Source organism: Caballeronia sp. SEWSISQ10-4 2 (assembly GCF_030464885.1).
GTDB lineage: Bacteria > Pseudomonadota > Gammaproteobacteria > Burkholderiales > Burkholderiaceae > Caballeronia.
Genome location: NZ_JALPRJ010000040.1, coordinates 1 through 57,671, shown reverse-complemented (window position 1 = coordinate 57,671; position 57,671 = coordinate 1). Strand labels below are relative to the sequence as shown.

General features: G+C 61.1%; 50 protein-coding genes and 2 pseudogenes (1 of these 52 running past the window's edge). 33 read left to right on the top strand and 19 right to left on the bottom strand.

The genetic code is table 11. From position 1 onward, the window contains the following. From M0D69_RS25445 to M0D69_RS25385, 13 genes are all read left to right on the top strand, one after another. On the top strand, positions 1-289 hold the final stretch of the coding sequence (locus M0D69_RS25445) for a porin (RefSeq protein WP_301784631.1). It extends 866 nt beyond the left edge of the window; only the last 289 of its 1,155 coding nucleotides appear in the window; its start codon lies off the left edge, out of view; its stop codon occupies positions 287-289. Between the two features lie 316 nt (positions 290-605). Beyond that, entirely contained in the window at positions 606-1,595 is a 990-nt protein-coding gene (locus M0D69_RS25440; protein ID WP_301784630.1) for a LysR family transcriptional regulator, read from the top strand. Continuing rightward, entirely contained in the window at positions 1,592-3,067 is a 1,476-nt protein-coding gene (locus tag M0D69_RS25435) for an NAD(P)-binding domain-containing protein (RefSeq protein ID WP_301784629.1), read from the top strand. Before M0D69_RS25440 ends, M0D69_RS25435 begins: the two co-directional genes overlap by 4 nt. Continuing rightward, a complete protein-coding gene (locus M0D69_RS25430; RefSeq protein WP_301784628.1) occupies positions 3,064-4,038 on the top strand; it encodes an ABC transporter permease in 975 nt (324 codons plus the stop codon). The genes M0D69_RS25435 and M0D69_RS25430 overlap by 4 nt, the downstream gene beginning before the upstream one ends. Then, entirely contained in the window at positions 4,035-4,964 is a 930-nt protein-coding gene (locus M0D69_RS25425; protein WP_301784627.1) for an ABC transporter permease, read from the top strand. The genes M0D69_RS25430 and M0D69_RS25425 overlap by 4 nt, the downstream gene beginning before the upstream one ends. After that, complete coding sequence (locus M0D69_RS25420) at positions 4,961-5,998, top strand: ABC transporter ATP-binding protein (protein ID WP_301784626.1); 1,038 nt, start codon at positions 4,961-4,963, stop codon at positions 5,996-5,998. The genes M0D69_RS25425 and M0D69_RS25420 overlap by 4 nt, the downstream gene beginning before the upstream one ends. Then, on the top strand, positions 5,995-7,008 hold the full coding sequence (locus M0D69_RS25415) for an ABC transporter ATP-binding protein (protein WP_301784625.1): 1,014 nt from the start codon (positions 5,995-5,997) through the stop codon (positions 7,006-7,008). The genes M0D69_RS25420 and M0D69_RS25415 overlap by 4 nt, the downstream gene beginning before the upstream one ends. Positions 7,009-7,048: 40 nt before the next feature. Continuing rightward, the gene (locus M0D69_RS25410) at positions 7,049-8,626 is read left to right on the top strand and encodes an ABC transporter substrate-binding protein (protein ID WP_301784624.1); all 1,578 of its coding nucleotides are present in this window, start codon (positions 7,049-7,051) and stop codon (positions 8,624-8,626) included. A gap of 7 nt (positions 8,627-8,633) precedes the next feature. After that, positions 8,634-9,968 carry an acyl-CoA thioester hydrolase/BAAT C-terminal domain-containing protein gene (locus tag M0D69_RS25405; RefSeq protein ID WP_301784623.1) on the top strand — a complete coding sequence of 445 codons (1,335 nt, stop codon included), beginning with the start codon at positions 8,634-8,636 and terminating at the stop codon, positions 9,966-9,968. Then, positions 9,965-10,498: a CMD domain protein gene (locus M0D69_RS25400; RefSeq protein ID WP_301784622.1), complete on the top strand. Its 534-nt coding sequence runs from the start codon at positions 9,965-9,967 to the stop codon at positions 10,496-10,498. The genes M0D69_RS25405 and M0D69_RS25400 overlap by 4 nt, the downstream gene beginning before the upstream one ends. Beyond that, positions 10,495-11,106: a peroxidase-related enzyme gene (locus tag M0D69_RS25395; protein WP_301784621.1), complete on the top strand. Its 612-nt coding sequence runs from the start codon at positions 10,495-10,497 to the stop codon at positions 11,104-11,106. The genes M0D69_RS25400 and M0D69_RS25395 overlap by 4 nt, the downstream gene beginning before the upstream one ends. A gap of 200 nt (positions 11,107-11,306) precedes the next feature. Next, the gene (locus M0D69_RS25390) at positions 11,307-12,662 is read left to right on the top strand and encodes a TAXI family TRAP transporter solute-binding subunit (RefSeq protein WP_301784620.1); all 1,356 of its coding nucleotides are present in this window, start codon (positions 11,307-11,309) and stop codon (positions 12,660-12,662) included. A 158-nt stretch (positions 12,663-12,820) separates the two neighbouring features. Further along, positions 12,821-14,353, top strand: coding sequence for a YeiH family protein (locus tag M0D69_RS25385; RefSeq protein WP_301784619.1), 1,533 nt, complete (start codon positions 12,821-12,823; stop codon positions 14,351-14,353). 315 nt (positions 14,354-14,668) lie between these two features. Here the strand turns inward: M0D69_RS25385 and M0D69_RS25380 are convergent, their stop codons facing one another. Further along, positions 14,669-15,577, bottom strand: a complete 909-nt coding sequence (locus M0D69_RS25380) for a LysR substrate-binding domain-containing protein (protein ID WP_301784618.1) — start codon at positions 15,575-15,577, stop codon at positions 14,669-14,671. Positions 15,578-15,996: 419 nt separating this feature from the next. Between M0D69_RS25380 and M0D69_RS25375 the strand changes: the two genes are divergently transcribed. Continuing rightward, the gene (locus M0D69_RS25375) at positions 15,997-17,568 is read left to right on the top strand and encodes an ABC transporter substrate-binding protein (protein WP_301784617.1); all 1,572 of its coding nucleotides are present in this window, start codon (positions 15,997-15,999) and stop codon (positions 17,566-17,568) included. Here M0D69_RS25375 and M0D69_RS25370 read toward each other — a convergent pair. After that, positions 17,555-18,472 (bottom strand): LysR substrate-binding domain-containing protein, encoded by a 918-nt coding sequence (locus M0D69_RS25370; RefSeq protein WP_301784616.1) that lies wholly within the window; start codon positions 18,470-18,472, stop codon positions 17,555-17,557. The genes M0D69_RS25375 and M0D69_RS25370 overlap by 14 nt on opposite strands. Before the next feature lie 98 nt (positions 18,473-18,570). Here M0D69_RS25370 and M0D69_RS25365 point away from each other — a divergent pair, with 98 nt between their 5' ends. Genes M0D69_RS25365 through M0D69_RS25330 form a run of 8 tightly spaced genes read left to right on the top strand, consistent with a single transcriptional unit; the run spans position 18,571 to position 26,554 of the window. Then, positions 18,571-19,731 carry an FAD-binding oxidoreductase gene (locus M0D69_RS25365; protein WP_301784615.1) on the top strand — a complete coding sequence of 387 codons (1,161 nt, stop codon included), beginning with the start codon at positions 18,571-18,573 and terminating at the stop codon, positions 19,729-19,731. Beyond that, complete coding sequence (locus M0D69_RS25360; RefSeq protein WP_367619762.1) at positions 19,712-20,071, top strand: (2Fe-2S)-binding protein; 360 nt, start codon at positions 19,712-19,714, stop codon at positions 20,069-20,071. Before M0D69_RS25365 ends, M0D69_RS25360 begins: the two co-directional genes overlap by 20 nt. After that, positions 20,068-21,480, top strand: coding sequence for an NAD(P)/FAD-dependent oxidoreductase (locus tag M0D69_RS25355; protein ID WP_301784614.1), 1,413 nt, complete (start codon positions 20,068-20,070; stop codon positions 21,478-21,480). Before M0D69_RS25360 ends, M0D69_RS25355 begins: the two co-directional genes overlap by 4 nt. After that, positions 21,477-22,697, top strand: a complete 1,221-nt coding sequence (locus M0D69_RS25350; protein ID WP_301784613.1) for an FAD-binding oxidoreductase — start codon at positions 21,477-21,479, stop codon at positions 22,695-22,697. Before M0D69_RS25355 ends, M0D69_RS25350 begins: the two co-directional genes overlap by 4 nt. Next, a complete protein-coding gene (locus M0D69_RS25345; RefSeq protein WP_301784612.1) occupies positions 22,694-23,635 on the top strand; it encodes an ABC transporter permease in 942 nt (313 codons plus the stop codon). Before M0D69_RS25350 ends, M0D69_RS25345 begins: the two co-directional genes overlap by 4 nt. Then, on the top strand, positions 23,632-24,519 hold the full coding sequence (locus tag M0D69_RS25340; protein ID WP_301784611.1) for an ABC transporter permease: 888 nt from the start codon (positions 23,632-23,634) through the stop codon (positions 24,517-24,519). Before M0D69_RS25345 ends, M0D69_RS25340 begins: the two co-directional genes overlap by 4 nt. An 8-nt stretch (positions 24,520-24,527) precedes the next feature. Then, positions 24,528-25,544 carry an ABC transporter ATP-binding protein gene (locus tag M0D69_RS25335; RefSeq protein WP_301784651.1) on the top strand — a complete coding sequence of 339 codons (1,017 nt, stop codon included), beginning with the start codon at positions 24,528-24,530 and terminating at the stop codon, positions 25,542-25,544. Continuing rightward, entirely contained in the window at positions 25,541-26,554 is a 1,014-nt protein-coding gene (locus M0D69_RS25330; RefSeq protein WP_301784610.1) for an ABC transporter ATP-binding protein, read from the top strand. The genes M0D69_RS25335 and M0D69_RS25330 overlap by 4 nt, the downstream gene beginning before the upstream one ends. On the opposite strand, the gene M0D69_RS43865 is transcribed toward M0D69_RS25330, so the two are convergent. The 8 genes from M0D69_RS43865 to sfnG form a co-directional block, all read right to left on the bottom strand. Further along, on the bottom strand, positions 26,491-26,718 hold the full coding sequence (locus tag M0D69_RS43865; RefSeq protein ID WP_367619761.1) for a beta-propeller fold lactonase family protein: 228 nt from the start codon (positions 26,716-26,718) through the stop codon (positions 26,491-26,493). The two genes, M0D69_RS25330 and M0D69_RS43865, sit on opposite strands and share 64 nt — an antisense overlap. Next, on the bottom strand, positions 26,663-27,463 hold the full coding sequence (locus tag M0D69_RS25325; protein ID WP_301784609.1) for an ABC transporter ATP-binding protein: 801 nt from the start codon (positions 27,461-27,463) through the stop codon (positions 26,663-26,665). Before M0D69_RS25325 ends, M0D69_RS43865 begins: the two co-directional genes overlap by 56 nt. A gap of 2 nt (positions 27,464-27,465) precedes the next feature. Next, the gene (locus tag M0D69_RS25320) at positions 27,466-28,836 is read right to left on the bottom strand and encodes an ABC transporter substrate-binding protein (RefSeq protein ID WP_301784608.1); all 1,371 of its coding nucleotides are present in this window, start codon (positions 28,834-28,836) and stop codon (positions 27,466-27,468) included. A 62-nt stretch (positions 28,837-28,898) separates the two neighbouring features. Continuing rightward, positions 28,899-29,945 carry a branched-chain amino acid ABC transporter permease gene (locus M0D69_RS25315; RefSeq protein ID WP_301784607.1) on the bottom strand — a complete coding sequence of 349 codons (1,047 nt, stop codon included), beginning with the start codon at positions 29,943-29,945 and terminating at the stop codon, positions 28,899-28,901. 8 nt (positions 29,946-29,953) lie between these two features. Continuing rightward, positions 29,954-30,835 carry a branched-chain amino acid ABC transporter permease gene (locus tag M0D69_RS25310; protein ID WP_301784606.1) on the bottom strand — a complete coding sequence of 294 codons (882 nt, stop codon included), beginning with the start codon at positions 30,833-30,835 and terminating at the stop codon, positions 29,954-29,956. Between the two features lie 45 nt (positions 30,836-30,880). After that, positions 30,881-31,681, bottom strand: coding sequence for an ABC transporter ATP-binding protein (locus tag M0D69_RS25305; RefSeq protein WP_301784605.1), 801 nt, complete (start codon positions 31,679-31,681; stop codon positions 30,881-30,883). After that, the gene (locus tag M0D69_RS25300; RefSeq protein ID WP_301784604.1) at positions 31,678-32,844 is read right to left on the bottom strand and encodes an AMP-binding protein; all 1,167 of its coding nucleotides are present in this window, start codon (positions 32,842-32,844) and stop codon (positions 31,678-31,680) included. Before M0D69_RS25300 ends, M0D69_RS25305 begins: the two co-directional genes overlap by 4 nt. After that, the gene (gene sfnG, locus M0D69_RS25295; protein WP_301784603.1) at positions 32,825-33,925 is read right to left on the bottom strand and encodes a dimethylsulfone monooxygenase SfnG; all 1,101 of its coding nucleotides are present in this window, start codon (positions 33,923-33,925) and stop codon (positions 32,825-32,827) included. Before sfnG ends, M0D69_RS25300 begins: the two co-directional genes overlap by 20 nt. A gap of 364 nt (positions 33,926-34,289) precedes the next feature. On the opposite strand from sfnG, the gene M0D69_RS25290 reads away from it, so the two are divergent. Then, on the top strand, positions 34,290-35,525 hold the full coding sequence (locus M0D69_RS25290) for an acyl-CoA dehydrogenase family protein (protein ID WP_301784602.1): 1,236 nt from the start codon (positions 34,290-34,292) through the stop codon (positions 35,523-35,525). Positions 35,526-35,561: 36 nt separating this feature from the next. Here M0D69_RS25290 and M0D69_RS25285 read toward each other — a convergent pair whose 3' ends face one another. Together M0D69_RS25285 and M0D69_RS25280 are read right to left on the bottom strand one after the other, a co-directional pair. Further along, positions 35,562-36,188 (bottom strand): cysteine hydrolase family protein, encoded by a 627-nt coding sequence (locus M0D69_RS25285; RefSeq protein WP_301784601.1) that lies wholly within the window; start codon positions 36,186-36,188, stop codon positions 35,562-35,564. Positions 36,189-36,285: 97 nt separating this feature from the next. Next, complete coding sequence (locus M0D69_RS25280; RefSeq protein ID WP_301784600.1) at positions 36,286-37,197, bottom strand: LysR family transcriptional regulator; 912 nt, start codon at positions 37,195-37,197, stop codon at positions 36,286-36,288. Positions 37,198-37,313: 116 nt separating this feature from the next. Here M0D69_RS25280 and M0D69_RS25275 point away from each other — a divergent pair, with 116 nt between their 5' ends. Next, positions 37,314-37,970, top strand: coding sequence for a glutathione S-transferase family protein (locus tag M0D69_RS25275; RefSeq protein WP_301784599.1), 657 nt, complete (start codon positions 37,314-37,316; stop codon positions 37,968-37,970). Between the two features lie 42 nt (positions 37,971-38,012). Next, positions 38,013-40,088, top strand: a complete 2,076-nt coding sequence (locus tag M0D69_RS25270) for a pyridoxamine 5'-phosphate oxidase family protein (protein ID WP_301784598.1) — start codon at positions 38,013-38,015, stop codon at positions 40,086-40,088. 42 nt (positions 40,089-40,130) lie between these two features. On the opposite strand, the gene M0D69_RS25265 is transcribed toward M0D69_RS25270, so the two are convergent. Both M0D69_RS25265 and M0D69_RS25260 read right to left on the bottom strand, forming a co-directional pair. After that, positions 40,131-40,331, bottom strand: coding sequence for a hypothetical protein (locus M0D69_RS25265; protein ID WP_301784597.1), 201 nt, complete (start codon positions 40,329-40,331; stop codon positions 40,131-40,133). Then, the gene (locus M0D69_RS25260) at positions 40,332-41,225 is read right to left on the bottom strand and encodes an NAD(P)H-binding protein (protein ID WP_301784596.1); all 894 of its coding nucleotides are present in this window, start codon (positions 41,223-41,225) and stop codon (positions 40,332-40,334) included. A 214-nt stretch (positions 41,226-41,439) separates the two neighbouring features. On the opposite strand from M0D69_RS25260, the gene M0D69_RS25255 reads away from it, so the two are divergent. Together M0D69_RS25255 and M0D69_RS25250 are read left to right on the top strand one after the other, a co-directional pair. Next, on the top strand, positions 41,440-42,384 hold the full coding sequence (locus tag M0D69_RS25255; RefSeq protein ID WP_301784595.1) for an AraC family transcriptional regulator: 945 nt from the start codon (positions 41,440-41,442) through the stop codon (positions 42,382-42,384). Positions 42,385-42,388: 4 nt separating this feature from the next. Further along, positions 42,389-43,630 carry an MFS transporter gene (locus M0D69_RS25250; protein WP_301784594.1) on the top strand — a complete coding sequence of 414 codons (1,242 nt, stop codon included), beginning with the start codon at positions 42,389-42,391 and terminating at the stop codon, positions 43,628-43,630. A 39-nt stretch (positions 43,631-43,669) separates the two neighbouring features. Here the strand turns inward: M0D69_RS25250 and M0D69_RS25245 are convergent, their stop codons facing one another. Further along, positions 43,670-44,875, bottom strand: coding sequence for an MFS transporter (locus tag M0D69_RS25245; RefSeq protein ID WP_301784593.1), 1,206 nt, complete (start codon positions 44,873-44,875; stop codon positions 43,670-43,672). Positions 44,876-45,005: 130 nt separating this feature from the next. Between M0D69_RS25245 and M0D69_RS25240 the strand changes: the two genes are divergently transcribed. After that, positions 45,006-45,569 (top strand): TetR/AcrR family transcriptional regulator, encoded by a 564-nt coding sequence (locus tag M0D69_RS25240; protein WP_301784592.1) that lies wholly within the window; start codon positions 45,006-45,008, stop codon positions 45,567-45,569. Between the two features lie 121 nt (positions 45,570-45,690). On the opposite strand, the gene M0D69_RS25235 is transcribed toward M0D69_RS25240, so the two are convergent. Further along, positions 45,691-45,939 (bottom strand): hypothetical protein, encoded by a 249-nt coding sequence (locus M0D69_RS25235; protein ID WP_301784591.1) that lies wholly within the window; start codon positions 45,937-45,939, stop codon positions 45,691-45,693. Between the two features lie 145 nt (positions 45,940-46,084). Further along, on the bottom strand, positions 46,085-46,354 hold the full coding sequence (locus tag M0D69_RS25230; protein WP_301784590.1) for a DUF4148 domain-containing protein: 270 nt from the start codon (positions 46,352-46,354) through the stop codon (positions 46,085-46,087). 422 nt (positions 46,355-46,776) lie between these two features. Here M0D69_RS25230 and M0D69_RS25225 point away from each other — a divergent pair, with 422 nt between their 5' ends. From M0D69_RS25225 to cysS, 3 genes and pseudogenes are all read left to right on the top strand, one after another. Then, positions 46,777-47,526 carry a hypothetical protein gene (locus M0D69_RS25225; protein ID WP_301784589.1) on the top strand — a complete coding sequence of 250 codons (750 nt, stop codon included), beginning with the start codon at positions 46,777-46,779 and terminating at the stop codon, positions 47,524-47,526. Positions 47,527-48,284: 758 nt separating this feature from the next. Beyond that, the gene (locus tag M0D69_RS25220) at positions 48,285-49,982 is read left to right on the top strand and encodes a porin (RefSeq protein WP_301784588.1); all 1,698 of its coding nucleotides are present in this window, start codon (positions 48,285-48,287) and stop codon (positions 49,980-49,982) included. A 304-nt stretch (positions 49,983-50,286) separates the two neighbouring features. Further along, a pseudogene (gene cysS / locus M0D69_RS25215) lies at positions 50,287-51,671 on the top strand (cysteine--tRNA ligase). A 149-nt stretch (positions 51,672-51,820) separates the two neighbouring features. On the opposite strand, the gene M0D69_RS25210 reads toward cysS, so the two are convergent. Continuing rightward, positions 51,821-53,293 (bottom strand): PLP-dependent aminotransferase family protein, encoded by a 1,473-nt coding sequence (locus M0D69_RS25210; RefSeq protein ID WP_301784587.1) that lies wholly within the window; start codon positions 53,291-53,293, stop codon positions 51,821-51,823. Between the two features lie 170 nt (positions 53,294-53,463). On the opposite strand from M0D69_RS25210, the pseudogene M0D69_RS25205 reads away from it, so the two are divergent. Both M0D69_RS25205 and ggt read left to right on the top strand, forming a co-directional pair. After that, a pseudogene (locus M0D69_RS25205) lies at positions 53,464-54,191 on the top strand (GNAT family N-acetyltransferase); the annotation flags it as partial. A gap of 247 nt (positions 54,192-54,438) precedes the next feature. After that, positions 54,439-56,061, top strand: a complete 1,623-nt coding sequence (gene ggt / locus M0D69_RS25200) for a gamma-glutamyltransferase (protein WP_301784586.1) — start codon at positions 54,439-54,441, stop codon at positions 56,059-56,061. A gap of 116 nt (positions 56,062-56,177) precedes the next feature. Here the strand turns inward: ggt and M0D69_RS25195 are convergent, their stop codons facing one another. Beyond that, a complete protein-coding gene (locus M0D69_RS25195) occupies positions 56,178-57,479 on the bottom strand; it encodes a UDP-N-acetylglucosamine 1-carboxyvinyltransferase (RefSeq protein ID WP_301784585.1) in 1,302 nt (433 codons plus the stop codon). Positions 57,480-57,671: the final 192 nt, after the last annotated feature.

The window sequence follows — 57,671 nt, the reverse complement described above, 5'->3', positions numbered from 1 at the left end:
CGAATTGAACGGCAAATACGCTTTGACTTCGGCGCTTAGCCTCGGGATCACGGATACGTACACAGACGGGCATCTTTCCGGTGCAACGACGTTTGGTGCCGACCCGAAGTTCAATCAGATTAACGGACAGGTTGTGTATTCGTTCTCAAAGCGCACGGACGTTTATGCGGAAGCGATGTATCAGCACGCGATTGGAAACAACTTCGTTGCTTTCATCAATACGTCCGGTGGCGCCTCGTCGACCGCGAATCAAGTTGTTGGTACTGTTGGGATTCGTACCCGCTTCTAAGAAGTCCCGCGAACGCCATATCTAATCGGACGTTAGGGAAGCGTCGTCGACGCCAATGACATGGCACCGCGCACATGCTCACGCGTTCGCATTTCGAGGTGACAGGGTCTTCGGTGACAACGTGGGCTCGTGCGAGGGCCCGAGCGCTTCACTTCAGGGCTGGGCGTACGTCAGGGTCCACCCTCGCGCATCACCCGACTCCCTTCCCACCCCCCGCACTATCCATATCATTTTTGATCATTTGCATTTCACATGGTAGACAGGCAAGAATGCGTTTTATGCATTCATCGATCTGATCGATCAGGCCCGCGTACCCATGGAAATCCGCCAATTGGAAGCGTTTGCCGCCGTCATGTCCGCCGGGAGCGTCACCGCCGCCGGGCGTTTGCTCGGGCGCTCACAACCCGCGGTATCGCGTTCGATCCAGGAACTGGAAGCTGAAATCGGTTATCCGCTGTTCCAGCGTTTCGGGCCGCGCGTCGCGCCCACGCGTGAGGCGTCCGAGCTTTACCAGGACGTCGAACGCACGCTCGCCAGCCTGCGCCAGGTCAAATCCCGCGCCGAACAAATCGCGCGGCAGGCGCCGCCGCCGCTCACCATCGCTGCAACCTCGGCGCTTGCCGCCGGCCTCGTGCCCCGCGCGCTGGCCTTGCTCGATCAGGACCATCCGCTCGAATCCGTCCATTTGCGCAGTGCAGCTCCCGAACAAGTAGTCGATGCCGTGCTGAACGGCATCGTCGATATGGGCGTTTCAAGCCTGCCGCTCGAACATCGCGGCGTGCTTGTGCACTGGATCGGCGAAGCGGCATGTGTCGCCGCCGTGCGCGCCGACGACCCGCTGGCGCAAGCGCCGCGCATCGCGTTGAGCGACTTTGCAAACCGTCGCCTTGTCACGATGCAAAACCCCTACCGGCTGCGACCCCGGCTCGATTCGGCGTTCGCGCAAACGGGCGTGCACACCGCCGGCGTGATCGAAACCAACTCGTCGCTGAACGCGCTCGGCGCAGTGCGCGAAGGACTCGGGCTCGCCGTGCTGGAGCCGGTGACGGCGTTTGGACTGCCCGTCGAAGGCGTGGTGATCCGTCCGCTCGATATCCGCATCGCGTTCCTGTTCGGCGTCATCACGCCCGAGTTTCGTCCGCCTAGCGCTGCGACCCTCGCCGCGGCACAAGCGCTGGCGCTTGCAGCCGCGGAGATCCTTCCCGACTTTATCCTGCACGACGCCAGCCAGCACGGCGCGATCCTTCAGGCGCTCTACGGCCTATCCGACGACATCCTCAATCCGACCGAAGAGCACGCCACGTGAGCCTCGACAACATCACTTCATCGAATCAACCGACCGGCCTCGCGGCGCTCGAAGCGCGCCTCGCCGAAGACCTGTCCCTGCTCGAATTGCCCGCGCGCGAATGGGTGATCGGCAAGACGCATGACGCTCAGGAAGTGCTGGATGTGGCGGTGATCGGCGGCGGCATGGCGGGGCTGGCGGCATCGGCTGCGCTGAAAATGCTGGGCGTGCGCGCGCGCATCTTCGACCGCTCACCACAGGGGTTGGAAGGCCCTTGGGCCACGACCGCTCGCATGGAAACGCTGCGCTCGCCGAAGCAACTGACGGGTCCTGCGTTGGGATTGCCCGCGCTGACATTTCGCGCGTGGTTCGAGGCTCAGTTCGGCACGGACGCATGGCAAGTGCTCGACAAGATCGACCGCCTGCAATGGATGGACTATCTGATCTGGTATCGCCGCGTGCTTGCACTCGATGTTCGCAACGGCCACACGATCGAAGCCGTCACGCCGCGTGCCGATGGTCTTGTGGTGCTAAGCGTGAGGACGCGTGAACGGCGCTTCGATGTCTACGCACGACGCGTCGTGCTCGCTACGGGTCGCGACGGATTGGGCGGACCTGCGTTGCCGGGATTCGTCGAAGGATTGCCGCGTTCGCGCTGGGCGCACTCGTCGGACACCACTGACTACTCCTCGCTCGCAGGTAAGCGCGTGGCAGTGGTAGGCGGCGGTTCGTCGGCAATGGATAGCGCGGCGACGGCGCTCGAAGCGGGCGCAGCGAGCGTCGATTTGTTGATCAGGCGTGCGGATTTGCCGCGAGTGAACAAGGGCAAAGGCGCCGGCAATCCGGGCCTGACGCACGGTCACCTGACTCTCCCCGACGAGTGGAAATGGAAGATCCGCCACTACATCAATACCGTGCAGGTGCCGCCGCCGCGTGGCAGCACGTTACGGGTATCGCGTCATCCGAACGCACGTTTCAACCTGGGATGCCCGGTGTTATCCGTGGAAAGCACCGCGGACGGTCTCTCGATCCACACACCGAAGGGTATCTTCACCGCCGACTTCCTAGTGGTCTCCACAGGCTTCAAAGTCGACTGGACGGCACGCCCGGAATTCGCTGCATTTGCGCCGGCTATCCGTACCTGGGCCGACCGCTACACACCGCCGCCCGGCGATGAGGATGCCGAGTTATCCGACTCTCCCGACGTCGGTCCCGCGTTTGAATTCCTCGAGAAATCGCCCGGCGATTGCCCTGGTTTGTCGAACATCCACTGCTTCTGCTACCCCGCAACGCTCTCGCAAGGCGCAGTCTCCGGCGACATCCCCGCGATCAGCACCGGTGCAAAGCGACTCGCCCAGGGCATAGCAAGCTTGCTGTATCGCGAGGACGTGGGGGAACATTATGCGGCGCTGCAAGCATATGCCGAGCCCGAGCTCAACGGCGATGAATGGCAACCCGCCGAGGCACCGCCACAGTACGCGGAGGATCAATGAGCGGCTGGCTCATTCGCCGCGTCGCGCAGGCGGCGTTCGTCGTGTTGCTGATGACACTGATCGTGTTCATCGGTTTGCACGCAATCGGGAATCCTATCGATATCCTTATCGGGCAGGACGTCGATCAGGTCGACCGCGCGCGCATCATTGCGCATCTGGGCCTCGACCAGCCGCTCTGGAAGCAGTACCTCGCGTTCCTCGCAGGCGCGATGCACGGCGATCTCGGCAACAGCTTCGTCTATAACGAACCCGCGATCCGCCTGATCCTGCAGCGCCTTCCCGCCACCTTCGAACTTGCCGTTTCAGCGCTGCTGCTGGCACTTGTGATCGGCATCCCGCTGGGCTTGTTCGCAGGTCTGCATCCACGCAATCCGCTGTCGAAGATGCTGATGACGGGCAGTATTGTCGGCTTCTCGCTGCCGACGTTCTGGGTCGGCCTGATGCTGATCATGCTGTTCAGCGTGAAGCTCGGCTGGCTGCCCGCCAGCGGACGAGGAGCGACCGCGAGCCTGTTCGGCGTCCAGTGGTCGTGGCTCACTCTCGACGGCCTGCGACACCTGATCCTGCCTGCGCTCAACCTCTCGCTCTTCAAGGTATCGCTTGTGCTGCGCCTGACAAGCGCCGGCGTGCGTGAAGTCATGCCAATGGAACATGTGCGCTTCGCACGCGCCAAGGGTCTGTCGCCCATGCGTGTCGTGCTCGTCCACATCTTGCGCAATACGCTGATTCCGCTCGTTACGGTGATCGGCCTGGAGTTCGGTTCCACCATCGCATTCGCGGTCGTGACCGAGACTGTGTTCTCTTGGCCCGGTGCAGGCAAACTCATTCTCGACAGCATCAACGCGCTCGATCGTCCGGTAATTTTGTCGTACCTGATCGTGGTCGTGTGCATGTTCGTCTCGCTGAACCTGCTCGTCGATATCCTCTACAAGTTCCTCGATCCGCGCGTGCGGCTGGAGGGCACGCGATGAGCACGACTCCTCTCGTTCCCGAAACACCCGTGCCTGCCGCAACGAAACGCCGTCAATCGCCATGGCGCCAACTGATCGCGGATTTCGGCCGCTCGCCTGCAGCGCTTGCTGCGTTGATCGTCGCGATACTGCTCGTGCTCGCGGCCATCTTCGCGCCCAATATCACCCCGCAAAATCCCTACGACCTGCTGCAACTCGACGTCCTCGACGCCCGCCTCCCACCCGGTTCGATGAACGGCACCGGTACGCATGCGTACTGGCTCGGAACCGACGGCCAGGGCCGCGATCTTTATTCGGCAATGCTCTACGGCCTGCGCCTGAGCTTGTCCGTCGGCCTCGGCTCGGCGGTAATCGCGGGCATAGTCGGCACCGTGTTCGGCCTGATCGCGGCCTACGCGGGCGGCAAGGTCGATAGCCTCATCATGCGGCTCGTAGACTTGCTGCTCGCCTTCCCGTCCATCCTCGTCGCCATGATGCTGCTCGCTTTCCTCGGCAAGAGCGTGACAAACGTCGTGCTTACGCTGGTGCTGATCGAGTGGGCGTATTACGCACGCACCGCTCGCGCGCAGGCGCTGGTCGAAGCGCGGCGCGAATATGTTGAAGCAGCGCGTAGTCTCGCGATTCCCAACTGGCGCATCGTGCTCGTTCACATCCTGCCGAACTGCCTGCCGCCGCTGATCGTGGTCGGCACGCTGCAGGTCGCGCGCGCGATCACGCTTGAAGCAACGCTGTCGTTTCTCGGACTCGGCGTGCCGATCACCGAACCGTCGCTCGGACTGCTGATCGCCAACGGTTACCAGACCATGCTTTCGGGCGAATACTGGACCAGCGTTTATCCCGGTCTTGGGCTGCTGGCCATGCTGGTATCGATCAATATGGTCGGCGACCGCCTGCGCGAACTGCTCAATCCGAGGTTCGTGAAATGAGCGACGCTGCTTTCCATACCGCTGACAACACGCTGGAAGTCCGCGGCCTGCGAACGCGCTTCTTCACGCGCGAAGGCGAGTTGCCTGCCGTGGAAGATGTCTCGTTGACGCTTGCCCGAGGCCGCGTGCTGGGTCTTGTAGGTGAATCGGGATCGGGTAAATCGGTGACCGGGTTCTCGATCATGGGACTCATCGATGCACCCGGCCGCGTGGTCGGCGGCGAGATATTGTTCAAGGGCAAGAACCTCGTCGGTTTGCCCGAAACGGAGATGCGGCGCCTGCGCGGCAGCCGTATCGCGATGGTGTTCCAGGACCCGATGTCCACGCTCAATCCCGTCCAGCGCGTGGATGCGCAGATGATTGAAGCGGTGCGGGCACATCGCGACGTGAGCCGGAGTGCGGCGCGCGAGCAGGCAAGCGAAGCACTGGCTGCAATGGGCATCGCAAGTCCCGATGAACGCCTGCCCGCGTATCCGCATCAGTTGTCGGGCGGCATGCGCCAGCGGGTGGCGATTGCCATAGCGATGCTGCACAAACCCGATCTGATCATTGCCGATGAACCGACCACCGCGCTCGATGTCACCATCCAGGCGCAGATTTTGTCGGAAGTGCAAACGCTTGTACGGACACAGGGCACCTCGCTGATCTGGATCACGCACGACCTGTCGGTCGTGGCCGGTCTCGCCGATGACATCGCCGTGATGTACGCGGGCAGGATCGTCGAACAAGGCACGGTAGACGCGGTGCTGGACCATCCGCAGCATCCCTACACGGCTGGTTTGATCGACAGCTTGCCGAGCCTCAATACGCGGGGCAAACGGCTGACGCAGATTGCAGGCATCACGCCCGATCTTCGGTTGTTGCCACCGGGTTGCGCGTTCGCCGCGCGCTGCACGCGGGCCACGGCGGTTTGCTCCACTCGCCCAGTGCTCGGACCCTCGCCCGCAGCGAAGGCCTCTGAACATGGCACGCATCTCGTGCGCTGCTTTCATCCCGGCCGGCAAACCAATGTGCGCACGGAGACAACCGCATGAGCCACGTCGATACGCGCGCTCTTATCGAACTCCGCGGCGTCAGTCAGCGGTTCGGCGAACGCGACGAGAACGCCGCTACACGCTGGCTGCGCGAGCGCAAGCTGCTCGCCGCGCAAGCGGTCACGCGCGCGGTCGACCATGTCGATCTCGCGATCATGCCGGGAGAAGTGGTTGGGCTCGTCGGCGAATCGGGCTGTGGAAAATCCACGCTTGGCCGCATTGTTTCAGGCCTCATCGCGCCAACTGAGGGCGACGTGCTGGTGGATAGCCAGAACCGCGCCGCCATGTCCCCCGCAGCGCTGCGCGCCGCCCGGCTGGCGATCCAGATGATCTTTCAGGACCCGTATTCGAGCCTGAATCCGAGAAGGCGGATTCGCGATATCGTCGGCGAGGCGCCGCTCGTGCATGGCATGGTCGAACGCGCCGATCTCGACGCTTATGTGGCCGCGCAGTTAAAGCGCGCCGGTCTTGATCCGTCGCTTGCGGACCGGTATCCGCATGAGTTCAGCGGCGGTCAGCGGCAGCGCATCGGCATTGCAAGAGCGCTCGCCGTCAATCCGTCGATGCTCGTTTGCGACGAAGCCGTGGCCGCACTAGATGTATCGATACAAGCGCAGATCCTGAATCTCTTCATGGACCTGCGCGAACAACTCAACCTCACGTACCTGTTCATCAGCCACGATCTGGGCGTGGTCGAACAGTTGTCGGATCGCGTGGTGATCATGTATCTCGGGCGCGTGGTGGAAAGCGCGCCTGTTGAAGAAATATTCCAGCATCCGAACCATCCTTATACGCAGACGCTGCTGGCGGAGATTCCTCGTATCGATGCACGCAAGAAGCACTTCACCGCCATTCGCGGCGAGATGCCAAGTCCGCTCGCGCCGCCGTCAGGTTGCCATTTTCATCCACGTTGTCCGCACGCCATGCCACGTTGCAAGACGGAAGTGCCCAGCTTGCGTGGCATCGCCATCGAGCATGTCAGCGCGTGTCATCTGAACGACGCCCACTAAGTTTCAATTCAAAACACACTCAATAAAAAGGAATTGCATCGTGAAACGCCTGATCCTTTCCACGCTGACGACCACCCTCGTAAGCGCGGCGTTGTTCAGTTCGGGCGCGTCGGCGCAGACGCTCAACGTTGCGTTCGCCGATCCGCTCTCGTCGCTCGATCCACAACTGAACAACTACGCGGGCGACCGCTCTGTCGATCTGCACTTCTGGGATCTGCTGGTCGAGAATCACGACAACACGCTCGCGCCCGGCCTCGCGACAAGCTGGAAGGCAACCGGCAACGACACGTGGGAATTCAAGCTGCGCCACGACGTCAAGTGGCAGGACGGCACGCCGTTCACTGCCGATGACGTGATCTATTCGTATCAACGCGCCCGCAATGTGCCGGGGACGATCGCCACCTTCGCGGGTTATCTACGCACGATCGCTTCCGTTACCGCGCCCGATCCGTACACGCTGATCATCAAGACGAGCACCCCGACGCCGGACCTGCCGCTCAATTTGACGTCAGTGCATATCGTGAGCAAACACGTGGGCGAAAAGTCGTCGACGGAAGATTACAACGCAGGCCGCGCGATGGTCGGCTCGGGACCATACAAGTTCGCCTCGTACACGCCGGGCGACCGCGTGGTCATGACGCGTAACGACGCGTACTGGGGTGCCAAGCCGATCTGGGACAAGGTGAATTACCGCTACATCAGCAACGCGGCGGCGCGTACGGCGGCGCTGCTGTCAGGCGATGTTGATGTGATCGACAAGGTTTCCGTCTCAGACCTGCCGCGTCTCAAGCAGTCGCCGCAGGTATCGGTATTCGCGTATCCGGGCCTGCGTGTACTGCTGCTTCAGCCCACTTTCCGTGAAGGCCCGAACCCCTATATCACCGACAACGCCGGCAAGCCGTTGGACAAGAATCCGCTGCTCGACGTGCGCGTGCGCCGTGCGTTGTCGCTGGCGATCAATCGTCCCGCCATCACCGACCGCATCCTGCAAGGCGCGGCGACTGTCGCCAACCAGTGGATGCCGGCGAAGACCTTCGGTTATAACCCGAGCGTGAAGGACATCCCCAACGATCCGGCCCAGGCGAAGAAACTGCTTGCCGAAGCCGGTTTTCCGGACGGCTTCCAGTTGACGCTCAGCGTGCCAAACGACCGTTATCCGCAAGCGCCCGAAACGGCGCAGGCCGTTGCGCAATTCTGGACGCGCATCGGCGTAAAGACGAAGGTTGAGGTGATGCCGTGGGCGAGTTACGCGAGCCGCGCGAACAAAAACGAGTTTGCGGTGAGCATGATTGCGTGGGGTAACGGCACGGGCGAAGCGAGCTATGCGCTCGTCAACGTGCTTGGCACCGTCGATGCGAAGAAGGGCATTGGCGCATCGAACTGGGGACGCTATAGCAACGCGGCCGTCGATCACGCGCTCGACGCGGCCACCGCCGAATTCGATACTGCGAAGCGCGAAACCATCCTGCAGCAGTCGGTGAAGGTGGTAAGCGACGACGTCGGCGTGATTCCGGTCTTTCACTACCAGAACATCTGGGCTGCGAAGAAAGGTTTGAAAGTGACACCGGCGGTCAGCGACCGGACGACCGCGATGATGGTCACGCGCAGCGGCAGCTGAGGCCAGCATGATCGACATCACGGCTACACCTGACGATGATCTGATCGACGTGGCGCGCCGCATCACGGTGAGCGGCGCGAATGCGGGTGCGTTGTTTACCCTTCGCACGCAGACCGTGCGCGGCGCAGGCACGGTCTGGACCAGTCGCGCGGTTTTCCGGGCCGATGACCATGGCGTCGTCGATCTGTCTCGCGATGCTCCGGTCGAAGGCGACTATGGCGGTGTATCGCCGATGGGACTTATCTGGTCGCAAGTGCCTGTGGAAGCGGGAAAACGCGAGGTGTTCCCCGCGGATGTCTCTAAAGCGTTGACGACCTGCATCGAGGTGATCGATGAAGACGGACAGGTGCTGACTGCTACGCTGCTGATACAGCGGCTGATGGCGCCCGGCGTGCAGCGGCGCGACATGCGCGTTGAGGGTTGTGTCGGTACGTTGTTCCTGCCCGCGACCCCGGGACCGCATCCCGTCGTGCTGGTGCTGAACGGATCGGGCGGAGGCATCAACGAACCGCGCGGGGCGCTATATGCATCGCGTGGATATGCCGCGCTCGCGCTCGGTTACTTCAAGACACCGGGGCTGTCCGACTACATCTCCAACACGCCGCTCGAATACTTCCGTCGTGCACTCGACTGGATCGCGCGCGAGTTGCAACCGGCGTCTGGTTTTATCGCGGTAAGCGGGCAATCGCGCGGCGGCGAACTCGCGCTGCTGCTCGGCGCAACCTATCCGGATTGCATCAAGGCGGTGATCGGTTATGTGCCGGGCGCCGTCATTCACAGCGCGCAGAACGCCGCCGATCCCGCAACGGGTCGCGAAGGCCCGACCTGGCTGCTCGATGGCAAACCGCTCCCGCACCTATGGGAAAACAATCGCACGGCAAGCTGGCAACCCTTCGACGATGGCCCGCCGCCGCATCGTCACGAACGCGCGATCCGAACGGCGTTGCTCGATAAGGAAGCGGTGGAGCGGGCGCGGATTCATGTCGAAAATATCGATGGCCCGGTGCTGCTGATCTCCGCGACCGCCGACGGTTCGTGGCCCTCCTCCGACTATTCGCGCATGGTGGTCGAGCGGCTCGAACGGGAAAAACATGCTTACCCCGTGCGTCATCTCGACTTCGACAACGCCGGCCACGCAATCGTTTTTCCTTACGTGCCGACTACGCAAATCGTGTACGCACATCCCGTGTCGGGACGCATCAGCACGGGCGGTGGCGAACCCTCGGCAAACGCACGCGCCGATGAATCATCGTGGCGCGAAGCGCTGGCTTTCCTCAACGCTGCCGTCCATTCCCGCACATCAAAAACCACCGGCGACTCTCTCAGGCAGGAGCAACCATGACAGACACCTATGATCTCAGCACCGATATTGTCGACCGGATTGCGGGTCTTTCGCCCGGCTCACCGACGCACGCAACAAGGCACAAACGCGAGAAGGTCGCCGCGGCAACACAGCGCAGTTACGAAGCGTTATTTGACCCTGCGCTGCCGGACTTGTCGCTGACCGAGCGGTTGCTGGTCGCGTTGTATGCATGCACGTTATCGAATGCGCCTGCATTGGCGGAACATTATGCGGAACGGCTTGCTTCCAGCAATGCGGACCGTGCCGTTATCGACCAGATCGTGCAAGGTCCGTTGAACGGGAGCGACATTCAAGGGCCACGCTTGCGCGCGATGCTGGGCTTTACGCGCACGCTGATCGAATCCCCAATCGACGGCGACAAAACCGCGCTCGAACGCCTTCCCGCCGCGGGCATATCGACACCAGTCGTGGTCGCAATCGCGCAATTGATCGCGTTTCTTTCTTATCAGATTCGCCTGACGGCCGGCTTGCGCGCGCTGCAGGTCTTGAATGCAACGGAGGCAGCATGAGCCGGGTAATCGAAGCGCATGGCTTCACGAATCGCGTGCTCGGATGGGACGCGTGGCTGGACGTGGTGCAACTCACCGACGCCTCCGCCGAGCAGATTGCCGTGCTCGAAGAGAGCCATCCGAAGGCGAAGGAATCCGACTACTACCTGTTCCTCGTGCATCAGCCGGAAATCCTGCGACAACGCTCCGCGGCCTTCAACGCGATCATGTACGCGCCGGGCGGCTTGCCGCGCGCTGAACGGGAACTGGCGTCGACAGTCGTTTCGCGAATCAACGGCTGCGTGTATTGCGCGTCGGTGCATGCGCAGCGTTTCGAGCAGCTGGCGAAACGTGATGACGTGATCGAGCAGGTTTTCAACGACTCGGCAACCGCTGGCACCTCGCCACGCGAGAAGGCAATCGTGCAGGCCTCGATCGACCTGACACTCACACCGGGTCAGGTTGAACCGGCCCAATTGCGGGCACTGCGCGAAGTGGGATTGAGCGACGACGAGATCCTCGATCTGATTCACTCCATCGCCATTTTCGCCTGGGCCAACCGCCTGATGCTCAATCTGGGTGAACCGGTGGGATGGCCCAGCGGGCACGATCAAGCAAGCAGACCGTAGCGCGGGTGCCGGCTGGATCCTGCGTCCAGCGCCGGCAAGCCTTGCGTGGCTTTCAACTTCCCCTCGTATAAACTCGGCACTGGGCCCGATTTGCTATTGCGCGCGTATGCTTTGAGCCGGGCACGCTGATCCCACTGAGCACTGCCTGAATACGGCATGATGTCATTCCTAAAAGTGTGAGGCTATTCCGACGGAGTCTCATGAAACAACATCGCCCGCATCCCCCGCGTTTTCCGCGAGACCACCACGCTCATGTGGCCTGGCGCGACCTTTCATTGACGTCCGCACCGTTCGCCCTGCTTTTTGTCATCATGGTCGGACTGATCGTGTGGCTGGCGGACCCGGCTCCGCCCAGAACCATCACGATCAGCGCGGGTCCCCAAGACAGTTCGCTTCTGCATACCGCCGACGAGTATAGAAAGATCCTGGCGCGCAATGGCGTCACGCTCAAGGTGCTGGAATCGGATGGTTCGGTGCAGAACCTGCAACGGCTGATGGACCCCAAGAGCCATGTCGATCTCGCGCTGGTGCAAGGCGGTGTTTCCGATGCGGCGGCAAGGTCATCGCTCATGTCGCTCGGCAGTGTCTTTTACGTCCCCACCGTGGTTTTTTATCGCGGCAAGGGCATGACACAGTTGTCGGAACTCGAGGGCAAGAAAATCGCGATCGGCCGCGAAGGCAGCGGCACACGCAGGCTGTCGCTCAACTTGCTCGAGGCTAATGGCATCACGCCCGGCGGCGACACGCAACTGGTGCCGCTCGATGGCATGGACGCTGCGAAGGAACTGGTTGCGGGGAACGTGGATGCGGCGTTGCTCAATGGCGACTCGACCACGCGCGGGCTGATGCTCAGGCTGCTCGGCATACCGGGAATCTCCGTCATGGATTTCGCGGAAGCCAGCGCTTATACACGACTGTTTCCCTATCTCGACGAAATCGACCTGCCGCCGGGCGTGCTCGATCTCCGGCGAAAGGTACCGCCGCAGACCTTGCATTTGATCGGACCGACTGTTGAAATCCTGGCGCGGCCGAACTTGCACCCGGCCATATCGGATCTGCTTATTGAAGCTGCGCAGGAAGTTCACGGGATGCCCGGGCTCCTGCAAAACGCCGGGCAATTCCCTAGTCCCATCGCGCGGGAATACCCCATCAGCGAAGAGGCCACGCGCTATTACAAGTCAGGGAAAAGTTTCCTCTACCGCGTCCTGCCCTTCTGGGTCGCCAGCATGGCGGACCGGATACTTGTTCTGCTGTTGCCGGTCGCGGTACTGCTGATACCGGCCTTGCGGCTGATCCCGGCGCTCTATGGCTGGCGGGTGCGATCGCGAATCTATCGGTATTACGGCTCGTTGATCGCGATAGAACGCGGCGCGCTGAATGGCGCGACGGAGGAAGAACGGAGGGTGCTCGTGGCGGAACTCGATCAGATCGAGGAGTCGCTGAATACCTTGCGCATGCCGCTCGCGCATGCGGACGCTTTTTATGTACTTCGCGAACACGTTGGATTCGTGCGCGCACATCTGGGCGAAGCGTCCCGGGAGAAGGCGCACGAGTAGGGCCTGGTTTGCGAACGGGAAGCGCCGCCCTAATACACAATTTCGGATTTAGAAATAGCGAATCGATATTGGCGCGAGTCCTGTCTCCCTGCCAATAATCCGATCGTGGAATTCGTTGCATTGCGATGTGCGCGACAGACCGGAACCGCAGCTCCGGCATGAGTCGACGCTCGACGACGAATCTCGACGCCATTCATTCTCCACGCCGGCGTGCACCGCAGAGTCCACCTGCGCTCGCACACCCCCACCTCAACTACAACGATCCCGGGGCGACGATGAGCGATACACATGCAACCACTCCAGCTTACGAAACCGAACACCGGCCCGACCGGTCCAGCAGCGGCCCTTTCAAAACGGAAGACTGGTGGGCTGTCTGGATCGGTCTGGCCATCATCGTGATCGCTTACCTGCTGTTTGCGTCCGGCACGAGCATCAAGTGGCTGGCGGTCGCGCCCGCCAAGTGGTCGAGCGGCGCACAGGCGGCCGCAGACCTTGGACATCATCTCCCGAACTACATCGCACTCTTTATTGTCTTCGCGATTCTGTTCGGGTTTGCAGTCGCGGCGCTCGGGCAGCGGGTCGTGCAGTTCGTGCCCGGCTTTCTTGTCGTGTTCGTGGTTTCAACGCTGACCTTTATTGCCGGGGCCTGGACCAGCTCGTCGACGTATAACCTCGAGCCGCCGCTGATCGCACTCGCGCTCGGGCTGCTCATCTCGAACCTGACGCGGCTTCCAGCGTGGCTCTTGCCGGCGTTGCGCGTCGAGTTCTATATCAAGGTCGGGATCGTGCTGCTCGGCGCTACGCTGCCCTTCACGCTGCTCGTGTGGGCTGGCCCCGTGGCGGTCGGCCAGGCGACTGTCGTTTCCCTCGTTACCTTCTTCGTCATCTTTCTCGTCGGCCGCACGCTCGGACTGGACAAGCGTTTTGCGGCGGTGCTGGGCGTCGGTGGCGCGGTGTGCGGGGTGTCCGCGGCCATCGCCATTGCGGGGGCAGTCAGGGCCAAGCGCGAACAAGCGTCGGTGGCGATCACGCTCGTGGTGGTCTGGGCAATCGTGATGGTGTTCGCGCTGCCGTTCGTATCGCGTGCGCTAGGCTTGCCGACCGGCGTAGCCGGCGCGTGGATCGGGACATCGGAATTCGCGGATGCCGCCGGCATTGCGGCAGCGCAAGCGTATGGCGATCTCGCGAAACATGCGGAGAACGCGATTGCCGGTGCACCGGAAGCGTCGCTGCAAGCCTTCACGCTGATGAAGGTGGTAGGACGCGACATCTGGATAGGCATCTGGGCATTCGTGCTCGCCATTGTCGCGACAACACGCTGGGATCGCGATGAACCCGGCGCTGTGAAAACGCAGACGACCGCGCGCGAAATCTGGACCCGCTTTCCCAAGTTCGTGATCGGCTTCCTGATCGCTTCGGCACTCGTTACGTGGATCGGCAGCCATTACACACTGACTGAATACCGGAGCGTCGTGACGCCCGCCTTCGTCGCGCCGATCACCGCACTGCGCACCTGGGCGTTCACCTTCTGTTTCCTGAGCATCGGCTTGACCACGCGGCTCGGCAGCCTGTCCGCAACGGGTGCGAAGCCTTTCATCGCTTTCACGGCAGGCGTTGCCGTGAATGTGGTGATCGGCTACCTGCTGTCGGTGCATGTGTTCGGGGCGTATTGGGCCTCGCTCGGACAATGAAGACGCGCGATGTCGCCAAGCTTGATGACGCTGGTGCTTCCCGCACCGTCTGCGCGGCTTGCCGGCATTGTGAACACGATCGTCATGCACTAGAAGCGACGATTCCCGGGCTGATTTCGTTCAGCTCGGGATTCGGAGCGAGTGTGGGAGAGACACGTCTTTGCCGACGCCACGATCAATTGGTATCACCGGGCGATTCGTGCATTGAATTCGAGGCCGTGCTTGAGGGTAGTGACGCCGTCACTACCCGTTAAAACTCGTTTTGCTATACACAAGGCGGAGCAGAAGAAAGGTCGAGCAATGGCCCAGTGGCAATCACGCAATAACCAAACGTGGGTCTAGCTTAGCCAGGGCATAAGTCCTGATATGTGCCACGAAGGAAGGTAGCAGGAGGGCTGGTGGCCGTTGGGAAGGAATCAAGACGGAAAAGTGCGCGGCCACACTCGAGTCAAAAGGACGAAAAACAACCCGATCCCCTCTATAAGCAAGCGCTGTAATTGCGTCGATGATCGCTACGCCAGCGCCTGCTTCAACGAACGAACAGACTACGTAGGAAACCTGCGTTTCGATCTGGACCTCCAGACTGACGCCATGAGATGCGAACAAGGCATCTAACTCAAGGCGCGACTCCAAATCACGTGGATAAGCAATGAGTTGTTCGCCGGCAAGATCCTTCGGCGCAATTTGTGAGCGCGAGGCTAAACGATGGCCGCTCGGCATCGCACACACCATCTTCGTCGAAAACAAGCGTTCACCATGCGTGCTCGGCTGGTCCATCCTTAAGATGGCAAAACCTACGTCGCACCGTTGTCCCACCACCATGTCGACCACGGTACGCGACGAATGCGCAAGAAGCGAAACGCGAGCGCCGGAATGCGTCTTCAAATAGTCTGCCGTGGCGTGAGGGAGAAACGAATACGCTAGCGCAGGTGCGGCTACGATTTGCAGCGTTCCGCGCTGCAACGCTCGTATCTCGTCCGCTGCTCGCGCGATTCGATCCATACCCGACAATGACCGTTGCACTTCTTCGAAAAGCGCTTGAGCCTCTGCCGTCGGGTGCAGACGTTTCTTTTCCCGCTTGAACAGTGGAAACCCCAAGGAAATTTCCAGGTCAGCCAGCAGGCGCGTTGTCGCCGGCTGAGAGATATGCAGCATCTCGCTAGCCCGCGTGACGGTCACACAAAGCATCACGGCGCGGAATGCCTCGAGTTGTCGTAATTTCATTCGAAATTAGTTCATAACAAAACACTATCATCAACCCAAAAAAAACGATTATCCAGTTTCTTTTTTGCGCCATATTCTGATTTCACAGCCGACATGTACCGATATTTGACGAAAAATTTCGTCATAACAGTACGTACTGAGATTAAGCAAAAAAGTCATGGGGATTTGTCGCGAATCTGAAACCGCTCGCCTTATCCATTCCGCTTGGGCTTTGCCGCGCTGCATGTCTATGCCACCCAGACGCTCCATATCGGGTCATACGGTGGGCACCGACTGACCCGCATTGCCCCGCGACAAGGGATTACCCGACCTATAACTCTTTCGAATACTCCACGCCGATACCGGACTTTGACAGCCTAATTTGAAGGCTTCACCTTAGCGTCACTCCTGAAACGACGCATCTCGATCGAGGGCTACACTTGAGCTACCGAATCTTATTCACGCTGATCGTGGCGCTGGCTACTGCGGGCTTGAGCTTCCCGGTTGCCTCGCAGGCGCAGAGCGATCCACGTCCGGTTATCCGCGTCAGTTCGGGCGCCGAAGACAACGTGACGCTGGATCCGAATCGTGCCACGTCGACCAACGATGTCGGGGTGGTCGCCGAGATCTTCAATGGTCTCGTCCGCTTCGCGCCCGGCAGCGCGGATCCCAAGTCACTCGAGGCCGACCTGGCCGAAAGCTGGGAGACCTCGAAGGACAACAACGTGTGGACGTTTCATCTGCGCCACGGCGTCAAGTTTCAAGGGGACTGGGGTGAGTTGACCGCGGCGGATGTCGTCTACTCGCTGCGGCGCGCCGCGGACTCCAAGAGGTCGAGCTTCGCGGCAAACTTCGCCGTGATCGACAAGGTCGAAGCCACGGACCCATACACCGTGCGCGTCACGTTGAAGTACCCCGATGCCACCTTCCTCGGGCGCGTATCGAACTATCACGGCGGCAATATCCTCAGCATGAAAGCGGCCGAGAAATACGGCAACCAGTTCGGTAATCATCCAGTCGGTACCGGGCCCTTCGCCTTCAGCCAGCATGTCACGCAGCAATACGTGCAACTGGTTGCGAACGATCAGTATTTCCGCGGCAAGCCGAAGCTCGCGGGCATTACCTACCGGATGATCCCGTCGGACAGCGATCGCGAACTGGCGTTCGATTCGGGCGAGCTCGACATCATTGCGGGCAAGCGCGAACAACGCTGGGTGGAACGCGCCCGCAAACGCAGCGGGACGAATGTCGATATCTTCAGACCGGGCGAATTCCGCACCTTGTACATCAATCGCACGATCAAGCCGCTGGATAACGTCAAGGTCCGGCAAGCGCTGGCCGAGTCGATCAACGTCGACGAGATCATGCATTACGTCGGCACGGATGTGGCCACCAAGGGCTGCTCGGCGGTCCCTCCAGGCTACTTGGGAGAGGACTGTTCGAGCGGCGGCTATCCATACAACGTCGCGGATGCTCGCAAGCTGCTGACCGAAGCCGGTTTTCCGAACGGCATCACCATCAAGTCGATCGTGTCGAATATCTCGGAGCAGGAACCGATCATGGAAATCGTGCAGTCGCAGTTGGCGAAGGCCGGGATCAAGCTGACCATGGAAGTGGTCGATCACTCGACCTATCAGGCACAAAGCCGGAAAGACTTGAGCGCGTTGGTGTTCTATGGCGCAGCACGCTTTCCCAACGCCGATGCCTGGCTAAGCGAGTTCTACGATTCCGCCGCGGCGGTGAATTCTCCAACAGCGATGTCGAACTTCTCCCACTGCTCGATGGCGGACGCCGACATCCGTGCGGCACGCCTGGAACCAGACCCGAACAAGCAACTGGCTTTGTGGAAAAGCGCGCAACAGAAGATTCACGATGACGTCTGCTCGGTGCCGCTGTTCGGCTTGTTGCAAGTCTGGGTTCATAGCAACAAGGTCGTGTACGGGTACGGCTTGTTGGGTTCATTGAACCTCGCGCCGCCCATCACCGAGAAGACATCGCTTACTGGTCACTGAGCAATTCGGCCGAAACCTGTGCCGCCACGAGGCGCGCGCCTTCAATAAACGTGTCGACGAGACCGGCATTGCGCGATGCAGGCATCCGGCAGAGCCGGAAATCGAAGGCCATGTCCGGCTTGAAGCGGCGCAGCACCAGCCGATCCTGTGAACCGACGGCGAACAGCGGATGAATCAACGACACACCGAGGCCCGCAGCAATGAATTCGCAAACGGTCGGCGCGGTGCCAGTTTCGAGCACCACGTTCAGTCGCACCGCATGGCGCTGAAACGCCACTTCGACCAACTGGCGGGTCTGGCTCTTGGCCGAGAAGGTCACGAACGGAACGTCATCGAGGTCCTGCGGACGGATGATTTTTTTCTTGCACAACGGATGCGTCGGCGGCAAGGCGCAAATCAGGGGATGCTCCATGAGCGACTCGCTATCGATATACGGATTGTCCATCAGGCCGCTAACCAGGCCGACATCGATCTGCCGCGTGATCAGCCAGTCGGCCACGAACTGCGAGCTGCGCGTCTCGATGGACACGCGTACGTCGGGATGGACCTTCAGGAAATTCATGACGACGCGCCGGATGAACGAACCCGACAATGCGGGCAATACACCCACCGTGAGATGCCGCTGTTCGTCGCGGCGCAGCGAGTCGACGGCCTGCTCGACCTGTCGCACGCCGGCGAAGATGCGATCGATTTCCGCGTACAGGCGCATGCCGTGGCGCGTCGGCGCCAGCTTGCCGCGGATGCGCTCGAAGAGAGCCAACCCCGTCTCGTCTTCGAGGTGGGCCAGCAGTTTGCTCACCGCCGGCTGCGAGACAAACAGGATTTCGGCGGCGCGGCTGACAGTGCCTTGTTCTATGACGGCCTTGAACGCTTCGATCTGGCGCAAATTGAGTTGCCGCTTCATGCCACACCCCTTGGAAATAGGCCGACCAACCGATACTGATGCGCGTTCGAGCATAACAAACATTGGGACGCGCGCCCGCTCATTTTCCCGGTACCGCGATGACAGTCAATAGGAGTACAGAACGGCAACTGACGAAGCAAACCTACGACGTAATCGTAGCGGGTGCCGGCATGGTCGGTACCGCGATCGCTTACGGTCTGGCCGGCCGCGGCCTGAGCGTGCTGGCGCTCGATGGCGCCGATGGCGACTTGCGCGCGGCGAAGGCGAACTTCGGACTGGTGTGGGTACAAGGCAAGGGCTTCGACGTTCCGGCCTACCAACAGCTGTCGCGCCAGAGCGTGGCATTGTGGCCCGCCTTTGCTCGTGAGTTGACCGCCGAAACCGGCATCGAACTGGACTACCGGGCCGACGGCGGTCTGCATTTCTGTCTCGGCCAGGCGCAATGGGATCAACGTGCCGAGAAGCTGGCGCGCTGGGCCGAGCAGTTGCCCGGGCAAGAACGCTGCACGGAAATGCTGGATCGCGCCGCCCTGCAGCGTCTGCTGCCCAAGGTCCAGTTCGGGCCCGAAGTCAGCGGCGCGAGTTACGGACTCGTCGATGGTCACGTCAATCCGCTCCGCCTGCTGGCCGCGCTGCAGCGCGGCCTTCAATTGCGTGGCGGACACCTGCGCGCCAACAGCGCGGTTTCGCGCATCGCGCCGCGCACCGGCGGCGGCTTCGAGGTACAGGTCGGGGCCCAGCGCTTCGAGGCGGCTCAAGTGGTCGTTGCCGCCGGACTGGGCTCGCCGGCGCTCGGCCGGATGGTCGGACTGGACGTGCCGCTGCACGCGCAACGCGGGCAGCTCCTGGTCACCGAGCGCCTGGCGCCAATACTCCCCTTGCCGGCCAGTGGCCTTCGGCAGACCGCCGAAGGAACGGTAATGGTTGGCGTCACGCACGAGGAAGTCGGCTTCGATCTGAGCACGACGACCGCCGCCGCGGCCCGCATGAGTCGTCAGGCTGGCCGTGTGTTGCCCGCGTTGGGGCAAGCGCTGCTGATGCGGCACTGGTCGTGCCTGCGCGTCATGACGCCGGACGGCTGCCCGGTCTATGCAGGTTCCGTCGACCAGCCAGGCGCATGGATCGCACTTTGTCACTCCGGCATTACGCTAGCCGCGTTTCATGCGGGCCCGCTTGCGGCCGCATTCGCGCAAGCGCTTATTCCGGCCGAACTGCAGGTTTTTCACCATGGACGCTTCGATGTTCCGCAAACTGCATGACCCCGGGGCGACAGTCCCCGCTTTGACCTTGACGATCGACGGACAAACGGTGAGCGCCGAACCGGGCGACAGCATTGCTGCGGTCCTGCTGCGGCTGGATCCGCCGTTCTCGCGCACCACCCCGGTGAGCGGCAGCCCGCGCACGCCGTATTGCATGATGGGTGTGTGCTTCGAATGCCTTGCCAGCGTCGATGGCGTGGCATCCACGCAGACCTGCCTCGTGCAGGTGCGCGGGGGCATGCGCGTGGAACGCCAGCACGGCCGGCGCGCGCTCACGATGGCGGCGCCGGAAGACGCTGTCGACCCTCGCGACGGCATGCAAGGCGGAGTTTCACCATGAACCGCGCCGTCGACTTACTGATCATCGGCGCTGGCCCAGCGGGCATGAGCGCGGCGCTGCGGGCCCGCTGCCTGGGCTTGAGCGTGTTGGTGGTGGATGATCAACACGCGCCGGGCGGCCAGATCTGGCGCGCGATCGAAACCCGGGCCGACACCAGTACCGGCAAATTACTGGGCGACGAATATGCTGCCGGCCTGCCGCTCGCGCAAGCATTCCGGGCGAGCGGCGCCGTCTACGAACCCGGCACCCAGGTGTGGCAAATCGAGCCTGGCTGGCAGGTCTACATGAGCCGCGCGCAACAGGCGGAATGCGTGCAAGCCGCCAATGTGCTGCTAGCCACCGGCGCGCAGGAACGGCCCGCTCCTTTTCCGGGCTGGACCTTGCCCGGTGTGCTGACGGTGGGCGCGGCCCAGATCCTCCTGAAGACCGCGCGCGAGATTCCACAAAACCCGCCATGGATCGCGGGCAGCGGGCCCCTCGCCCTGCTTTACATGGTGCAGTTGCTGCGCGCCGGCGGCAGCATCGCCGGTTGGCTGGACACCGCGCCCGCTGATGGTTGGCGGCGTGCCCTGCCGCATGTGGCGAGCGCACGCCACGCCTGGAAAGACATACTCAAAGGTCTGGGCTGGACACGTGAGTTGCGACGTGCCGGCTTTCCCATCATCCGCGGCGTCACGCAACTGCGTGCACAGGGCGACCAGCGCCTGGAGCATCTCGTTTATCAAACCGCCGACGGACAGTCGCAACGCGTCGCGGCCGAGCTCTTGCTGATACACGAGGGCGTGGTTCCGTCGATCCATATGACGCAAGCACTCGGTTGCGAACACGTCTGGAGCGCCGCTCAATTCTGTCTCGCGCCGACGCTCGACGAGTGGGGCCAGACGAGCAAGCCCGGGATTTTTTTGGCTGGCGATGGCGCAGGCATCGGTGGCGCGCATGCCGCCCGCACGCGCGGCGACCTGGCAGCACTCGGTATCGCGATGCGCGCCGGCAAGTTGCAGGACGATGCGGCGCGACGCCTCGCCGAGCCCATGCGCCGGCGACTGGCAACGGAACTGTCAATTCGCCCGGTGCTCGACGCCTTGTACCCGCCTCGCGCGGAACTGTTCGCACCGACGGACGACACGATGGTGTGCCGTTGCGAGGAATTGACCGCTGGCCAGATCCGCGCGGCCGCCAAAATCGGCCAGCCGGGCCCGAATCAGATCAAGGCATTTACGCGTGCGGGAATGGGACCGTGCCAGGGCCGGCAGTGCGGCTACACGGTCGCGCACATTCTCGCTGCGGCGCACGGGAAGCCGGTCGAGGAAATCGGGTTTTACCGCATCCGGCCCCCTCTCAAGCCATTGACCCTGGGCGAGTTGGCGTCCCTGGATAGTGGGAGCGATGCAGGGAGCCACGCAGCATGACCAGCGCCGTCTTCGATGTCGCCGTGATCGGTGGTGGCCTGCACGGCCTGTCGGCGGCCCTGCACCTCGGCCGAGCGGGAAAACGCGTCGTCGTGCTCGAACGGGCGTGGGTCGGGAGGCACGCGTCCGGGGCGTCCGCCGCGGGCGTGCGCACGCTCAACCGCGATCTGGGCGAACTGGATCTGGCGCTCGAATCGATGGAGATGTGGCACAACATCGGTTCACTGGTCGGCGATGACTGCGGCTTCCACGCACATGGCCAGATCTGCGTGGCGGAACAGCCCGGCATCTTGTCCAAACTCGAGGAGCGCGTTTCCAGGCTGAACGGCTTGGGCTATACGCACGAAGCAATCATCGATGCCCGAGAGCTGCGCAGGCGGGTCCCGGCGATCAGCCGGCATTGCATCGGCGCATCGATTGCACCTGACAATGGCGCGGCGGATCCGCACCGCACCCTCGCAGCCTTCCGGCGCAGCGCGCAGGCAACCGGCGTCGTGATCCGCGAAGGATGCGGCGTGCGGCGCATCGAGCGGCGTGGCCAGGATTGGTCCATCGAGATGGATGGTGCGGCAGTCACCGACGGCGAACGGGGCGGCGGCCAAGCGCTTGGTCGTGATCAGAGCCGCGATCATGGCCGCGGGCAAACCAGCACCCTCGTCGTGCCGTTCGTGATCAACGCGGCAGGCGCCTGGTCCGGACGCATCGCGGCGATGGTGGGCGATGACATTCCGCTTGATACAAAGGCTTCCATGATGATCGTCTCGGAACGGCTGGCCCCCATGATTGAACCAGTGGTATCGATCATGGGGCGCTCCCTGTCTTTCAAGCAGTCGGATCAGGGCACGCTGGTTATCGGCGGCGGCTTGCAGGGAATCCCCAATTTGGACGCCGAAACCTCGGTCGTACGAATGGGTGTCCTGTCCAAAGGCGCCCGGGCGGCAACCGATCTATTCCCCTGCGTACGCGATATTCACATCGTGCGTGTCTGGTCGGGCCTGGAGGCAAAAACAGAGGACCTGCTGCCCGTCATCGGGGCCGCGGTGAACGCGCCGGGGGTCTTCCATGCCTTCGGTTATTCGGGTCACGGATTCCAGTTGGTGCCCGTCGTGGGCGCTGCGCTGACGGATCTGATCGTCAGCGGTTCGACGCGGCGCGCCATCGGCGCCCTGAACGCGCGACGCTTGACGGCCACACCGCCAGCGGAGGTCGCAGCATGATGCGCTACACCGTTAAACGCCTCCTGCTCGCCATTCCCACGCTGCTGGCAATGCTGACCGCGGTATTCGTGCTGGTGCGGCTGGTACCGGGTGACCCCGCCGCCGCCATGCTCGGCGACCAGGCCAGTGCCGCGGCTCTGTCGGCGCTGCGCACCCACTTGGGCTTGAACCTCCCGCTTCATACGCAGTACTTGAATTTTCTGAGTGACGCGCTAACGGGCAATTTCGGTTACTCCCTGTCGAACGGCCGGAGTGTTCTGCGAGAGGTCGCCGAGGTGCTGCCATGGACCCTGCAGTTGAGCTTCGCCGCCATTGTCATCGGCATCGGCCTCGGTCTGCCGCTGGGGATCTGGGCCGCGCTGCGGCGCGATGCCTGGCCCGACTACGTGAGTCGCTTCCTGTCGCTGGCGGGCCTGTCGTTTCCCGCGTTCGTGTCCGGGATTCTGATGCTGCTGGTGTTCGCCATCGAGCTGAACTGGTTCCCGGTCATCGGCAGCACGACTTCAGGTAACCCGTGGAGCCAATGGCGTGGCCTGGTGCTGCCGGCCTTCAACCTGGGTTTGATCATGACAGCCTACGTCACCCGGGTCGCCCGCTCGTCGATGTTGAGCGTGCTCAGCGAAGACTACATCCGCACGGCACGCGCCAAAGGGCTGCGCCCGAGCCAACTGATCTTGCGCCACGGCTTACGCAACGCGCTGATTCCCATTCTCACGGTGGTCGGCCTGTATTTCGGCACCCTGATCGGCAACTCGGTTCTCACCGAAATCGTCTTCAACCGGCCCGGCCTGGGCAAGTTGATTCTGGGCGCCTTGAACGCGCGCGACTATACCCTGCTGCAAGGCCTGATGATCGTGTTCGCTGCCTGCGTGATCATCGTGAACCTGTTGACTGACCTCGCCTACGGGTGGGTCGACCCTCGAGTGAAATACAAATGAGCACGCTCTCGCCTTCGGCCCCGCCCACAGTTCCCGCCACCCCGCCCGACAGTCTATGGCGTGCACTCCTCAGCAATCGTGTCGCCTGGATAGGCGTGACCCTGTTGCTGATAATCGTCCTGGCGGCGGTATTCGCCCCCTGGCTCGCGCCCCACGATCCGCTTCAGCAGAACATTGCTTATCGGCTGGATCCGCCATCTGCTGATTTCTGGCTGGGCACCGACAGCTATGGCCGCGATGTGCTCTCGCGCCTGATCTATGGTGCCCGCATTTCGCTCCTGGTAGGCTTTCTCGCGGTCTTGATCGCCATGCTGATTGGTTCCGCGCTCGGCATACTGGCCGGCTACCTGGGCGGCTGGTTCGATCAGTTGGTGATGGGGCTGGTCGATGTACTCCTGTCGTTTCCCACGCTGTTGCTCGGACTGATGGTGGCGGCCATGCTCGGCGCCAGTCTCGAGAATCTGATCGTGGCGATCGCGATCACCGAAATCGCGCCGTTCGTGCGGATTGCGCGCGCACCGACAATCGCGCTCAAGCAGCGAGATTTTATCGAGGCAGGCCGTGCCTTAGGCTTCGGACCGATGCGCCTGATGGGGGTGCACATCCTGCCCAACATGGCCTCGGACGTGATCGTGCTGGCCTCGCTGTGGATGGCCGCGGCGATCCGCACCGAAGCCTCGCTCAGCTTCATCGGCCTCGGCGTGCCGCCGCCGATTGCGACCTGGGGCAGCATGATCCGGGAAGGCTTCAACAATATTCTCGACGCCTGGTGGCTGATCGTTTTCCCCTGCGTGGCCATCCTGCTCACGGTACTGGCCCTAAACCTGTTGGGCGATGCCTTGCGCGACGCGCTCGATCCCAAACTGCGCGGAGAGAAGCGGTGACACAGACGATGACACAGGATCCAGCCGTTCTCGAGATTCGCGAACTGCGCACTGAATTCCGCATCCGCAAACAATGGCACGCAGCTGTGCGCGGGGTATCGTTATCCGTGGCTCGCAACGAGACAGTGGCACTCGTCGGGGAGTCGGGCAGCGGCAAAAGCGTTACCGCGCTATCCATCCTGAAGTTGCTGCCGGGTGCCGGCGCGCGCCACGCCGGCGGTCACATACTGCTTGCGGGTCGCGACCTGTCGACGTTGTCGGAAGCGCAGATGTCGCACGTGCGCGGCAACGACATCGCCATGATTTTCCAGGAACCGATGACCTCGTTGAACCCGACGATGACGGTCGGCGACCAGATTGTCGAAGCCATCCGCCAGCACCATGCCACCTCTTATTCAGAAGCACGCCTGCAGGCACTGGAGGCATTGCGGGAAGTCGGTATTCCAGGTGCGGACAATCGTCTCGACGATTATCCGCACCAGTTCTCGGGTGGCATGCGCCAGCGTGTCATGATCGCCATGGCACTCGCGTCCAAGCCTAAGCTGCTCGTGGCCGACGAACCGACCACCGCCCTGGACGTCACCGTACAAGCGCAGATACTGGCGCTGCTCGCGCAGTTACAGGCGGCGCATGGCATGTCGATCCTGTTCATCACGCATAACCTGGGCGTCGTCGCACAAATCGCGGACCGCGTGGCAGTCATGTACGCCGGCGAAGTGGTCGAACTGGCCGACGTCGATGCGCTGTTCGCGCAGCCCACGCATCCCTACACGCAAGCGCTGCTGCGCGCGATGCCGCGCGTGGATCTCGACACCGACGAGTTCCTGGCTATCCCGGGCCAGGCGCCCACGCTCGCGGCGATGCCGCCCGGGTGCGCATTCGCGCCGCGCTGCCCGTCTCGCCAGGCGCAATGCGAACGCGAGCACCCTGTCTTGCAGCAGGTACTGGGCGGCGCCACCGGCCACATGGTGCGTTGTCCCGTGCGGCTGGAACAGTTGCGAATGAACCTGGAAACCTCGCTATGAGTGAACTCCTGCGCGTAGACAAACTGATCAAGCATTTCGCCAGCGGCGGTGGGCGGTTCGGCGCGCCGCATCAAGTGGTACGAGCCGTGAATGAGGTGTCGTTCACCGTGGAGCGAGGCTGCTCGATGGGCCTGGTCGGGGAATCCGGTTGTGGCAAATCGACGGTTGCGCGCACCTTGTTGCGCCTGATCGAACCCGATTCCGGTTCCATTGTGTTCGATGGTATCGATCTGCGGCGCGCCAGCGCGGCGCAAATGCGCACACTGCGCCAACGCATCCAGATCGTCTTTCAGGATCCCTACGCGTCACTCAATCCACGCCGCACGGTTCGTCAGACCCTCGAGGAACCGTTGCGTGTGCACGGCCAGGGCAACGCCCGCGCGATCGCCAAGAAGGTCGCAGACACTTTGCTCGACGTCGGCCTGCCAGTCGATGTGCTCGACCGTTACCCGCACGAATTCTCGGGCGGTCAACGCCAGCGCATCGGCATTGCCCGTGCACTGGTGCTCGACCCCGAGTTGATTATTGCCGACGAGCCCGTGTCGGCGCTCGACGTATCGGTGCAAGCGCAGATCCTTCATCTGCTCGCGAGATTGCGCAAGGAACGCGGACTGTCGTTCGTCTTCGTATCGCACGACCTGGGCGTGGTACGCCAATTCTGCGACACGGTCAGCGTCATGTATCTGGGACGTATCGTCGAGAGCGGCCCGACGCGCCCGTTATTGGACACGCCAGCGCATCCGTACAGCCGGGTCCTCAGAGACTCCTCCCCCGTACCGGATCCAGGTGCTCGCATCAGGCTGTCGAAGATCGAGGGAGAAATACCCTCGCCCACGCGCTTGCCGTCCGGTTGTGCCTTCCACCCGCGTTGCCCGCGTGCCGTCGGGGCTTGTATGACGCAGGTGCCCAAGCTCGACGAGCTCGCATCTGGACGGCGCGTTGCGTGCTACTTTCCCGTGACGACCGGAGACGCGAAAGCGATATCCGATGGGCTGCCAACCGCAACGTAGGTTCCCGTAAATCGGAGCTTGCCACTGGCCGCATCGACAGCAAAGATCGCGATTTGATCGCTGCGTTGAACTAGAAGCGACGATTCCCGGGCTGATTTCGGTATGCCGTCACGCCAGTGCGAAGCGTGACGAGCGACGGATTGCACGGCCGCCACCGGCCGCATTCACCGCACCTAGATACGCCTCCGTCAGCACGTCGAGTTGTTCGAGTTCCGCCGGCGTTCCCTGCGCCGCGACACGCCCGCCTTCGAGCACATATCCGTATGTCGCGTATCGCAGCGCGGTGGCCGCATTCTGTTCAGCCAGCAGAAAGCTCACCCCCTCCTCACGATTAAGCCCCGCGACGATCTCGAAGATCTCTTCGACAATCTGTGGTGCGAGGCCCATCGAAGGTTCGTCCAACAGGATCACCGATGGCCGCGCCATCAATGCACGGCCAATCGCGACCATCTGCTGCTCGCCGCCCGACGTCAACCCCGCGGGCAACTTGCGGCGCTCCTTCAAGCGCGGAAAAATGGCATAGATACGGTCAAGGCCTGCCTCGACTTCGCGGCAGGCCGGACGACGAACGTACGCGCCGATCCGCAGGTTCTCTTCCACCGATAAATGCGCGAAGCAACGCCGCCCCTCCAGAACCTGGACGAGGCCGGCCTCCGCGAGCGTCCAGGGGTGGGCATGCGTCACGTCCTCGCCGCGATACACGATCCGCCCGGCGGTCAACTCACCCCGCTCGGCGCCGACCAGGGCCGAAATCGCCTTCAGCGTAGTCGTCTTGCCCGCGCCGTTGCCGCCCAGCAACGCGACGACGGCTCCATCCGGAACGCTCAGCGACACCCCGTGCAGTGCCGGAAAAAGTCCGCCATAGGTGACGGCGATGCCATCCACATCGAGAACCGTGCCGGCCGCCATTGCTACAGATCCTTGCTGCAGTCGCGCGGCGTGATGCCCTTCTCTTTCGCGTACGCATTCGCCGATTTTTCGATGATCGGACGCAGCAGCGCGCGATCCGCCTGCACCCAATCGCTGATCACCTTCCAGTGCTGGCCGTCCCATTGCTGGAAGCGTACGGCACCGCCGCCCTCGTGGTCCGCGCACGACAGCTTGAGCGGCTGTACCAGCCCGAATGCGCCCAACTGTTTCAAGCGGGCGTTGTCGAGGTCCAGGTGTTCGAAACCCCAGCGTACCTGTTCGCCCGTCAGCGGCTTATTGCCGTATTTCGCCTGTGCGACTCGCAATGCTTCGACGTTGAGAATGCCGTTCACGACACCGAGGTTGTAGTACACCGTCCCGAAGCGCGCCGGGTCATTGAGGTTGCCCTTGCCGGGCTTGACGACGTATTGATCGATAGCCTGGAGCACGGGATAGTTCGTGCCCGACGGATGCGTGGTGATGGAGATGAAGCCCTTGGCAGCATCGCCGGCAGGACGCACGTCTTCCTCCGAATTACTCCAGATGTTGCCGATGATGTGATTCGCTGGAAAACCGACCTTCTGCGCGGACTTGAGCGCCACCGGATTCATCACGCCCCAGCCGCGCAGGATGACCCAGTCAGGGTTGATGCGGTGAATATTCAGCCACTGCGAACCCTGTTCGTTACCCGGATGCGGCACTTCGATCTGCGTCAGTTCGAAGCCGTACTTCTTCGCGAGGGTATCGAGTACGGGAATCGTCTCGCGACCATAGGGTGAGCCGTGATAAAGCACCACGATCTTCTTGCCCTTCAAACCCTGCAACCCGCCCGACTGCGTCCCGATATAGTTGATGATCGCGGAAACTTCGCTGTACGGGTTCAGTTGCAGCGGAAAAACGTAGGGGAAAACGGCACCATCGGTCGAGTCCGTGCGGCCATGATTGATCGTGATGAGCGGCAGCTTGTCCGCCGCCGACCGATCGAGGGTCGCATACGCTATGCCGACCGAAAGCGGATTGGTGGCCGCCGCCGGCGCGCCGTTGAGGCCAGCCTTGAGGCGCTCGTAGCACTCTACGCCCTTCTCCACCACGTACTCGGTTTCGCATTCGCTCCAGGTCAGCTTGACGCCGTTCACACCGCCATCACGGGTATTGATGAGCTGCATGTAGTCGATGAAACCGCCGAAGAAACCCGTGCCGCCGGCCGCGTACGGCCCGACCCGATAACTCTGCAAGGGGAAGTACTCTTCGCTCCCCGCGTAGGCGGCCGAAGCGGTTGCAATAACGCCGGCTGCAAGTAAAAGCAATACGCCGATGGTAGCTGTCGCACGCGACGAGGCCGCGCGAAAATAACGTGATAGTGAAAGATTCATGCTGAACGCGTCCGTGTCTGCTGTGATTGGGAAAGAGGTATGGACTATTTCTGCGCAAACGTTCAGGCCCGCAGCGGCCAGTTCCTGAGGCGCTGCCGCGCGATCTGAACAAGCCGCGCAAGCCCGTCCGGTTCCTTGATGAGGAACAAGATAATCAATGCGCCAAAGAGGATCTTCTGGAGGTTCTGGAGTTGCCCGACGTCCACGCCGATAGCGGCAAGCGCACCGGCCGCATGGGACAACCCAATGGGCAGCAACACAATGAAAGCCGCGCCGTAGAAGTTGCCCGAGATACTGCCCATCCCACCGATGATGATGATGAACAGCACCTGGAACGACAGGTTGAGGTCGAAGCCGTGCGGCTCGACCGTGCCGAGATAAGCGAACGCCCAGAGCGCGCCTGCAATCCCGATGACGAACGAACTGACGGCGAAGGCCAGCAGTTTGGTGCGGCCGATAGGAATGCCGATGACCGCAGCCGCCGTGTCCATGTCGCGTACCGCCATCCAGCGACGGCCGAGTTCGCTGCGCACGAGGCTGGCAGCCACTGCGAACAACACCGCGACAACGCCAAGAACGAACTGGTAGCGCGAAACCGGCGTGGCGATGGACCAGCCGAAGACCGATAACCGAGGGGCGCTCAGGACGCCGGACGTATCGTCATTCGAGAACCAGTTCACCTTGGTGAAAAGCCATTCGATGAAAAATTGTGCGGCCAGTGTCGAAGCAATCAGGTAGAAGCCCTTGATGCGAAGGCTTGGCAAGCCGAATAACGTGCCGATCGCCGCAGTTGTCAATCCTCCCAGAACAAGGTCCGCGAGCAACGACAAACCCGGCACGCGGACGGCGAAGTTATAGGTGGCGTAGGCGCCCACTGCCATGAAAGCCGCGGTGCCAAGCGACAGTTGACCGGCATAACCCGTCAGAAGATTTAAACCAAGCCCGGCAAGCGACAGTATCAAGAAAGGCGTCAGCACGGCGCTCAGCCAATATTCGCTGGCTACTCCCGGCACAGCGGCGAGGACGGCCAGGCTCGCGACTAAAACGAGCCCTGGAACGGCCGGCCGCGAAGCGCTCAGCCCGGCGCGGCGAATGACGATGTTCGACATAAGCGGCCTCATATCCGTTCGACGGCGGGTTCGCCGAACAAGCCCACGGGGCGTACGAGCAGGAACAGGACTGCGAGAACATACGGAAACCAGTTCTCGATGCCGCCGCCCACCAGTGAGCCGACGTACACCTCGGCCAGCTTTTCCGACGCGCCGACCAGCAGGCCGCCGGCTATCGCCCCGCCGATCGACGAGAAGCCACCGATGATCAGTACCGGAAGCGCCTTCAGCACCACCAGCGACAACGAGAACTGTACGCCGAGGCGTGCGCCCCATAGCAGGCCGGCGACGAGACTGACAAAACCCGCAAGCGACCAGACGATGGCCCAGATTCGCGGCAGCCTGATGCCGACCGCAAGTGCCGCGAGCGGATCATCAGCCACTGCGCGCAAGGACAAACCGAGTCGGGTCCGGTTCGTCATCAAAGACAACGCAATCACGAGCACGCCAGCTGTTGCCGCGGCGAACAGGTCGAACTGGCTGATCATCACGCCGCCCAACTGAAGCGGTTTATCGTCGATACCCAGATCCAGTCCATGCACCTGCGCGCCCCACAATAACTGGGCAGCGCCTTCGAGAATGAAGCTCAAGCCGAGTGTCGCCATGAAGAGCACGATAGGCGTCCGGTTCACGAGCGGCCGCAACACGGCGCGTTCTATCGCGATGGCGATCAGCACCAATACTGCAAGCGTCGCCGCGAATGCAAGCCAGGGGGCAACATGGCGTTCGACCAGGCTCACGAAGGTCAGCGCGCCGAACAACACCAGCGAACCCTGCGCAAAATTGAACACGCCCGATGCCTTGTAGATCAACACGAAGCCGATCGCGACGAGCGAGTACATCACGCCGGCCAACAAACCGCCGACCAGCACTTCGAGAAAGAAACTCATGGATGCAGCCTTTGGGTGATTCAATGAAATCGACGCGCGCCAAGGTCAGTGACGCGTGCCGAGATAAGCCGCCAGTACGCCGGGATCGACACGCACCTCGGCAGGACTACCGTCTGCAATCTTCTTGCCGTAGTCGAGCACGACAATGTGATCGGAGAGATCCATTACCACGCCGATGTCATGCTCGATCAGCACGACGGTCACGCCGAATTGTTCATTGGCATCGACGATGAAACCCGCCATCGCGCGTTTCTCGTCGGCATTCATGCCGGCCATCGGTTCATCGAGCAACAGCAAGCGCGGCTCGGCCGCCAACGCGCGAGCCAGTTCCACGCGCTTCTGAACGCCGTACGACAGCGTGCCCACGATGCTGTCACGCACACGCTGCAAATCGAGTGCTTCGATCACGACTTCGGCGTAACGGCGTTGTGTTGCTTCGTCGCGTCGGGCCCGCCCAACTCGAAAGGTCTGCTCAAGCCACGTGCTGCCGCGATGCAGGTTGCGCCCGGTCAGTACGTTGTCCAACACGCTCATGCGCCGGAACAGCGCGATGTTCTGAAACGTGCGCGCGATACCGCGATGCGCCGCGTCATGCGGATTCATGCGACGGCTTCCGGTGCCATCGAAGCGCACCGTGCCCTGCTGCGGCCGGTAGACGCCATTGATGACATTGAGAAGCGAACTCTTGCCGGCGCCGTTCGGCCCGATCAATGCGCAGATCTCGCCTTGACGGACGTCGAAGCTGATGTCGGTAATGGCCTTGACACCGCCGAACGATAACGAAATCCGGTCCAGCGAAAGCAGCGGTTCAGCGGGTAAAGGCAAAGGCCGTTCTAGTGACGTCACGCGGGTTGTCCTTGTACATCGGCGATTTCTTGCAGAGGCAGACCGCGCTCCGGCAATCGGTGCCACTGATCGTCATCCGGCCATGCGCGGACATCGATTCGTAGTGCGTTGAAAAGACGCGCCGCGTTATCATCCAGAGACGCGCCGACTACTAGCGCAGCATGAGTCCGCCTGAAGCCGATCACCTCGCGCAATGGCCGCGCGACACCCCACCACGCGACGAAGCGCAGCAGCCTGGATGAACGCTCATCGCTCAGGCGATCCAGCAAGCGCCGGCGGATGGAACCCTCACCGGGCAATCTTGCATCGACGAGCCGTGCGACCCGTCCATAGGTCTCGCGTGTTCCCGCGACGAGCGTGGGCGCGAGTTCACGCCGGTCGTTGTCGCGTGTATCCAGCGATTCGGGAAAATTCAGGTGAAAGCCGGTCAGTAGCCACGGTGCAACCAGATAGCGCGCCTGCGCCGCTGTCGCGAATGCGCGGGCGGCGAACGCGTCATCGCCTGGGTGAAGATGTTCCTTTGCGACGACCTGCCGTGCCTCGCGAATCAGCGCTGCATGCGTGACGCGCTGCTCCTCGAGGCCGTGTTCAACGTCACCGCGATAGAAGATATACGCGTCATGATCAGGTCGTGTGGTGGCTTGAACACGTTTATCCGACAATAAGAGCGTCCTGTATTCAAGCACGTCCGCGTGCGGATGCGGCCGCAGTCCGCGCGGGTTTGCATCGATAACCCATTGCGATAACGCGAGCAGGCGATCGACCTGCCGATCGTCGTCGGCGAAGATGAAAAGCGGCGCAAGATGCCGCACGATTTCAGCAAGCGTCCGATCCGATACCGAAGGTTCGACCGGCACTGCAACCCCGCCGCGCCATTGGGCAGCCAGAGACAATAACAGCGCCTCCTCGCGCGGCTGACTGACAAGCAGCAGTGCGTCGCCGGGACCGAAATCATGCGCCGCCAAAGCAGCGGCCAGTGCCTCGACTTTTTTGGCAAGCGCTTGCCAGCTCAGCTGCTCCCAATGCCCCAGCCGTTTATGCCGCAACGCGGCCGCCTGAGGACGGGACTGCGCTTGTACGGCAAGCCACCCGGGCAGACTGTCAGCGAGCACGGTCTCTTTGCCCCGCGTCGGCGCCACCATCTCAAGCAGCCTTGGCTTCAAGTTGCGCAGCCTCTTCGAGTTCGCGCACGAGCGGCAAGACCCGCTGCCCGAAATACTCGACCTCTTCAATAAAGTGCAGGAAACCGGCCAGCACCAGATCCACGCCCACTGCTTTCAATTCCACGATCCGCTCTGCAATCTGCCGTGGCGTACCGATCAGATTCGTGCGAAAGCCGTCGTTGTATTGCACCAGGTCTTCGAACGTTGATTTGGCCCAATTACCCTCGCCTTCAGGCGACGCGCTGCCCGCCTGCTTCGCGGCGTCGCCGAATGCATGGACCGCTTCCACATGCGCGTGCTTGATGATGTCGGCGAGTACCGCCTTGGCTTCTTCTTCGGTGTCGCGGGCAATCACGAACGCATTCACGCCAATGCGCACCTTGTGGTTGTTGACGGCCGCCTTGGCCTGGATATCGTCGATCTGAAGCTTCAGGTTCTCAGGCGTATTGCCGTTGGTGAAGTACCAGTCGGAAACGCTCGCGGCATTGTCGCGGGCTGCACGCGAGCTACCACCCTGAAAGATTTCCGGGTGCGGCTTTTGCACCGGCTTCGGACTCAGCGTGTAGTTGTTGAATCGATAAAAATCGCCTCGGAACGTAAAGTTATCCTGAGTCCAGATGCCCTTGAGCGCTTCGATAAATTCGCGCGACCGGCGATAACGTTCGTCGTGTTCAAGCCACGGCTCGCCGATCGCCGTGAATTCGCCTTTGAACCATCCGCTTACCACGTTGATTCCAATCCGCCCCTTGGAGATATGATCGATCGTCGCAATCTGCTTGGCGACAACCGCCGGACTCCACGGTCCCGGCAAGATGGCGGCGAGTACTTTCAGCTTGGTGGTCGCATGCAGCAGAGCCTGACTGAACGACACCGACTCGTGTTGATTGTCCGCGCCATAACCCGCCGTAAAGCGGATCTGGCTAAGCGCGTATTCGAAGCCCGCTTTCTCTGCGGTCTGTGCAAGCTTCTGGTTATATTCAACGCTCCAGTCAGTGCGCTGTTCGATGGTGCTGACCACCAGGCCACCGCTGACGTTCGGAACCCAATAGGCAAACTTAAGCGCTTCCTGCTTCTCGCTCATGACAATCTCCTGATTAATTAGTATGCCGATTCACTGGTGACCGGCATCGTCGTTGCGAGTCCAACTCACGGCTTCTGAATCTATTTCAGTCAGCCGCATCCACCAATCAATTTATTCAGCTATCGATATGTCCGGCAACCGGCATAGGTAAGCATCAGCGACGGAACCTGACGCTGAAACGGTGGTATCGACGTCATGCTGTTCCGTCACGGTCGTCATCTGCCATAGCCCGATAAACAAACCGCAAAACGATCTAACGCAAATGCAGTCGATAGACTAGATTTGTGAGCCTGCGCACTCGCGCCAGCGGTGGCCAATGTCGCGCCACCGTCGCCTTCAACAAACAACACTCAAGGATTTCGACATGACACAACTGCCGCCTGTCGCGTTATCGGTTGGAGCGGATTACGAGAGTGTCGCCAGCCGCTTCAGGCCCATCTTCGAGCGCATAACCGCTGGTGCAGTCGAGCGTGACCAGCTACGCACCCTTCCCTACGACCAGATCACGGAGCTGAAACAGGCGGGTTTTGGCGCACTGCGCGTGCCGGTATCGCATGGCGGTGCGGGTGTCTCCGTCAAGCAGTTATTCCGCTTGCTAATTGAACTCGGCGCCGCGGATTCCAATCTTCCCCAGGCTTTGCGCGGCCACTTTGCGTTCGTCGAGGATGTGGTCAATGCGCCCGCGAGCCCCGAGCGGGACCAGTGGTTTGCACGCTTCGTACGCGGCGATCTGTTCGGCAATGCGTGGACTGAAGTCGGCAACGTTGCGCTGGGCAGCGTCATCACCAAGGTGGCCAAGCAAGGCGACCGCTGGGTCTTGAACGGCGAAAAGTACTACAGCACGGGCAGCATTTTCGCGGACTGGATCGACGTCTATGCTCAACGCGCTGAAGATGGCAGCGATGTAATTGTCGCGGTGGCCACGCAGCAACCCGGCGTGACGCTAAGCGACGATTGGGACGGTTTTGGACAACGCACCACGGGAAGCGGCACCACGGTGTTCAAGGACGCAGTGGTCGAGCCGGGTCATATCGCGGATTTCTCCCGGCGCTTTAAATATCAGACCGCGTTCTATCAACTGTTCCATCTCGCGACGCTTGCCGGTATCGCCCGGGCGGCTGAGCTTGATGCCGCGGCCGAAGTGCGAGCGCGCAAACGGATTTATAGCCACGGCAATGCGCCACACGTCAGTCAGGACGTTCAGATTCAGCAGGTGGTGGGCGAGATTGCGGCTTGGGCCTATGCCGCGGAAGCAGTCGCCTTACGCTCAACGGAACCGGCGCAGCGGGCGTATGAAGCGCGTTTCGCCGATGACGTCGACGCTGAAAACCGCTTCAATATCGAGGCTGAAATTGAATCCGCCAAAGGGCAGATCGTTGCAACAGAACTTGCCTTGCGCGCCTCGACCCATCTGTTCGATGCACTTGGTGCATCGGCTATTGGAGGAGGAAAAGCGCTGGATCGCCATTGGCGCAATGCGCGTGCGGTTTCGTCGCATAACCCGATTGTGTACAAGGCCAAACTCGTTGGCGACTGGTCGATCAATCAGAAGGAACCCATCTACGTCTGGCAGATAGGCGCAGGACCGGGCCCGGCTTAAGCTCTTGCGCCGGTCCCGCCGACAGTCGATAAACGCTCAGAGGCGCGAGCGCGCTTTCTGATTCGATGTATAGATGTTGTCACGCGCAGGCGCTACGCCTGTTTCGAGCACATTGAGCCATGCATCGGTGGACAGCACCGCGGCGAAACGCGACTGCATCACCACCGTGAACACGCGGTGAATATCTTCCGCACTCGCATAGCCAGCACTGTTTTCATACGGCACGGAACCGGTCGCATCGACGAGAAACTCGACTGCCAACCCGGCATGGACCGCGTGTTTGATCGTGGAGTCGTCACAGTTGTGCGTCATGTAGCCGGCTATTACGATCGTGTCTATTTCATGCGCGCTGAGCCAGTCGGCAAGACCGGTGCCGGCGAAGGCGCTCGGCAGCGACTTTTCGAAAACCACTGCGTGCGGGCGCGACGTCACCACGTCATGCAGCGCAGCGCCCGCCGAGCCGCGCGCAAACAGCGGCGACGTTGCCGGTGAGATGTTCTGGATCAACACGACCGGTACGTCGTGCCTGGCGGCAGCGTCAATCGCGCGACCTATGTTGGCGAGCGATACATTGACGTCGGGATACTCGATCGGCAGATCGCCGGTGACGTATTCGTTCTGGACATCGATGACGATCAGCGCGCGGCGGGGAGAGGACGACATGGTGAAGCTCCTGGTTGGGTGTTCTGGCCTGAACGACTAGCGACCGACTATACCGGGTCTCTTGCGAGTTGGCATACCCGAGGAACAACGCATCGGCTTAGCCCCCTTTCGTCTCGAGATGAGCCTTGAGCGCATCGATGAACACCCGCACCTTCGGCACCGGATAACGTGCCGATGGAAAGATTGCGTGAATGCCCGCGGGTGGCGATGACCACGCCGGCAGTAACCGCACCAGCCGTCCGGCCGCGACATCCTCTCCGATAGAGAAATTGGTCAGATAGGCCACGCCGGCGCCTGCTAATGTTGCGGCGCGACACGTAGGCGCGGTGTCTGCGAGAAATCCCGAACTGAACCGGACAGTCCGCCTCCCGCCACGCGTGCTTTCGAGCGGCGCCACCAGCGGCTTTTGTAACGCGGACATGCCGACGAACGGCAGCTTTGCAACCGCCTCGAGCGTAGCCGGCTTGCCCCACTGTGCGACAAACTCGGGGCTCGCCACGAGCCATTTGACGAAACTGCCGATCCTGACCGCGCGATGACTCGAATCCGCCAGACGCCCAAGCCGGATCGCTACATCAACCGCTTCTGCGACGAGATCCACCTGACGGTCAGCTGACACGAGTTCAATCTTGAGCTCTGGATGCCGTTGCTGCAGCGCGACCAGCATGGGCACCACCACGCTTGCCCCATAGTCGATCGGCGTGGCGACACGCAACGTTCCCCGCAACGCGCCCGACTCCTGTGTCAACGCCGAGATCGCTTCTTCGGTCGCGTTCAGGATCTGCCGGCTTGATTCGTAAAACGCCCTGCCGGCCTCCGTCACGCTGACCCGACGCGTGGTGCGTACAAGCAGGCTCGCGCCGACCTCGGCCTCGAGACGCTGCATGTGCGTACTGACCATTGTCTTCGCGATCCCGAGGCGATCGGCGGCGGCTGTCAGGGAACCGGCCTCGACCACAGCCGCGAAAACCACGAGCCGGTTAAGGTTGACAGCGCTCAGGCTAGTCATTGGATTGTCCACTTTAAGAGGATTGTCTAACCATCATTATCCGTCTTCCCGGGGCAAGTGAGACGTTCTATGCTCACTCTATCCATCCACCCGTTCATATCCTTACCTGAGTCATCATGCCTACTCCCACGCCTGCCAAACCCCTCCAGCCGATCCGGCTGCGTACCACGGTGCTGTCCGGACACGGACATCGCGTGAAACTTTTCCTGACGCTGCTCGACCTGCCTTTTACGACGATCGAGCTCGACATGAAGGCCGGCGACAACCGCAAGCAGGCGCATCTGGCGCTCAATCCGTTTGGCGAGGTACCGGTCATCGAAGACGGCGATATTGTTGTGAGCGATTCAAACGCGATCCTGGTCTACCTCGCCCGCAAATACGGTGACGCTTCGTGGCTCCCCGAGGATCCTGTCGATGCGGCAGCAGTGCAACGCTGGCTGTCGCTGGCTGCTGGCAAGATTGCGTACGGTCCTTGCGCCGCACGTCTGGTCACGGTGTTCGGCGCACCGCGGGACTATGCAACCGCAAAGAGGATCGCGGAAGATCTCTTTCCGATCATCGATCCCGAGTTTCGCGACAAGCCGTTCGCGGTCGGGCAGACACCGACCATCGCCGACATCGCCGCGTATACGTACATTGCTCATGCGCCAGAAGGCGGCATCTCGCTCGAGCCGTACCCGCATTTGCGCGCTTGGCTGAAACGCGTCGAGGCACTGCCGCGCTTCTTGCCAATGCCCGTAACCAAGGCGGGTCTCCTCGCCGACGCGAAGTAGCGCGTCAAACAGCACACGCTTTTATTCGAGATCGAGAACATCATGTCCACTCCCGTTGCCGCGCCTCCCTCGGGCTGGCGTGCTATCGAATCGCCATTCCATGCCGACGAACTGGCCGCGCAGGAACGTGCGGGGGTGCGCGAGCGGATGAACATTGACGCGCGCCGCGGGATTCGCGATTACATGCCTGAGCAGCACCGCCGGTTCTTTGCGGAACAACCGTTCATGGTGCTCGGTGGAGTGGATGAAAAGGGGCAACCGTGGGCGACGCTGCGTGTTGGTGCGCCGGGTTTTATCTCGACGCCCGATGAACGCACGCTGCGTATCGGCGGCCGGAGTTTGGCGGGCGATCCGCTTGCGCGTATGTGGCAAGTCGGATCGGTCTTGGGTGGGCTCGGTATCCAGCCTGCTACGCGTCGGCGCAACCGGGTCAACGGAATCATCACCGCTATCGACGATCAAGCGATTAGCGTTGCCGTGAGCCAGAGTTTTGGTAACTGCGCCAAGTACATCCAGAGCCGTACGCCTATCGAATTTAATGTTGAAGAAAGTCAGGAGTCGCCGGTTGTTTCAAACCACCTGAATGACGATGACCGCGCGCTGCTTGCACGGGCGGATACCTTCTTCGTCGCGAGCGCGAATACATCGAGCGATGCGGGCATGGGGCGTGGCGCTGATGTATCGCACCGCGGTGGCAAGCCGGGGTTTATTCGTATCGACAATGAGCACACGCTGACCACCCCGGATTTCAGCGGCAATCTGTTCTTCAATACCATCGGCAACCTGATGCACGATCCGCGTGCGGGTTTGTTGGTCATCGACTTCGACAGCGGCGACCTGCTGTATCTCGCCGTCGATGCCGAGATCATTTGGGAAGGTGCGGAACTCAAGTCATTCGATGGCGCCGAGCGGCTGATCCGCTGGCATGTGTGCGAGGTTCGACGCACCCGGCGTGCGTTGCCCTTGCGTTGGTCCGGGGTGCAATACGCCCCGCAATTGGTGAAGACCGGTAGCTGGAAAACACCGGAGACAACACCGTTAGCTGCGAGCACGTGGCGCACGCTAAAGGTCGCCGACGTTCGCGACGAGGCTCCCGGCGTGCGATCGTTCTATCTGCAAGCCGCTGATGCATCGACACTTCCCGCATTCGAACCCGGCCAGTTCCTGCCAATCCGGCTGCACGTTCCAGGGCTCGCAGCACCACTAATCAGAACCTATACCCTTTCCGATGCCCACAATGATCGACATTATCGGATCACGGTAAAGCGCGAGGGTGCGGCGTCGACGTGGCTGCATGAGAACGTTGAGGCTGGAATGGAGATCGAGGCCAAGCTGCCGGGCGGAGCGTTCGTGCTCGACCGAAAGAGCGGCCGTACGATTGTATTGCTGTCCGCTGGCATAGGCATTACGCCAATGATCGCAATGCTGAACAGCTTGCTCGCCGACAAAAGCGGACGCGAGCACATTCATTTTATCCACGGTGCGCGCCGGTCCAACGAACATCCATTCGCCGATCAACTCAGGGATGCTGAGCAAATCCACTCGCGTCTCTCGGTACATCTGCGAGACAGTCAAGCAGATTCAGGCCACGACGCTCATCCGCGTTCGTCCGTCGGGCGTGTTGATATTACGTATCTCAAGAGTGTGCTGCCCTTTGACGATTACGATTTTTATCTGTGCGGTCCAGGCTCGTTCATGCAGGATATGTACAGCAGCTTGCGTTCGCTCAACATTGCCGACAACCGGATTCGCTTTGAGGCGTTCGGGCCGGCCAGTGTCAAGCACACAGAAAACGCTTCAACTGCGGTAGCAACGCCTGTGTCTCGACGTGACCCCGAGCATTCATCGAAAGTGGTCTTCATGCGCACGCGTCGCGACGCACGGTGGTCGCCGGAAGACGGCAGCCTGCTGGATTTTGCTGAGGCGAACGGTGTGACGGTTGCGTCGAATTGCCGGTCCGGAGTGTGCGGTACGTGCGCGACGCGTGTGCTTTCCGGAGAGGTGACATATCCGGTGCCATGTGAGGCGGAAATCCCGCCGGGGCATGCGCTGATTTGCAGCGCGATACCGGCGAAGCTTGGACTGGGTGAAGAGTCGGCGGTTGTACTGGACGTTTGAGTTTCGTCCATGCTCGGATTACCACCTCTCTTCAGCGGATCGTCAGAAGAAAATGAAGTCGTCGTTGCTGTCGGGTAGTGCGCTTAATATGCGCTGGAAGCGATAACCGCCAATGAGTCCCGCAACGCCGATAATGACCACGAGCCACGCATGTTTAGGGTCGCGTGCACGCGCCGCGGACGCCGTCGGCGCATTGTGCGAAGGCCGAGGGTACGTGGCTTTTTTCCGTGTCGAGTAGCGCATTTAGCTAGCCACCATTGCGCCGTCAGGCAGCATCGAAGCCAGGACCTCAGCGAGTTCTGTCGTCCCGAAACGCCGCTCGCCCATTCCCGCTTCCACGTCGATGCGGCCCGCGTTATGCGCATCGCAGAGTTCGGTAATGAGATCGGCATGGTTCGCGCTAAGGCCGGCGCGCAGAAGCGTGGATGTCCATTCGCTACGCGGCACTTCGCGCGCGTTTATTTCGCGCCTGCTGACATCGCTTAGTGCACGCGCGACATCGAGCGCACTAACCCGTCGCGGACCTTCAACGCTCACCACACGCGGCACGCTCGCGCGCGACTCGTCGAGCAGCAGTTCGGCCGCGAGTTGGCCCACGTCCTGCGCGGCTACCGTGGGAAAGCGCTTGTTCAGAGGATCATGCAGACTTGGCAGCACACCCGTTGCCAGCGCGACCGGAATCACACGTGCCCAGTTCTGCATATGTTCCGCGGCGCGCAACAAGGTCAGGTTTTGCGCCACCGGCCGCAACTGTGATTCAAGGGTGTGAAAGAGCAATGTGATGCCCGTGCCACGATCCAGTTCCGCGCCATAGTCGGACAATGCGAGCACACGAGGGGGCGGATTAGCACGCAGCGCGACGGCCGCGACGTCGATCATGTGGCGCATCGTGCTCTCGGGTTGCGCGTCGCCATTTGGCACTGGACACAGGATCTGCACCGCCTGCGCGCCATCGATAGCCTTCGCCACCGACGCGGGATTTGTCAGATCGGCAAGCACGATTTCGCAACCGATTCTTGCAAGGTGCTCGCCCTGAGATTCGTTCCGTACGACGGCTCTTACCGCGTGCCCCGCGTTGCGAAGTGTTGCAGCGGTGACGCGCCCTACTTTGCCTGATGCTCCGAATATTACGAACACATTCGACTCCTTGTTGGCCTGGATATCGTCATCGTAGGGACGTCCGACGTTCCGGGCGCGCAGACAAGGATCATCATGCGCAGATACGGATGATTGTTTTGTGGGACTGCGGCGAGACTTACGGTGCAGGGACGTCTCTAGCCCACGGCATCGAGCAAATTAGGCCGAAACGCAGCACAATGCACGCTGTTGCCTACCTCCATGAGGAACTGCCATGAACGCCGTGACTCCATTGCCCATGTCGCCCGCCGGCTCTCGCGTTAACTTGCGCTCCAGCAAGGGCCGCGGCTGGAACGGCTTCGGAGCGGCGCTGCTCGGTATTTCTGCGGGCGTGCATCGGCTTACACCTTCGTCACATCATGTCGTCGGCGTGCATGTCGGGGCACCGGTGAAGGCGCACTGCATGTGCGACCAGCGTCGCGACGCACGCATCCAGGCGCACGGCGATGCCGACGTGATACCCGCAGGACTTGAAGGCCAATGGGTCGACGAATCGGACTGCACGATCCTGAGCGTCTGGATCAGCGAGCCATTCGCGCGCAAGACCCTGGAGCAACTCGATCTGAGGGCACGGGACGCGCAGATCCGTCCGCAACTCCAGATGCGCGATCCGCGTTTCCAGCATCTGGCATGGGCACTGCAAGCAGAGCTCGAAGCCGGCGACACGTCCGATCCGCTCTATGCGGAAAGCCTTTGCACCGCGATGGTGGTCCGTCTGATCGACGGCGCCGAACGCGTCGATGCGCTCGAAGGCCGCCGGCGCAAGCTCGCGCCGCGAATGGCGGCGAATGTAATCGACTTCATTGAAAGCAATTTGGAACAGCGCCTGACGCTCGACGAACTAGCCGCGCTGGCCCACCTTAGCGTGCCGCATTTCAAGGTGCTGTTTCGCGAGACGCTTGGCGTGCCGGTGCATCGATACGTCGTACAGCGGCGCGTCGAGCGCGCGAAGGCGTTGTTGCTGCAGGGTAAGCTGAGTACCAGCCAGGTGGCGCTGGAAACGGGCTTTGCGCATCAAAGCCACATGGCGCACTGGATGAACCGGCTGCTCGGCCTCACGCCGCGCGAGATTGTGAAAGCCAGCGGCCACGCGATTCAACTCCCCGATACAGCGGGTACGGCGAATACAACAACCCACAAGAAGCTGCTTTCACGTTGAGTCGATGACAGATATTTCAGGAACTCCGCGGGCCTCTGCGTCCGTACGATCGACCGATTATGGTTTGTGGGCGCTTACCTTCAGCTACGTTCTAAGCCAGTTTTTCCGTAGCTACATAGCAGTGATTTCCACACAGCTTATCAGCGACTTCCATTTCACTCCGCAGATGTTCGGCTGGTTCTCCGGCGCATTTTTTCTCGTCTTTGCCGCGGCGCAAATTCCGGTCGGATTCATGTTCGACCGGTATGGCGTGCGTTATCCCACGGCGGTGCTGATGAGCGTAGGCACGTTGAGCGCCGGGCTTGTGTCGGTCACTACCGATCCGCGCCTCGCCATTGTTGCCCAGGCGGGAATCGGACTGGGTTGTGCGCCGGTTTTCATGGGACTGCTCAACCACGTTCTGCGCCACGGGGCCGGTCCACGCGATGTGCGGGCTATCACGACCGCCAGCGCTATTGGCATGTCCGGCGGGCTGCTCGCAGCGTTCCCGCTAAGCTGGGCGACAGCGCGCCTCGGCTGGCGGCCGGTCATGGCGTTATCCGCCGTTTTTATGCTCCTCGCGACGATCGGCATTGTGTGCTTCGTGCGCCGGCAGGACGAAAAACCTTTGCTCAAGGCACCGCCTTCGCAACCATCGTTCAGGACGGCGGTGCCGCCGAACCGCGCGAACGGATTATGGACGTTGATGCCGGTTTGCCTGGCTATGTCCGTGGGCGCAACGTTTCGAACTTCCTGGGGTGGACCGTATCTGGCGGACGTGTTTGGTTTCGACGTGATAGCGCGTGGCAACGCGATGACCATCACCAGTATCGCCGGGATAGGCGCGTCTTTTGGCATCCCGTTCCTTGTTCGGCGATGGGCTCCCAAGACGTTATCGCTGTGCTGGCAGGCCGTGGGCGTTTTTGCGGCGCTCTTGCTGGCGATGATGCCGCAACGAAGTCCGGCAATAAGTATTGCCGCGATTTGCTTGCTGCTGTCGGTGGGCTGCATTCATCCGCTGATCATGTCGCAAGCGCGGGCGATTATTGCGCCAGCCAAGCTGGGGCTTGGATTGGGATTGCTTAACAGTCTTGTGTTTTTGGGCGTGGCGCTGGCAAGCAGCATTTTTGGCTGGATAGCCGAGGGAGCCCGCTATGCCGGTGTGTCAAACGCGGATCTTTACTCAAGGCTGTTTGTTGTGACGGCTGTACCGCTTGCGGCCGGCGCGCTCGCTTATTGGTTTAGCCCTGAGAGTGCGCGCAAGTGATGCAGGCGTACCGGCCGAGGGTGTGCCTGCAAACCGCGCTTATCCTCCGACCATTCCGCGCCCTCGTCCCAGCCCACTGGCAACAACAGTCAACCCAGTCAGCAGCACCAGCGTAATCCCATACACATCTGTCGTAAGCCGCAAGCCAACGATATGGGCCATCGTTCCCGCGATAATCGCCGGCACGCTGAACGCCAGATAACTCAACACATAAAACGCCGCCATCAGGCCCGCGCGTTCGTGCGCTTCAGCCAGTGGCAAGACCGAGCGCAATGCGCCTTGAAACGCAGAGCCAAAGCCTATGCCAGCCACTATCGTTCCGACGAAAAGGAGTCCGGCGTTACCCGTGTGGGCGCCCGTCAGCGTGACCAGCAATCCAGCGGCAAGCACCAGCGCGCCCGTCACGAGCAACCGGGGTGTGCTCAAGGCGCGCAACAGCAGCACTGCAGCAAAGCCGCCGCACGTCAAGGCAAACACGACCCAGCCGCCCGTCGTGACGGCATCGGTGCCGGTCACAGCGCGCGCAAGCGTCGGTCCCAGCGACAAATAGAACCCGCCCAATGCCCATACCGCGACGTTGACCGGTGCAATGCGCAGCATCGCACCACGCGCCGCCTGGGGCACCCGCACGCGCGGCACCAGTGAAGCCAGCGTACCCGGGCGGCGGCTCACCGTCTCCGGCAGCAGCCACACACCCACGGCCTGAAGCAGGAACACCGCGAGCATCAGGAAGTAGACGAGCCGCATGGGCGCGGGCGCATATTGAACCAGCAAGCTCGTGCCAAGCGCCCCCACCCCCATGCCAAGCAGCGGCGACAACGTATTGACCAGCGGACCGCGCGCGCGGCTGGCATCGAGAATCGCAGCACCCAGCGCACTCGTCGCCGCACCGGTCGCGAAACCCTGGAGGACACGCGCCAGGATCAGCATCCGGACACTATCGGCATCGGCGAATATCAGCATTGCCACGATTTCGAGCGCCAGTCCGCCAACAATCACCGGACGCCTGCCAATGTGGTCAGAGAGCGACCCCGTCGTCAGCAACGCGAGCAACAAGCTGAACGCATAAACGCCAAAGACCACCGTCAGCATCCCGGACGAGAACCCCCACGCCTCCTGGTACAGCCGATAAAGCGGCGTCGGCGCACTCGATGCCCCAAAGAACATCGCCGCTATGAACGCATAGAGCAGCAACGCGTAGCGAGTCCGATGAGAAGGTGAACCGGGATCGGTATCGAAGGCCATTGCACACTCCGGGAAATAAACGCAAAATAATTGCTTTAGCGGATTGTGCACGTTGCCTTTCGTTAACGCAACGTTTTAGCTTTAGTGCGTCTTATCGATGTGCGCGAACAGGGTCGGAGAGAGACAAGAAATGGCAGCAAGAGAAGGGTTGCGACCCGGCGGACGCAGCGCGCGGGTGCAGGAGTCGGTGCACCACGCAGTCAAGACATTGCTGGCGGAAATATCGCGCGAGGAACTCACCGTGCCGCAAGTAGCAGCGCGTGCCGGGGTGACACCATCCACTATCTACAGGCGTTGGGGCGACCTGCCTACCCTTCTCGCCGATGTCGCCCTGCAGCGCTTTCATCCGGATAACGGACCGGCCGACACCGGCGCTCTGCAGAGCGATCTGGAAACATGGGCGCAGGGGTATCAGGAAGAGATGTCGTCCGCGCCGGGCCGGGCCATGACACGTGACGTTCTGGCAAGCAACGATTACCGCAGCCCAGCCTGTCAGTGCGCGGCCATCACGCGCTCGCAGATCCAGATGATCCTGGACCGGGCTATCGAGCGAGGCGAAGCGCCGCCCGATGCAAATGCGATCTTGGATAACGTGGTCGCGCCGCTCATCTATCGCCTGCTTTTCGACGATGCCCCGATAGACCCCGCGTTCGCCCGCACGCGCATGACGATGCTGCTGGACGGGACACGGTAAGCATCATGAAAATCACGCTTCGTTCGGGTAAGTCCCCTCGGTATTGAAGCAGCGCGATGCTCATGCCTTTGTCGGTGTTTCGCTAACCGGTACCGCTGTTGCAGGCGAGTAGCAAGCGGTCTTACGCCGCAAGCCGATAGCTCATCATTGCAGGCCCTGAGATAGCAGGCGGAAACACACACCAGTTACCGTCATCGTGGCGAAAGAAAAAGATTGCGCGTGAGCCGGTCGGTGCCGAGGCCTCGACGCGCACGTAGCGTCTCTTGTCCAGACTCATGCGGCCGAATTGAACCACGTGGATCTGCATCGCCGGGGTAGGTGCCAGCCATTTTTCGACGAGGTAATGCAGTGACTTCTCGGCGATGTTCATCTCCGTCTCCTTCATACCGATGCTGCTAGCCGGTAACCGTACAACACGACGGCGCTCAGCCACAGAACGGAATATTCCGCGGGCCATGTACCCGGGAAAAGAGCCGGGTGCAAGCCCGTGTTCGACCTGCCGGGAGCATCTCGGCTCAACCGCCGCCGTACATTTCGTTCAGACGCTCCAGCGTGCCATCCTGCTGGGCGCGTATCAGTTCCTCGTAAACCTCTGCGCGGGTCTTGCCGACGGGCGCAGCGTTGCTCTTCATGGGTGCCGCAGGCTGTGCAGGTGCCGAATTCGCCTGCGACACCACGGCGCTGTTATCGCCCGGCGTCCCCTTGGCCGCGTCGTACTCCCCGGCATATGCCTGCGCCGCGACGGCCATCAGCGCGCCAGTGACAACTAACGTGAGGAATTTCATGAAAACCTCCAATTCATTCGTTTAGGAATACCGATCACATTCACTGTGTGAGATGCATCGGATTGTCGCGTCGGAGATATTGCAAGGATCTCAAGGTCCTGGATAAATCAGTCAGACGTGCACTCATATAACTATGGCCAAGTGCGGTTTATTCCCGATCGTCACGTTGATCCGAACGCGGCTTTCTTTTTCACGAATACCGGGAAAGTGGGAATAAAACCGCACGGTCGCGGGTCTTATTGTCAGGTTCGATAAACACAAATCGGCCACGGGAACATGGCTCTCGGCCGTTTCCGCCGTCTCAGGTCCCGCGGCAGGCATCTTGAGCACCGGTGCGCGTGAATATTTTTGCCCAATCCGTGCACGTTTGGCTGGAGTCATGTTTAATGACCCGTCCACGTTCGACATCAAGAGGAATGGAGATGCAATCGATTTTGCGTCATTTTCAGATTGGATCAGGCGTGGTGCTGCTGACGTATCTTTTCCTCCATCTGGTCAATCACGCGCTCGGAATCTGGTCGCTTGATCTCGCGGGACACGGTCTCACGCTTGCCATAAAGCTATGGCACAGCACGCCCGGCACGATCTTGCTCTATGGTTCGGCTGCGCTTCATTTTTCGCTGGCGCTGCGCACGATCTACGGGCGTCGCCGCTGGGTATTGCCCGCTACCGAATGGATCCGCATCTGGGCAGGACTCAGTTTGCCTCTCCTGCTCATCCGTCATGCGGTTGCGACCCGTCTCGCCGCCTCGCTCTACGGCTTCGAACCGAACTATGAAAAGATCGTGATCTCGCTGATCTCAAGCGGCACTCAGGGCTTGCAACTTGCGCTGCTCGCGCCGGGCTGGGTGCACGGTTGTCTCGGACTCTGGATACGTTTTCGCCACTACGATCCCTTGCGCCGTGCAAAACCCGCACTGATCGCTGTGCTCATTGGCTTGCCGCTGATGTCGGCGGCCGGCTTTCTTCACATGACCCGGGCTGTCGAGACGGCCAGTGCCGTGCTCCCGGCACCCGATCCGAAGCTGCTTGCACATCGGGTCGCGCTGGATACGTGGCGTCGTGATCTCCTGACTATCTATCTGTCCCTGGTGATTGGCGCCCTGGTCGCGGGCCAGTTGCGCAATCGAGTCGAGCGTCGAAGTCTCCATAAGGCATCGCTCGATACCTGACGCAGCCGATCCACCGCAGTTTCCGGTTGCGGGTCAAACACAGTACGATCTCAATGATTAGCTATCTTAAGTATTATTCAAGTAATTGAATTTCAAAGACTAAACGCAGTGTTCGAACGACCACAAAAATCGCGATACGCACCACCGAGATTCTCCTCCCGCCCGCGCCCGATTTCGCACAATCCCCTCTTCGCCCCTGTTCCCAGTAGTTGACGCCGGTCTTGAACACCGACATACAGAGGGAACAGAAAGATACAGCGTGGCACCAAATCGTTTTCCTCAAATCCGCTAACCGCCCCGCACACAGCTTGCCTGAGCTTAAAATCACCTATCAATACTTAGCCGATACTTAGCGCGTACTTCCATAATCATTGAAATAGCATTCCATATCTTTTAATAAATCATCCCAGGTTAATTCCGACTACACACTTGGCCTCGCCTACGCAATACAGATTCACCATTGGGTATGGTTACCATAAGTTCATTTAACTATCCTAAAAATTACGCTGCCCTCACATTTACTTCGGGACGCGTAACATTTACAAATTGATTTCAATTACATCGATGCCATTCCCATCGAGAGAAATTGGAACAACCACGCACTACCTGGATCACGCGTCCTTCGCGTGACCCGATCAATGTATCTGGCCGAGACACGCCCCTTGTAACCAATCTGATACCTGCTCCTTTGAGGAGGGCGTAGCGTTAAAAAGTAAAGAAAATATTTTAATAAGCATAACTATCAAGTGGAGACGACGATGAAAAAGAGACGAAATTCACTCATGGCGGCCGCGCCGATCATTTTCCTTGCCGCCGGCAGTGGAGGTTTATCGGAGAAGGCGCTCGCGCAGGCACTTCCCGCAGATGATCAGGCAAGACAAATCCAATTGTTGCGGCAGCAAATGGATGCGCTGACAAAAAAACTGGACGAGCTTTCCGCCAAGCAGGCGCGATCGAGCGCCGAGGCACCTCGCCCGGCAACCGTTTCAACTATTCCAAACACGGCTTCTGTATCGGCCGGCGCTACGGCCACGCCAACGAGCACTCAGACGGGATCGGCGGACGACGGATCCAGCTCGTGGGGCGCCAGCATGCCGCCGCGCCTGCGGTCCTTGCTGGCAGCGCTCGGCAACATGGAATTCTATGGAAACCTGGATCTCTCTGTGGACTACCTCACGAAGGGACTCAAAAGCGAATACACAACGCCAAGCGGCGAACGAGTTTTCCCCGCGGGTCACATGAGCTGGCAACCTGACGTCTCCTCGAACCTTTCTTACGTCGGCGTACGCGGCAAACAGCCGTTTGGATCAGATAAGAGTCTCGCGTTTGTCTATCAGTTGGAAACGCAACTGGATATCTCGGCGACGGCGGGCACTTCAAACTCGAATTCCGCGCAAGACTCGTCCGTCAAGGGCGCACTAACATCGCGCAACAGCTTTATCGGTGTCGCGTCTACGTCCTGGGGTGCGTTAAAGATCGGCAAGACCGACGCCCCATACAAGACCTCCACCGCACGCATGAATCCTTTCTCCGGGACGATCGGAGACTATTCCGCGATCATGGGCAACACGGGCGGGGATAATCGCGTCGAATTCGGCACGCGGCTTGACCATGCAATCTGGTATGAATCGCCGACGTTCCACGGCTGGAATTTTAATGCGTTGGTGTCGCCCGGACAGAACCGCGGTTATGAGAACTCGGTTCAAGCTTCGGGGGAATCGAGCTGTACGGGGGGCAATGTTCCCGGAAGCGGCGGTACACCGCTCGCCTGTAACGACGGCAGTTACGGCTCGGCATACAGCGCGAACCTAGCTTATACCAATGGACCGCTTTACTTCACCACCGCCTACGAACTGCACCAAGGCGTCAACCGTTCCAGCGATGTCACGGCGAGTCCCGCGGCATTGGCATCCCCCGACGGTACCGACCCGAACGATATTGGTAACGAATGGGCATTCAAAGTCGGCGCGCAATATACCCTGCCCACTAAAACAACTTTGAGTGCAATCTACGAAGTAATGCGCAGGAATGTTCCCGCCTATCTGCAGATCCAGAACGAGCGTAGCCGTAATGGTTTCTGGCTTGCGCTGACGCAGGAGTTCACGCCAAAGGACAGCGCCAGCATTGGATGGGGTCATGCGAACCGGACGCCGGGAGATCCTGGCCAACACAATACGGCGCCGGCGGATCCTAATGCCCTGGGTAACGCCAACCCCTCGAACGGTGCCAACATGTTCACGGCCATGTATAGGCATGCAGTGGACAAACACACCACCGTTTATGCGGATTACGCCATCACGATCAACCAGGCTCTGGCTCACTACGATCTCGGCGCTGGAGGACGCTCAGTCACCGCAGACTGCCACGACGGCAGCTCGATCTCGCAAGGCGCTCCTTTCTGCTATGCGGGCGGAAGAATCATGGGGTTTTCCGTCGGTCTGGATTATAAATTCTAGGCTATCGGTCCCTTGCGCCAACGTCTTGAATGAGGTGAGTAGCAACCTGAGGCAGGCGAAAGGACTCTTGCAGTCGTAACGACGAGGTAATCATATTGACCAATAGAAAAACACGCGTTAGCATCTTTTTCATGTTCACCGACGCCACTTCCCGTTCCCGCTTCATGCGTGCATGCTGTCACAGCCTGCCGAGGGGAGCTTGCGTCTAGCGCGTCGACACCATCACGTCCAAGTCCTCCATGGCCACCCGTTGCAAGACTGGTGGCCTTTTTGTTTTCACGGTCGCCAACAATACGGAAATCCGATGGCTCTCGCCTTGTACGACACCTGGTCGCGCGCAATACGCCCGTTCGCTCCGATACAGCCCGGACACGTGGGCATGTATTGCTGCGGCCCCACGGTGTACGACCATGCGCACATCGGCAATCTGCGTACTTACGTGTTCGAGGACGTGCTTCGACGCGTGCTCGCGTTTAACGGCTACACCGTGCAGCACGTGGTCAATATCACCGACGTCGGTCATCTGGTCTCGGATGCCGACGAAGGCGAAGACAAGATGGAAAAAGGCAGCCGGCGAACGGGAGATTCGGCATGGGCTATCGCCGAACGGTATACCGCGGCATTCATGGCGGACTGGCACGCGCTCAACTTGCTGGAGCCTTCGGTCTGGTGCCGCGCGACCGACCATATCGCGGAGCAAATTACCTTTATCGACACGCTGCAACGCAAGGGCTACGTCTACCAGACTGCCGACGGCCTGTACTTCGACACCAGCAAGCAGGACGACTACGGTTATCTGGCGCGACTCGATCATGCGGGACTGCAGGCCGGAAAGCGGGTTGCGGTCGGTGACAAACGGCACGCCACCGATTTCGCGCTCTGGAAGTTCAGCCCACCGGATTGCACCCGGCAGATGAAGTGGGACAGCCCGTGGGGCCGCGGTTTTCCGGGCTGGCAATCGAGTGCTCGGCCATGTCGGCGAAATACCTGAGTCCCTGGTTCGATATTCACTGCGGCGGCGAAGATCACATCTCCGTGCATCACAGCAACGAGATTGCGCAGACGCAGGCCTGCCACGGCACCCGGCTCGCCAATTTCTGGATGCACGGCCATTTCCTGACGCTGGACCTGGCCAAGATGTCGAAATCGGCGGGGGATTTCGTGCGCCTGCAGACGTTGATCGACCGCGGGATCGATCCGCTGGCTTACCGCTACTTGTGCCTGACGGCGCATTATCGGAGCAGCTTGCGGTTTAATCACGAGGCGCTCGACGCTGCGCAGTCCGCGCTGGACCGGCTGCGCAAAACCTGTTCGAGCTGGCCGGCGGGCGGACGTGCTGATGAGCGCTTCGAGGCCCGCTTCAACGCCGAGGTCAATCAGGACCTGAATCTGCCACGAGCGTTAGCCGTCTTGTGGGAACTGGTCAAAAGCGATCTGCCGGACGCTACCCGACGCGCGACGGTTGACCGCTTCGACTCAGTGCTAGGGCTCCGGCTAGGCGAATGGCAGACGAACAAGGTCGATATCCCGGCAGACATTGCAGCGCTCGCAGAGAAACGTGAGAAAGCTCGCGCCGATAAGAACTGGGCACAAGCCGATCGTCTGCGCGAAGTTTTGAAAGCAGCAGGCTGGCAAGTCGAGGACAGTGCGAGCGGACAACGGCTAAGCCCAACGGATCGTGCCCCTTAGCGCCGTGAGACCGGCCACGGACGCAGAAAGCAGCAACTCGGCGTTGACCCCGACCACTAACGCCGAAAGCACCAACCCGGCATCACCCCAGAACCACCGGCCCCAAAACCCCACCAACCAGAACCCCGAGTGCGAACGAAAACCAACCTCTAATCCTTCGCTCCACGAACCAGTTTACCCAGACGCTGAACCAAAGGCTCAAACAACTCAGCCGATGTATTCCCATACCCCAGCACCAGCCCGTTATCCTCGGGCGTAGGCTGCAGCGCGAAACTCGATAACGGAGTGGGTGCTATGCCGTGACGCCGTGCTGCATCGGCGATTTCACGGTCCGGGTAACACGCGGGCAGCCTTATGGTTAAGTGCAACCCGCAATAGCCACCTTCGATAACATGCATCGCCGGCATATGCCGCGTCAGCGCTTCTCTCAACGCATGTTGCCGGTCGCGATACAAGCGCCGCATGCGGCCCAGGTGCCGGCTGAACTGGCCGCTTTCAATAAATTCGGCCAGTGCGAGTTGTTCGTAGCGGTGACCCCCTCGCAGCATATCGTCCAGAGGCGCCTTCATTTGCGCTACCAAGGTCGCCGGGAGCACCAGAAAGCCAATCCGCAACGACGGAAACATCGTCTTGCTGAACGTGCCCACGTAGAGCACGGGCGCTTGCGCCACCAGACCCTGCATCGCACCGATAGGCTCGCCCGCGTGGCGGAATTCGCTGTCGTAGTCGTCTTCGATAATCCACGTGCCGTTGCGCTGCGCCATCGCGATCAACTCCAGGCGGCGCGCAACGGTCAGCACGGCGCCCGCGGGATATTGATGCGACGGCGTCGTGTAGATCAGACGGGGCGGCTGCGTCTGCCAGTCGCCGTCGGCGGCGATCAGACCATCGGCGTCAACGCGCATTGGGACCATTCGCAGGTCGCCGGCTCGCATTGCCGTCTTCGCCCCGCGATAACCGGGGTCCTCGATCCACGCCGTATCGCCGGCGTTGGTCAACAAACGCACGCATAGTGAAAGCGCTTCTTGCGCACCCTCGGTGATGACCACTTGAGCCGGCTCGCACCGCACGCCTCGGGCTATGCCGAGGTGCCGGGCAATGGACGCACGCAACGCCGGCTCGCCTAGAGGATCGCCATAACCGAGCGCCGATGGCCCCGCATGACGAATAGCGCGGTCGATCGCATGGCGCCACGCAGCCAGGGGGAAATGGGACAAGGCCGGCACGCCGGGCCGCAACGCGGCGCCCGAGTCGGCAGGCGGGGTGGTCGCTTGAAGAGGCGTCAGCCGGCGCGCGGTGGCTGGCGCCGGCGACGCGTTGCGCTTGCCGTGCGGCGCCACCGGACGCGATAACGCCGCTACCCGCGTGCCCTGCCGGTCGGGTTGCACATAACCCTCGGCGGCCAGCAGGTCGTACGCGGCAGTCACCGTGTTGCGCGAGATCGACAGTGCTTCGGCCAGCGCGCGCGATCCCGGCAGGCGGCTTCCCGGCGCCAGATGGCCACCGAGGATGGCTTCCTTGAAGCGATGGTGCAACTGGCGCTGCATGGACATCGCGCCGGGACCTTTGGCGAGCGAAGCCTCAAGCAGCGTTTGCGGTGCAAGGGATGAAGTAGCGGTCATGAGAAGGATGGGAAGTGCCCGAGATCCAATGGTTCCACGGGTTTCACGAAACGTGGAACCATGAAATATAGGGAATGTGGCACTTTTTAAGGTTCCATGATGCGCGTACGTTAGCACATGCTTCGCCTACGTCCCGCTTCAACATTCGCCTCACGCCGCAAGGAACCGCTATGCCCAGCACTTTGAACCAGTACCAGCAACCCGTTGGCGAGCCCATGCCACACTGGACCGCGCGTGTGCACCCGCCGCGCAGCCCGATCGAAGGACAGTACTGCCGGCTGGAGCCACTCGAGCTGCACCACGCCGCTGACCTCTTCAAGGCCTACAGCCAGGCGCCCGACGGCCGCGACTGGACCTACATGCCGGTTGGCCCCTTCGACAACGCCGCGAGCTATCGCGACTACGTCGAACGTGCCGCGGTCAGTCCCGATCCCCAGCACTACGCGGTCATCGACCTGAAGACGGGGGCGGCGATCGGCACCCTGGCGCTGATGCGGATCGACCTGGCCAATGGGGTTATCGAAGTGGGGAGCGTGGCGTTCTCGCCTCTGCTCAAGCGCACGCCAATATCCACCGAGGCCCAGTACCTGTTGATGAAACATGCCTTCGACGAACTCGGCTACCGGCGCTATGAATGGAAGTGCGATGCCTTGAACGCACCTTCGCGGCAAGCGGCCGCGCGGCTCGGTTTCCAGTTCGAAGGCATCTTCCGGCAGGCCGTGCTCTATAAGGGACGGACACGCGACACCGCGTGGTTTTCCATCATTGACAAGGAATGGCCCGCGGTGCGCGCTGCGTTCGAACAATGGCTTGCACCGGAGAACTTCGATGGGCAAGGGCGGCAGCGCAAGTCGTTGACCGAAATACGCGGTCCGAACCCCACAGCAGGCTAGCCGCAGTTTTTCAACTGCGGCTTTTGCGGGTTCCCACCATTAATCATTGTTGGTATCGTGCGCGTTGCTGGCGGCCCGGTCGCCCGGGTTGCCAAGTCACCGCTGCCACAAGCGCCTCTCATTCCCTCCGCAACGGACATTCAAACAATGAAATTCGATCGTCTCGCCCAGTCGCTTCTCGCGGCGGCGCTCGCCCTTTGCTACGCGGGCGCACAAGCCGCATCGCAAGCCCCGGTCGCCGCCGAGAACGGCATGGTCGTCACTGCCCAGCATCTCGCAACCCGCGTGGGTGTCGACGTGCTCAAGGACGGCGGCAACGCAGTCGATGCGGCCGTCGCTGTCGGCTATGCACTCGCGGTGGTCTATCCTGCGGCCGGCAACATTGGCGGGGGCGGATTCATGACAATCCAGCTCGCCGACGGCCGCAAGACCTTCCTCGATTTCCGCGAGAAAGCACCGCTTGCCGCGACCGCGAACATGTATCTCGACAATAACGGCAACGTGATTCCGGGCCTCAGCACCAAGGGTTATCTGGCTGTCGGCGTGCCGGGCACGGTGTCCGGCATGGAAGTGGCGCTAACGAAATACGGCACGATGAAACGTGCCCACCTCATCGAACCGGCGATCCGGTACGCTCAGGAAGGCTTCGTGCTCGACCAGGGCGACGTCGATATCCTCGGCACAGCAACGGCCGACTTCAAGAAAGATCCGGCGGGCTCGGGTTCGATCTTCCTGAACCACGGTGAGCCGTACCAAGTTGGCGAGCGGCTAATGCAGAAGGACCTTGCAAAAACCCTGCGCGAAATAAGCGTCAAGGGTCCCGATGGCTTCTATAAGGGCTGGGTCGGTCACGCCCTCGTCTCATCGACGCAAGCCGGCAAGGGCATCATCACGCAAGCCGATCTCGACCAATACCAGACACGCGAACTCGCGCCCGTCGAGTGTGATTATCGCGGTTACCACGTGGTCTCGGCGCCGCCGCCGAGCTCGGGCGGGGTCGCTATCTGCGAGATCATGAATATCCTCGAAGGGTATCCGATGCAAAGTCTCGGCTTCCGTTCAGCCCAGGCCATGCAGTATCAGATCGAGGCGATGCGCCACGCTTATGTCGACCGCAACAGCTATCTGGGCGACCCGGATTTCGTGAAGAACCCGCTGGACCGTCTGCTCGACAAGAACTACGCGGCCAAGATTCGCGCGGCGATCGATCCGCAGAAGGCGGGGGTGTCGCAGGAGATCAAGCCTGGTGTTGCACCGCATGAAGGCACCAACACGACCCATTATTCAATCGTCGATAAATGGGGCAACGCGGTTTCGGTGACCTACACGCTGAACGACTGGTTCGGCTCGGGCGTGATGGCGAACAAGACCGGCGTGTTGCTCAACGACGAGATGGACGACTTCACGTCGAAGGTCGGTGTCCCCAATATGTATGGTCTGGTGCAGGGCGAGGCGAATGCTATTGGACCGGGACGGCGTCCGCTGTCTTCCATGAGCCCGACGATTGTCACGAAGGACGGCAAGACCGTGATGGTGGTCGGCACGCCGGGAGGCAGCCGCATCATTACCGCGACGCTGCTGACCATGCTCAACGTGATCGACTACGGCATGAACATTCAGGAGGCCGTCGATGCACCGCGATTCCATCAGCAATGGCTGCCGGAAACGACGAATATCGAACGCTTCACGTTGAGTCCTGACACGCAGAAGATCCTGGAAGGGTGGGGCCAGAAGTTCTCCGGACCGCAGCCGGCCAACCACGTTGCAGCGATCCTGGTCGGAGCGCCGTCATTGGGTGGCAAGCCGGTTGGCAAGAATCGTTTCTATGGTGCGAACGATCCGCGCCGTAACTCGGGTCTTGCGCTTGGCTATTGATGGTTATTGATGGCTATTGATTGATGCATCGCAGCGGTGCTGGCGGATGGTTTTATTTATCGCCAGCACCACTAGGACATGCAGGTTCTTTCGCCTGGCAGCATAAGCCGCTGACATCATTCGCTGCTGGTCCACTCCACGTCCGCACCTACAGAGCGCAGGTTTTCCACGAAACGCGGGTGTGCGCGGCGGATCGGCAGCGCATTGATAATCTCCGAACGCCCCTCGATACTCGCCGCGACCATCAACAGCGCGATCGCCACGCGAATAATGTACGGGCTCTCGACCTTGGCCGGACTCAACGGCAAACCGCCGAACGTGATCAGCCGGTGCGGGTCGGACAAAAACACGTGCGCACCGAACTTCGACAGTTCCACGGACCATCCCATGGCGCCGTCATAGACCTTGTTCCAGAACATCGCGCTGCCTTCGGCCTTCACGCCAAGCGCAATGAAGATGGGCAGCAGGTCGACCGGCAGATAAGGCCAGGGCGCCGCTTCCACCTTGGTGAGGATGTTTTGCGTAAATGGCCTGCGTACGTGCAGCGGACCATCCTGGAACGCGCGCGACCAACCGTCTTTATGCGCTACGTTCACGCCGAACTTCGCGAAGGTCCGGTCGATCAGCGGGAATTGTTCGGGCGCGGTGTTTTTGACCGCGATGTTGCCGCCGGTGATTGCCCCGAGTGCGAGGAAGGTTGCGATTTCGTGGAAGTCCTCGCTGAAGCGAAACTCGCCGCCACCCAGCTTGCGGCCGCCCGCGACGCTCAGACGCGAGGTGCCGATCCCGTCGATTGCGACACCCAGCGTGGCGAGGAAGCGGCAAAACTCCTGCACATGCGGTTCCGATGCCGCATTGACCAGCGTTGACGTACCACCGGCCGCGACCGCGCACAGCACGAAGTTCTCGGTGGTGGTGACCGATGCATAGTCCAGCCAATGATGATTCGCGGTCATCTGCGTATCCGCGCGCACGATGAGCGAGTCGGTCGTACGCTCGACCTGCGCGCCGAAACGCTCGAACACCTCCACATGCGGATCGATCTCGCGAACGCCCAGCGTGCAGCCCTTTACGTCGTTCTCCAGCCGTGCCACGCCGAAACGCGCTAACAGGGGAGGTACCAGCATGATGGAAGAACGCATCTCCTCGGGCAGCCGGTGCACCACGGGATCGAAAGTGGTTGCGTGATGATGCAGGTTGAGAATGCCGGTGGAAAAATCCATCAACACGTTGCTGCCGAGCGTGCGGAAAATCTCGAGGATCTTTTTGACGTCGGTGATTTCAGGTACGCCGATAAGGCGCAAGGGTTGGTCGGTCAGCAGGGTGGCGCAAAGGATGGGCAGGACGGCGTTTTTGTTGGCGGACGGCGTGATCTCCCCGCGTAACGGGACGCCGCCATGTACGATCAGATTCGACATGTTCGGAAGAGGCTCGTGGAAGAAGCGAGGGGATAATCATGCCACCGCGCGACGCGCACAGGTCGTATGTGTGGCTAATTTCTGAAGTGCCGCCACGCACAGTGGCTAATAGTGATAAAGAAATCAGCTAACTCACGGGGGGTGTAATTAGTTTTGTGTAAACGGTCATTTGGCAGGAGACTGCCAGCATCT

Excerpts from the sequence above, each read along its gene's own strand:
- M0D69_RS25440 (WP_301784630.1), top strand. The coding sequence starts at position 606 with ATGGAAATCCGCCAATTGGAAGCGTTTGCCGCCGTCATGTCCGCCGGG.
- M0D69_RS25430 (WP_301784628.1), top strand. The coding sequence starts at position 3,064 with ATGAGCGGCTGGCTCATTCGCCGCGTCGCGCAGGCGGCGTTCGTCGTG.
- M0D69_RS25425 (WP_301784627.1), top strand. The coding sequence starts at position 4,035 with ATGAGCACGACTCCTCTCGTTCCCGAAACACCCGTGCCTGCCGCAACG.
- M0D69_RS25420 (WP_301784626.1), top strand. The coding sequence starts at position 4,961 with ATGAGCGACGCTGCTTTCCATACCGCTGACAACACGCTGGAAGTCCGC.
- M0D69_RS25415 (WP_301784625.1), top strand. The coding sequence starts at position 5,995 with ATGAGCCACGTCGATACGCGCGCTCTTATCGAACTCCGCGGCGTCAGT.
- M0D69_RS25405 (WP_301784623.1), top strand. The coding sequence starts at position 8,634 with ATGATCGACATCACGGCTACACCTGACGATGATCTGATCGACGTGGCG.
- M0D69_RS25400 (WP_301784622.1), top strand. The coding sequence starts at position 9,965 with ATGACAGACACCTATGATCTCAGCACCGATATTGTCGACCGGATTGCG.
- M0D69_RS25395 (WP_301784621.1), top strand. The coding sequence starts at position 10,495 with ATGAGCCGGGTAATCGAAGCGCATGGCTTCACGAATCGCGTGCTCGGA.
- M0D69_RS25390 (WP_301784620.1), top strand. The coding sequence starts at position 11,307 with ATGAAACAACATCGCCCGCATCCCCCGCGTTTTCCGCGAGACCACCAC.
- M0D69_RS25385 (WP_301784619.1), top strand. The coding sequence starts at position 12,821 with ATGAGTCGACGCTCGACGACGAATCTCGACGCCATTCATTCTCCACGC.
- M0D69_RS25380 (WP_301784618.1), bottom strand. The coding sequence starts at position 15,577 with ATGAAATTACGACAACTCGAGGCATTCCGCGCCGTGATGCTTTGTGTG.
- M0D69_RS25370 (WP_301784616.1), bottom strand. The coding sequence starts at position 18,472 with ATGAAGCGGCAACTCAATTTGCGCCAGATCGAAGCGTTCAAGGCCGTC.
- M0D69_RS25365 (WP_301784615.1), top strand. The coding sequence starts at position 18,571 with ATGACAGTCAATAGGAGTACAGAACGGCAACTGACGAAGCAAACCTAC.
- M0D69_RS25360 (WP_367619762.1), top strand. The coding sequence starts at position 19,712 with ATGTTCCGCAAACTGCATGACCCCGGGGCGACAGTCCCCGCTTTGACC.
- M0D69_RS25355 (WP_301784614.1), top strand. The coding sequence starts at position 20,068 with ATGAACCGCGCCGTCGACTTACTGATCATCGGCGCTGGCCCAGCGGGC.
- M0D69_RS25350 (WP_301784613.1), top strand. The coding sequence starts at position 21,477 with ATGACCAGCGCCGTCTTCGATGTCGCCGTGATCGGTGGTGGCCTGCAC.
- M0D69_RS25345 (WP_301784612.1), top strand. The coding sequence starts at position 22,694 with ATGATGCGCTACACCGTTAAACGCCTCCTGCTCGCCATTCCCACGCTG.
- M0D69_RS25340 (WP_301784611.1), top strand. The coding sequence starts at position 23,632 with ATGAGCACGCTCTCGCCTTCGGCCCCGCCCACAGTTCCCGCCACCCCG.
- M0D69_RS25335 (WP_301784651.1), top strand. The coding sequence starts at position 24,528 with ATGACACAGGATCCAGCCGTTCTCGAGATTCGCGAACTGCGCACTGAA.
- M0D69_RS25330 (WP_301784610.1), top strand. The coding sequence starts at position 25,541 with ATGAGTGAACTCCTGCGCGTAGACAAACTGATCAAGCATTTCGCCAGC.
- M0D69_RS43865 (WP_367619761.1), bottom strand. The coding sequence starts at position 26,718 with ATGCGGCCGGTGGCGGCCGTGCAATCCGTCGCTCGTCACGCTTCGCAC.
- M0D69_RS25325 (WP_301784609.1), bottom strand. The coding sequence starts at position 27,463 with ATGGCGGCCGGCACGGTTCTCGATGTGGATGGCATCGCCGTCACCTAT.
- M0D69_RS25320 (WP_301784608.1), bottom strand. The coding sequence starts at position 28,836 with ATGAATCTTTCACTATCACGTTATTTTCGCGCGGCCTCGTCGCGTGCG.
- M0D69_RS25315 (WP_301784607.1), bottom strand. The coding sequence starts at position 29,945 with ATGTCGAACATCGTCATTCGCCGCGCCGGGCTGAGCGCTTCGCGGCCG.
- M0D69_RS25310 (WP_301784606.1), bottom strand. The coding sequence starts at position 30,835 with ATGAGTTTCTTTCTCGAAGTGCTGGTCGGCGGTTTGTTGGCCGGCGTG.
- sfnG (WP_301784603.1), bottom strand. The coding sequence starts at position 33,925 with ATGAGCGAGAAGCAGGAAGCGCTTAAGTTTGCCTATTGGGTTCCGAAC.
- M0D69_RS25290 (WP_301784602.1), top strand. The coding sequence starts at position 34,290 with ATGACACAACTGCCGCCTGTCGCGTTATCGGTTGGAGCGGATTACGAG.
- M0D69_RS25285 (WP_301784601.1), bottom strand. The coding sequence starts at position 36,188 with ATGTCGTCCTCTCCCCGCCGCGCGCTGATCGTCATCGATGTCCAGAAC.
- M0D69_RS25280 (WP_301784600.1), bottom strand. The coding sequence starts at position 37,197 with ATGACTAGCCTGAGCGCTGTCAACCTTAACCGGCTCGTGGTTTTCGCG.
- M0D69_RS25275 (WP_301784599.1), top strand. The coding sequence starts at position 37,314 with ATGCCTACTCCCACGCCTGCCAAACCCCTCCAGCCGATCCGGCTGCGT.
- M0D69_RS25270 (WP_301784598.1), top strand. The coding sequence starts at position 38,013 with ATGTCCACTCCCGTTGCCGCGCCTCCCTCGGGCTGGCGTGCTATCGAA.
- M0D69_RS25265 (WP_301784597.1), bottom strand. The coding sequence starts at position 40,331 with ATGCGCTACTCGACACGGAAAAAAGCCACGTACCCTCGGCCTTCGCAC.
- M0D69_RS25255 (WP_301784595.1), top strand. The coding sequence starts at position 41,440 with ATGAACGCCGTGACTCCATTGCCCATGTCGCCCGCCGGCTCTCGCGTT.
- M0D69_RS25250 (WP_301784594.1), top strand. The coding sequence starts at position 42,389 with ATGACAGATATTTCAGGAACTCCGCGGGCCTCTGCGTCCGTACGATCG.
- M0D69_RS25245 (WP_301784593.1), bottom strand. The coding sequence starts at position 44,875 with ATGGCCTTCGATACCGATCCCGGTTCACCTTCTCATCGGACTCGCTAC.
- M0D69_RS25240 (WP_301784592.1), top strand. The coding sequence starts at position 45,006 with ATGGCAGCAAGAGAAGGGTTGCGACCCGGCGGACGCAGCGCGCGGGTG.
- M0D69_RS25235 (WP_301784591.1), bottom strand. The coding sequence starts at position 45,939 with ATGAACATCGCCGAGAAGTCACTGCATTACCTCGTCGAAAAATGGCTG.
- M0D69_RS25230 (WP_301784590.1), bottom strand. The coding sequence starts at position 46,354 with ATGAAATTCCTCACGTTAGTTGTCACTGGCGCGCTGATGGCCGTCGCG.
- M0D69_RS25225 (WP_301784589.1), top strand. The coding sequence starts at position 46,777 with ATGCAATCGATTTTGCGTCATTTTCAGATTGGATCAGGCGTGGTGCTG.
- M0D69_RS25220 (WP_301784588.1), top strand. The coding sequence starts at position 48,285 with ATGAAAAAGAGACGAAATTCACTCATGGCGGCCGCGCCGATCATTTTC.
- M0D69_RS25210 (WP_301784587.1), bottom strand. The coding sequence starts at position 53,293 with ATGACCGCTACTTCATCCCTTGCACCGCAAACGCTGCTTGAGGCTTCG.
- ggt (WP_301784586.1), top strand. The coding sequence starts at position 54,439 with ATGGTCGTCACTGCCCAGCATCTCGCAACCCGCGTGGGTGTCGACGTG.
- M0D69_RS25195 (WP_301784585.1), bottom strand. The coding sequence starts at position 57,479 with ATGTCGAATCTGATCGTACATGGCGGCGTCCCGTTACGCGGGGAGATC.